We start from the raw sequence: 57,671 nt of genomic DNA, 5'->3' as shown, positions 1-57,671 counted from the left end.
GCCGGCGGCGGCGCGCGCCTTCGGCGCGGTCGCGTCGCGGGCCAAGCTCGTGAGCTACGGCGGCGACTGCTACCAGTACGGCCTCGTGGCGAGCGGCAGCGTCGACGTGGTCGTCGAGTACGGGCTCAAGCTCCACGATTTCGCGGCGCTCGTCCCCGTGATCGCCGGCGCGGGCGGGCTCATGACGGACTGGGAGGGGCGCCCGCTCGACGCCGCGAGCGCCGGCGACGTGGTGGCCGCCGGCGATCCGCGCGTCCACGCCGAGGTGCTCGCCGCGTTACGCGGCGGCCTGGCGGAGCGCGAGGCGCGCTGACGCCGGCGCGCCCCGGGGACGGCCGGGCCGTGCTCAAAATTGAACATGAAGGCGGGAAGGCGGGAAGAAAGGATCAATGTTCTTCCTGCCTTCCCGCCTTCATGTGAGCTCTCTCCGGACAAATTTGAGCACTATCGACGGCCGGCGAGGGCGGGGCCGGGGAGGCGCGCCCGGCCCAGGCGTCACGCCCGGAGCCCCCGGACCTGGAGGGCGAGGGAGCTCTTCAGCAACGGATCGAGCGCCGCGCCGAGCGTCGCGAAGCCGCTGAGCCAGGACAGGAGCGCCGCGAAGTAGAGGGCGAAGATGTTGTGCGCCGCGGCGAGCGGGTCGATGTCGCCGGCCACCTCGCCGCGCGCCTGGGCGTCGCGCACGAGGGCCGCGATGCGGTGCAGGAACGCGAAGGTGAGGGCGTTCAGCCGCTCGCCGTTCGGGCCCGACGCGCCGGGGAAGGCCTTCACGAACGCCTGCGACACGAGCGGCTGCTCGCCGTACATCGCGAACAGCTGCTGGAACACATGGAGCAGCTGAGGGAGCAGGGGGTCTTTGCGCGGCAGCGTCTCGAACGCCGCGTCGACCGCGGCCGCGAGCCGGTCGTGCATCACCATCATGAGCAGGTCGGCCTTGTCGCGCGCGTGGACGAACACCGTCCCCGCCGCGACCTCCGCGCGCTCCGCCACCGCCTTGGTCGTCGTGCCGTCGTACCCGAGCTCGGTGAAGAGCGCCCACGCCGCGTCCCGGATCCGGCGGCGGGTGTCGAGCTTCTGCTGGGCGCGGCCGCCGCGCTCGGGCGACGGCACGGCCGGGGACGGCGGCGAGGCGGGTGACGCGGGTGACGCGGCTCCCGCCGGGGACGCGGCTGCTTTCCGGCGCCTCGCCGCGCCTTGACTGACCCTGCTCATCGCTCGCGCAATGTGCTGCCGCGCGCGGTTACGAGTCAAGCACGGCGGTCTTGACAATGCTGGCTCGAAGAATGACCATGGTCAGTGACCGTAGTCATCCACGGAGGGTGGTGCCATGGCGCTGGTGCATTACGACGAGGGCCTCACGATGCGGGAGGCGCGGGCGATCTACTTCGAGGTGAACGGGTTCGGCGCGGACGGCGGGTACGGGGACGCGTGGGTCGACTTCAAGCTCGGCCCCCTCCCCGTCCCGTTCCCGAACACCCGGGCGCGCGTGCGCGCCGTGCGGTACCACGACCTGCACCACGTGCTCACGGGCTACGACACGAACACGATCGGCGAGTTCGAGATCTCGGCGTGGGAGCTCGGCGCCGGCTGCAAGGGCTTCGTCGCGGCGTGGCAGCTCAACCTGGGCGGCCTCTTCGCGGGGCTGCTCTCGGCCCCGCGCCGGACGGTGCGCGCGTTCCTCCGCGGCCGCCGCGGCGAGAGCCTGTATGGCCAGCCGTTCGAGGCGCTGCTCGATCGGACCGTCGGCGATCTCCGCCGGGAGATGCGCGTCGATACGCCTTCGTCCGGCCCGACGGCGAGCGACGCGCTCTGGCTGGCGCTCGCGACGGTCGCGGGGCTCGCGGGGGCCGGTGTGGGGCTCGCGCTCGCGCTGGTCGTGACGCCGATCGGGCTCGTGAGCCTCGCGCTGCGCCGGCACCGCGCGCGGCGCGCCGTGGGCGCCGGCGCCTGAGGGACAGATGGGGCGCGCCGGCGTCCTCCGCCCACCGCAATGCACGCTCCCGTCGGCGTCCAGCGTGAACACAACAGAACCGACCGCCGAGAGCCACGCACTCCGATGCACAGCGGACGCCGTCTGCATCGGCGGCGAGTGCCTCGCGATCTCGGAAGACACGTGCGACGGCGACGACCTCACGCTGGTCACGAACCTTGCTCGCGGAATAAGGCACCCCTCCCTCGTCTCGCACCTACCTCGACACACGGCTGGCCTTCCGTCCGAACTAGAAGACCAGCCGTGTGCCATCCGGAAAGGAGGAGAGTGACCTCGGGCGGCGCAGCACAGCCTGGTTCTCCGCGGACCGCTTCGCCGCCATCCGATCCACGGCATGCCGGCAGGCCCTGTGGACGACCTGAGAGCGCGACACGGCGGACCGGCGTGCCACCCACACGATTCCGCTAGCGCCGCGGCGTGGCTTCCTGAACCATGTGCGCATGGCTACGTCAGCTCCGTTCGACGTGCTCCGTCATACCGAGATCACGGTCGCTTCCGGGGATCGGCTGGACGTCCGGCAGTTTCACATCTCGGAGCGAATGAGCGCGCTGTTCGAGCTCTCCTTCATCGTTGTCTGCGAGAACGCGGACATCGATTTCGATGCCGTCGTCGGCCAGCCCATGACATTCACGCTGCGCCAGGGCACCACCGAGCGGGCCGTGCGCACATGGACGGGCGTCTGCAGCCACATCGAGCAGGTGGCGGCCGAGGAGATCGGCGTATCCACCTACAAGCTCGTGATGGTGCCGGTGCTGTGGCTTTTGACCCAGCGGCGGAACCATCGCATGTTCCAGCTCCAGTCGGAGCTCGACATTGCGCGGATGCTCCTCGCCGAGTGGAACATCTCGACGTCGGAGCGCATCTCCGGCACGTACAAGAAGCGCAAGTACCGCGTCCAGTACGGCGAGACCGACTTCACGTTCCTCTGCCGGATGCTCGAGGACGCGGGCGTCAGCTTCTACTTCCAGACGGACGGCGGCGAGACCAGGCTGGTCCTGGACGACGCTCCGCAGACGAACGCCTCGCGTGCCCCTGCGATCACGTTCCGCGACAACCCGACCGACGCCGACCGGGAGCACGTCACGAAGGTGCGCGTCAGTCGCCGGCTCCGATCCGGCAAGTACACCGTGCGCGATCACGACTACCGCCGGGTGCCCGAGTACGTGCTCCGCAGCTCGGCCCAGACGCAGGAGCAGCTAGAAGCGCAGCTCGAGCGGTACCACTACGTTCCTGGTGCCTTCCTGTACGAGAGCGACAAGGGACAGCCCACGCCCGTGGCCGACGACCGAGGGCGCTACCGGACCGACGAGAGAGAGGCGGTCGCTTTGGCGCAGCGCAGGCTCGATGCGAAGCGCGTCGAGGCGAGGACCGTCGCCTTCGACACGAACACGATCGATCTCGCGCCGGGTACCGTCGTGTCCATCCTCGATCATCCGAAGAGCGAGCTGTCCCCGGGCAGCGCGTTTCTCGTGACGGGCGCTACGCTGAGCGGCGAGCACGGCGGCGAGTGGTCCTGCGCCTGCGAGGCTGTGAGCGCTGGCCTTGCCTACAGGCCGCCGCTCGTCACCCCGAAGCCCAAGACGAGCGGCGTGGAGAGCGCGACGGTGGTCGGCCCGCCCGGCGAGGAGATCCACACCGACGAATTTGGCCGCGTGCGCGTCCACTTCCACTGGGACCGCGAGTCGAAGATGAACGAGCGCTCCTCGTGCTGGATCCACGTGAGCCAGCCGTGGGCCGGCGCGAGCTTCGGCGGCACGAACCTCCCGCGCGTCGGCCAGGAAGTGATCGTCGACTTCCTCGGTGGCGATCCCGACCGGCCCATCATCGTCGGCCGTGTCTACACGAACGTCCAGAAGACGCCGTACAAGCTGCCCGACAACAAGACCCAGAGCGGCTGGCAGAGCCGCTCCTCGCCGGGCGGCGGCCCGGACAACTACAACGAGATCATGTTCGAGGACAGGAAGGGCCAGGAGCTCGTCCGCATGCAGGCGGAGAAGAACCTCGACAAGCTCGTGAAGAACGACGAGTCCGTGCGGATCGGCCACGATCGCACGAAGCAGGTGGGGCACGATGACGCGCTCACGGTGGGGAACGATCGGACGCGGAGCGTCGGGCACGACGAGACCGTGAGCATCGGCAACGATCGCACCCGGCTGGTCGGGAACAACGAGAGCGTCACGATCGGCAACAGCCGCACGAAATCGGTCGGGGTGAACGAGTCGATGTTCGTGGGGGTCAACCAGAACGAGCAGATCGGCGCCAACCGTTCGGTGCAGGTGGGGGCGAACCACACCGAGGCGATCGGCGCGAACATGAGCGTGAGCGTCGGCATGGCGAAGACGGAGACGGTGGCGCTCGCGTCGGCCGAGACGGTGGGCGCGGCGAAGGCGCTGACCGTGGGCGGTGCCTACACGATCACGGTCGGCGGGGCGATGGCGACGAACGTGGCGCTCTCGCAGACAGAGGCCGTCGGAGCGAGCAAGAAGATCACCGCGGGCGACACGATCACGATCACCTGCGGGGCCAGCTCCATCAGCATGGACAAGGCGGGCACGATCGTAGTCTCGGGCAATGACATCTCCGTCGTGGCGCAGGGCGTCGTCAACGTGAACGCCAAAGGAGTCGTGAACGTCGAGAGCGCCGCCAACGTGCACGTGAAGGGGCCCACGATCACCATGAACTGACGCCGTGGCCGCGCCGCCCGATCACGCGCCCTCACGAGGCAACCGATGGCTGTCACGATCCGCATCAATGATGTCTCGTTGTGTCATAAGGGGAGCGGCGGATTCGCCGCGGCGACGGCGCCAGACGTCTGCAAGACCCCGCCTCAGCCGCTGCCAATCCCATATCCGAACACGGCGTTCGCCAAGGATCTCGCCAAAGGCACCGTGACGGTCCTCGTCGACGGCGGCAACATGGCGGGCATTCTGGGCTCCGAGCTCAGCGTGAGCTCGGGCGACGAGCCAGGCACGGCCGGGGGCGTGAAGTCGGGCGTGAACATGAAAGAGGCGACGTGGATCTCGTACTCGTTCGACGTGCTCCTCGAAGGGCAGAACGCGACGCGGCTGACCGACAAGATGTGGATGAACCGCGGAAACACGGTGTGCCTCGGTGGTTACCAGCAAAGCATGCCGCCAGAAGGCCCGGACCCGAAGTGCGTGAAGATCGCCGAGATGATCGACATGCTGATCAACACCGTGCGGCCGCCCACCCCGCCAGGCGGGCGCCCTCAGGGCTATCAGGGCCTGGCCATGCGCTGGCGAGAGTATGCCCAGAACGTGGGCGGCTGGGGAACGAGGCCCGACGGGTCCCTTGGGGCGAAGGCGCAAAACCATCTGAACGAGTATCGGAAGGGCCAGGAACGGCTCAAAGAGCAGCTAAGGAAGTGGGATGAAAACGACTGTGACAATAAGGGACCTCCACTGCCGCACAAGGCGCGCGAATACGCCGACCAGGAGCCGGAGCTCGGCCCCGGCAAGCCGATCGAGCCGGTGACCGTCGCGCCGATGGCCCCCGCGCCGACGAGCCCGTCCATCAGCGGAGAGGACGTCGCCAAGGGCGCAGCGGTGACGGGCGGCGTGGTCGTCACCCTCATCGTCATTTCTCGAATAATCCGCCTTTTCCCGCCGCTCTTGCCGCTGCAGCTCAGCCCCATTTGATGCTATTTGATGCCAAAGGAACGAACGATCGACGATGGTACATGCCGCCCTCCCCAACCTGCGTGGCCTGGACACCTTCGCCGTGTGGTGCCGCGGCATCTTGTGGCTGAGCCTGGACCGGTTCGAGCGGTTCTGGCCCGACCTCGGATTGTCGTTCCCGGACGCCGAGGGGGCGAAGGCGGCGGCGCGCGCAGCGCTCCTCGAAAAAAGAGCCCTCGACGCCGCCGACAACGATGACCTGGACTACAGCGGCCGGCTGGACGTCGTGGCGGACACCCTCGTCCGCACCATCGCGGAGACGTGCGGCCCGACGAGCGCGGCGCGGTTCGTGGCATGGGTGAGAGGACCCGTGGTAGCTTCGGCGAAAGAGCCCTTGTGGCACGACACCTGGAGTACCCTGCTGTACCGCATGCCGACGCACGACCCGGCGCTCATCGCATCGGGCTATGGCATCCCGTACGAGACGATGGAACGGCTGTTCGAGATCGCGAAGCGGTATGTGGCAGAGCACGATGCGCTCGACATGCGCGTGGAAGCGGCGGATGAAGAGCCGCTCTCCGGATGGGACGCCGACGCCTATGCAGACTACCGCATCGACAGCGGCCCTGTCCTGAGCCCGCTCGATGGGCTCCGGGCGCACCTTTATTTCCTGCGCTTCGACGACGCATGGTCCGAGATCCTGCGGATCACCCGTCCCCAGGACATCGACGCGCTCGTGCGATGGGGCCGGGCCTACCTGGCGCTGCGCGGCAGGATTCCCCTGGACGCTGCGCACATCCCTGATCATGCGCGGAGCCTGTCGTGAGCGACCCGTGGGCGTTCTCGCTCCATCCGGCAGGCCCCGCCTCGGTCGCGATCCGGCCCTGCGTGGAGGCCTGCTGGTCCGTGAGCGTCGGAGAGGACCCGGAGCGCCTCCGCGCCGCATGGACCGGAGCGCTCGAGGTGGTGCGGTACGACGCGCGCCACGTGCACCACAACGGCCCCGACGGCGGGCCTGTCCCCGCTGCTGCCGCCCACGCCGAGGAGGTGAGCCGCGCGCTCGAGGCAGCGTGCAGGGGCCCGGACCTCGGGCGGCCTATCCGCTGGGGCGCGCTCGGCTACATCGACGTCTCGGGCACGGACTCCATCCCGGTGAAGAGCGCGACCCTCGCGTTCGGCTGGGTTCGAGAGCCCGACGCGCCGCGCGGGCTGATGATTCGCGTCACGAGCGGCATGGACGCGGATTGGGCGCGCCTCGCGTCGCTGGCCGAGGCGCTCGCGGGCGAGCCCTGCGCCCAGTGGATCACCGTGGGCTACCGCTTCGTCACGGTGCCGTGGTGCTCACCGCTCCTCGCGGACGCGCTGCAGGTGATTCATGATCGCAGCCGGCGCTTCCGGGGCGTCGATGTCGGCGATCCGCTGGAGGTCCAGGCGTCGACGTGGCAACACAGGCTCCGCAGCATCGGCTGGATCACCGTCGTATCGGACCGGCTCTTGGCAACCGCCCCTGCGGCGGCAGGGCCGCTCCCCGAGGGGGTGTCCAGCCGTCGCCTGACCGCAGCGCAATGGTATCAGGCCGGCGAGCGCCCTTCCGTGTGCGACGTGAACCGGCGCGAGCGACCCGAGGCCTACGCATCGCTCGATCGATGGCTCTCGACGCTGCGCCCTGCGCGCGGTGTGCACTTCCTGCCGCCGTGGACCGAGCCGTCGAGTCGGCGCTGGGTCGAGAGATTCTCCGCATCCAACGCGCTCGCGCCCGAAGCGTGACGCGCCGCGGTCGCCGCGCCGTTCACACCTCCCGGTGGGAGACCGGCAGATGCAGGAGCACCGCGCCGCGGGCCCCGTCGTCGGAGCTAGCCCACACGAGCACGTTCGGCCCGCGAGGGAACGCTCGCTCGGCGAGGACGCACGCCGTGGTGATGGCAAGCAGCCCCGACGCCGCGCCGATATCGCCCCATGACGCCGCGGGGGCCCACGGCGACCCGCCGGCGAGCCGCGACGGGAGCCGCGCCACGAGGAAGCCCATCTCGTCCGCGCGGTAGCGCGCGCCGTTGAAATCGCAGACGACCTCGTCGACCAGAGCGTCCGGGTGGAGCCCTTCGAGCGCCGCGCGCACCGCCCTCGTGAGGCCGGCGCCCGTGCAGATCCCCTCCGTGAACGGCAGCGCCTGCTCCTCGGCCGTGCCGGCGGACACCACGCGTCCGAGGACGGGCAGCCTCCACCTCGCGGCGAAGCGCTCGGAGCACAGCAGACACGCCCCCGCTGCCTCGCCGGGCACGAAGCCCCACGCGTTGTGCGCCGACCGGAGCCGCCCCATCCGATCCAGCGCGTCCAACGTGTCGGGAAACGCGTAGCTGTCCACCGCCGCGACGAGGCACGCCTCGGCCCCGCCTAGTGCCACGCGGCCTAGCGCGCGCGCCACGCCCAGCAGGCCCGCGGCATGGCCGCGCCGCTCGACGATCACGGTCGAGATCGCTCCTCCGGCCGCCGCCGATAAGGCCTCCGAGAGCCCCTCTCCGAGGCCCGGCGGCAGCCCTGGACGGCCCACCTCCGCACAGCCGAGGACGGCCTCCAGAGCGCCGGCGCCCGCTGGCCAGGCGGCCGCACAAGGCGCCACCGCCCTCTCAAGCAGGGTCCGGACACGGAGTTCCGGCTCGGCGTCGACGTCGATGTAGCGCGCCAGGGCCGCCTTCAGCGGCTGGCCGGCGCGATCGACCATGTACGGGTGCTCGCGCACGCCGCTGATCCGTGCGCGGGCAGACACGGCGGTCATCACCGCGCTGTCGCCGATCGCGCTCACCGCCCCGATCGCGGCGATGCAGGCGCCGCGACTCATGGAGCCGTCCTTGCCAGGACTTCCTTGTCCCAGACGACCGTCTCCGAGAGCAGGTGATCTCGCCCATGGCAGGGCACGTGGGAGTGAAACACGAGCGTAAGCCGCATGGCGTCAGCGTCCACGATCACGGTCGAGAGAGCGCCGCGATGCTCCACGACCTCGCGCCCGAGCGCGGTGCGCATACCGAGCACCACACGGGGGAGCCTGAGGCGCACGGGGCCGTCCGGCGACAGCCCGAGCAGCGCCACCGGCTCTCCGCCGCGCAGGTCATCGAGCTGCTGATCGACCGGCGCGCTCTGCCAGAAGCGAGGATCGAGGTCGAGCGGGAGCAGAGGGCGGCGCTCGTTCTCCCAGGCGTCATCGTACGTGCCGGACCACCCGACGCGAGGCATCCAGTCACGGGCGACGGCGCCGAAGCCGACCGGCGGCGGCCGATCGCGGGGAGAAGCGGTGAGGTGCGCCGGATGCTCGATGTTGGGGAGCGGCCTGTCCACCAGATCGCCTGCCCTCTCCGAGAAGCCACGGCCGACCGGGTTCTCGGCGAGGCGCGTCCGGCCCGATGGATCCGCGGCGAGATCGGCGCCCCCGAACGCGCGCTCGTAGACCAGGGGAATACGCACGAACGGGGTCGGCTCCGTCGGGATGAGGCGCGCCGCGGAGCGCTTCCAGGCGCGGTCGCCGAGCACGACGGCTGTCTTCGTTCGGTCTCCGACCATCACCGCGACATCGACCCGCACGGCGGGTGTGCCCCTCGGGGCACAGGCGTGCCCGCGGACGAGCACGTCCACGGCTGGCTTCGGGAGCGTGAAGTCGGTATCTTCGAGGAGGCTGCTCCTCCCCGGCTCGCCCGTGTACGCGGGCGTCCGGCGGACATCGTCCTGCGTCTCTGCGACGCGCGCGGCTCCGTCCGGCGTGATGTCGAACGTCGCGCGCACGACGACGACCCATACCTCGGCTCCGCGGGCGTCCCGGAGAAACTGCCGATCGGCGGCGAACGGGGATAGATTACGAAGCTGCCACATCGCTGCCTCCCGCGCGTGACCCGCCCACGCCGAGCCGCCGGAGTTGCCGCCGCGCGGGCGCGCGTGTGGGGAACAGGGGACGGCCCGGCGCGCGGATGACCATCTCCAGCGCGGCGCCCATCCGCGTCGGCTGGCGACCCGTTACGAGCACGGAGCGGAGCCACGCATCTGTGGGTGGTCGACCCAGGATTAGGCGCACGCCTGGCGGAAAGTCGTCGCAACGCTTCGCCCAGTGCGCAGCGACCCGGTCTGTGTCGGGAAAGGGGAGCGACGCTTCCGGATCCGGGAACACCGCAGGATCGGCGGGATCGTCGCTCGGCGCTGCCGGGAAGCCTTCGGGACGTGGGCCGGCGAGGCCGGCACCCGCGATGTCGATCCCCGTGATTTCGTGGAAGGCCCACGCCGACAGGCGCGCCAGCCTCGGAAGACGCATTCGCTCGATCAGGCTGGGCACCATCGCGGCGTCACCCAGCGCTGCCGCCGCGACGATGGCGGGGCGCTCCGCGCCCGGCGTGGTGAGCAGCCTGTGCAGGCTGTCCGTCGCGCGATCCGACGCGAGCCGTCGCGGCGCCAAGGAAGCGGCCACCCACGCGGACGGGCCGTCCTGCTCGCAGGCGGCGAGCAGCCGCCCTGCGGCCGACGTGTCGCCGAGGAGCACGAGAGACCAGTCCGCCCAGAAACGACACGCGGCGTCGTCGTCGCCGCAGCTCACGCTCTCCAGCGCGCTCCGCAGATCGAGCCGGCCGAGTTCCCCTCCGGCGCGTGCCGCCGCTCTGCGGGCGAGCACGTCGCGGGAGCGGATCGCCGCAGCGAGCGCGGCGCCGGGATCGATGCGCTGCGCTGCGGCCAGCGTGAGGCCGACGCCCAGCCATCCGGCCGGCCCATCGCTCGACAGGAAGCGCTCGACCCAGGAGCGGGCCGCCGGCGCAGCCAGCCATCCCAGGGCCGCAGCGCAGGCCTGTCCCAGCGTCGGGTGGGCGCCCGCCCGCTCCAGGAGGTAGGAGATGATCCTGATCTCACCGCGCTCCGCCGCGAGCACCAGCGCTGCGAAGCCCGCGCTCGTCTCCTCCCCCCCGCGCGCCAGCCCTCTCAGGCTCGTCTCGATCCCGGCGTTGCCGGCGATGCGCAGGCCGTCCAGATGCGCATCGAGCCGCTCGTCGAGCCGGGCGACATCATCGAGGTCGTGCGCATAGGAGTCGACGGCGAGCTCCCGCTGCATCCAGAGATACGAGACCTCGAAGCAGTGGCGCTCCACGATCTCCTGCAAGGCAGCGTGGAGCACGGAGCTCTGCCTCTATACGACCATCCCCCCGGCGTCCAGGGTGTATGTCGCCGCCCCGCGGCGCTCGCGCTCGCGCCGCGGGGCCGCGCCGACGAACGTCGATGATCACGCCAGGCGCGTGCTCCGCGAGCAGATTCTCCCTTGCTGCGTCTTTGCTCGCACCACGATGCTCCGTCGCTCGACACCTCGCATCGTTGCATTTACGATAGAGCCACCTCGGTCGCGGCGTACGGCGATCGGTGAGGAGCCGGGGAGCATCATGGGCAACGGCAGACATGCTGATCAACAAGGGGACGCGCAGGCCCAGGACGCAGGGGCAGCGACGGAGCCGGCACCGCCCCCCGAGGCGCAGCAAGCCGCGACATCGCTCCTCGATCTGCTCCTCTCCGAGGGCGACGCCTCGCCGTCGTCGCCGGTCGCCCGCCGCATCGAGGGGGTCGTCCTCGGGCGCATCGCCGGGATTCACGCGTCGGGGGCGGTGTGCGTGACGTTCCCGGGGGCACCCGAGCAAGGGTTCGCCGCGCGTACGACGACGCCGTTCGCGCAAGAGGATGAGGGGCGCGAGGTTGCGCTCATGTTCGAGGAGGGCGACCCGCGGCGCCCGATCGTGATGGGCAAGATGGTATCCCCGCTCGCGACGGGCGCAACCGAAGCGGCGGCCGACGGGCGGCGGGTCGAGATCAACGCCGCCGAGGAGATCGTGCTGCGCTGCGGGGAGTCGAGCATCACGCTCACGCGCGCCGGCAAGATACTGATCCGCGGCGCGTACGTGCTCTCGCGCTCGTCCGGCGTGAACCGGATCCAGGGCGGCTCGGTCGAGATCAACTAGCGCAAGGTCCAGCGCGCAGCGCGTCGATCTCGCGCCGCACCAGCTTGCCGAGCCGCACGTCCTTCACCATGCGCTGGATCCAAACGCGGTGAATGTGCGGCCAAGCGCCCTCCGGGAGATCGCGCTCGGCGAGCGCACCAGCGAGCGCGCTGCGCTCGGCCGCATCGGCAAGACGCGCGTAATCGCTCACCGCAATGGGGCCGCGCTTCGCGTCCAGCGCGGCGACGTAAGCGCCATCGTAGCTCGAGAGCAGCATCTTTCTGCTGCGCGCAGCTTCGTCGTGGATCCGGTCGAGCCAGTGCGCGTGGACGCGTTGCCATCGCGCCTCGTCGAGCTCCTCGGCGCGCAGGAGGTCGCGGGTTGAGCCCGGGTCGCAAGCGAGGCGTGCTGCGATCGCACCGCACCGCTCGGGCGGGTACGCCTCGAACGGGACCTCCGGAGCGGGTTCTGCGCCCCCCCCGGGCTCGTCCTTGCTGTCGGCTTTCGCGGCCGTTGCCGGCCCGGTGGCTCCCTGCTGATCCGGGCGGCGCGAGGGAGGAGCCGCCTCCCCCTCGCCGCGCACCCACGGCGGCACGAGCGGCAGTCCCGCAGCGCTTGCCCGGGGCGGGACGTCGCGCCCGGATACGCTCTGCTCCTGCGCGGTCGCGAAGGGCAGCATGAGCGACGACACCGTGAGCCCCGGCGCCTCGGTCTTCTCGAGCGGATTCTCGGCGAACGGTGGTGAGATCGCGCTCACGCTCGGCTGCGAGCGGCGCTCGGCCGCGACCGCTGCCGATGCCGATGCCGGCCCGGTCTTGCTGGCCGTCGTCAGCGGCGAGACGGAGCTTGAGGCCCGTGCTGCGGTCCCCGAGAACGGCAGCACGACCGACGAGAGCATGACGGCATTCGGCAGCAACGTGGCCTCCGCGCCGGGCTCGTCGTGCGCCTGCGCGGAGGGCGCCGCGGCCGGCGTGCCCGGTCCGCTCACGACCGCGCGACCAGGGCGGTCTGGTCGATCGAGCAGCACGTGCGCGCGCCACACGAGCATCGCGAGCCCGCGATCCGTGTCGATGACCAGCGTGTCGCAGCGCAGCTGGAGCCGCTGCGGGCCGGAACCGTGATCGACCGTCACGGCCGGCGCAACGGGCGCGAGCCGCGTCGACAGGCGCGCGAAGTGGGGGTGCATATTTTCGAGATAGATCGCCTCCTCGCCGAACGGCTGCGTGCGTTGCTGGTCGGGCGGCGCTGCGTTGAAGTACGCCATATCGATGTCGTCCGGGAGCGGCCGCTCATGCCACCGGCTCGGTTCCCACCAGGCACCGTGCCGCTGAAGGCACGCCACGCGCGAGGGCCAGTTCGGCGCGATCGGGCCGAAGCCCACCGGCGGGACGATGGCGCTGCACGACGCGAGACGAAGCCCGACAGGCAACAGGTTGGGCGCGAGCACGCGGCCGGAGACGTCAGCTCGCGCCGCGCTGCCGAGCGGCCTGCCAGCTGGATTGCTCGTAGCGGGTCCGCCGGCTGCGCGCTCCCACACGAGCGGCATGGTCGTAAAGGGCGCCGGATCGCCGAGCAGCCCATCGCGGCCAACACACCGGTCACCCACCACCTGGATCGCCTTGTCGATGTCGCCGACCGCGAGCCGCACCCCGAGCGACGGCACGGGTCGCCCCTCCGGCGCGTACGCATGCCCGACGACGAGCACCTCGGGGCGCTTCTTGAACGGCACCAGCTCCGATGCGAGCGCCAGACCGCCGCCCTCGCCCGTGTACACGTCGGCCTCGACGACGGGCACCTGCGTCGCGGCGAGCGGCGAAATCTCGGGCCGCAGCTCGAACGTCGCCTTACACACCACCGTGAACGCGAAGCTACCATGTCGCGGCTGCCACCCGACCTTCGCCACGCCGAGGGCACACTCCGAGATCAGATCCATGTCGCACCTCGCAACCTGGCTGCACGCATGTGACCTCCGGCGTCAAGCTCGCGCGCGGCATCCCTCGCGCCGCGGAATCACGAACATGTCGAGACCAGCAGCCCTGTCGCCGCCGACCAGCCCCCCTCCCCCGGCTCGCGCCAGCGCACGAATCCCGCGCGCACCGCGCCTTGCGCGGCCACGCCACACGGCCGATCCTGACCGGACACACTGCGGCCTTCTTGAGCCGCGCTTCCCCGACCGATTGAAGGAGGAACGGATGGCATCGAAATTGGTAACCGACAGAGAGAAGTCCAGCCGCGCGGTGGCTGCCTCTGCCGCGACGCACGCCGACGAGATCGCAAAAGGCTTCTCGGCCGAGCTCGCGTGTCACCTGAAATCCGGCGAAGCCATGCCCGACGTGGCGCTCCTCGTGCGGCTCATGGCGCGCCGGATCGCCGCGGATACGGCGGCGCTCGTGGCGGCCGACGATGCGCACGAGCACGAGCTCGCGGCCTCGTCGCGCGCCGCGCGAGGCGCGCGACGAGGCCGCGGCGCGGCTGCGCTCGGCGCTCGTCGACGGGCGCGCGGCCATCGACGCGGCCTTCGGCCCGGCGGGGCTGCGCAAGCTCCGGCTCGACGGCGCGGTCCCGGAGGATCCCTCGGTGCTCGTCACGATCGGTGAGCGCGTCGTGAAGGCGCTGCGCGACGCGGACATCAAGCTCCCGAAGCCGAGGCGGGCGTCGATGAAGATCGACCGCGCCGCGCTCGCCGGCGAGATCGACGCCGAGCTGCCGGCGCTCAGGAAGGCGCTCGCGAAGGTCGCGACCGAGGAGCGCGAGAAGGAGGCGACGCTGCGCGCGAAGCAGCTCGCCATGCGCAAGAGCGATCGCAGCTTCGGCCAGGGCGCCGCGTGGCTCGCTACGAGCTGCACCTTCGCGGGCCTCGAGGATCTCGCCGCCAAGGTGCGCCCGTCAGGCCGCCGGCCCGGCCGGACCGCGGTCGAGGAGGAAGGGGAAGCCGAGGAGACGGCGCCGCCCGAGGCGCCCACGGCGTCCGCAGACCTCTGACCTACCCGTCTCGCACCGGTCGCGACGGCCGCGACGGTCGCGACGCACACGCGCCGCTCGCCACGCGCCGTCGCGCGCGCTGGGCATCCTCCGCAAAATCGCCGCACCGCCGCCCAGAAACGCGATGTTCCCGCGGCACACCGCGCTCCGAACCGCTCCCGCCGCGCTCCGTCGCGAGCGCGGCCCGTCCGGACCCCTCCGAACCTTCCTCGCCGCCGCGTCACCGCCTTCCGGCGCGCTCCCCGGCGCCGTCGCCGCCGGACCTTGGTCTTCCCGGCGCCTCGTCGTGCCCCTCGCCTCTCCCCAGCGCCGCTCCGCGGCTCGCTCCCCCGCCCGCCCCGCGCGCCCCTCCCCCACCCACCTTGACCCGGCGCCCGCCACGCACGAGGATCCGCCTCGTGCCCCAGCGAAAGCGCTACCTCTTCGTCTGCGTCAACCGCCGCCCGGACGGGGTCCCCAAGGGCTCCTGCGCCCAGCGCGGCGCCGAGGGGATCCACGCGCAGCTCAAGGCCGCCCTCGCCGAGCGCGGCCTCGCCAAGCTCGAGGCGCGCGCCTGCACCGCGAGCTGCCTCGACGTCTGCTGGGCCGGCCCCGTCATCGCCGTCGAGCCGGACGGCTACTTCTACGGGCGCGTGACCCCCGCGGACGTCCCCGAGATCGTCGACGCCCTCGCCGAGGGCCGCCGCGTCGAGCGGCTCGTGCTCCCGCCCGAGGACTTCACCGAGGCCACGGCCGGCCCGCCGCTGCCGGCGCCGCCCCGCCGCCCGCCGGAGGCGTGATGCGCGGCTTCGAGTTCTGCGAGACCATGGCCGGGAGCTTCCACCTGGTCGAGTCCCCCGCCGACGAGCGGCCCATGTCGTTCACCATCCGCGCGCGCTCGCGCGGCCTCCTCGACTTCCTGCGCAAGCCCGAGGTCGAGATCGAGGGCGAGATCGACGCCGAGGGGTTCGCCGACCACCGCTACCTGTCCGGGCGGCTCGGCCTCGACCTCGCGCGCACCGGCACCCTCCCCTACTCCTTCGAGTTCACCGCCAACGACGGCCGCCGCTGCGCGTTCGCCGGCCGCAAGACCGTGCGCCCGAGCGATCTGCTGGCGTCGATGACCGTCCTGCCCGGCGTGCTCGTCGGCGAGGGAGGCGCCGTGATCGGCGAGGCGCTCCTCCGCTTCGACCTGCGGAGCGACCTGCTCCGGTTCCTGCGGAGCTTCCGGACCACGAGGTAGCCATGCGGAGGCTCGATCCCAGAGAGAGCGCGGTCATCGTCGTCGACGTCCAGGAGCGGCTCGCGGCCGCGATGCCGGCGCCCCAGATGGAGGCGCTGACCCGCGCGGCCACCCTCCTCATCGAGGCGGCGCGGCGGCTCGGCGCGCACGTCCTCGCGACCGAGCAGTACCCCGCGGGGCTCGGGCGCACCGTCGCGCCGCTCGCCGAGAAGCTCGCCCAGGCGGGCGCGCCGGTCATCCCCAAGATGGAGTTCTCCGCCTGCGACGCGCTCGAGTTCGAGCGCGCCTTCGGCGAGCGCGCGCCCCGCACCGCCGTCGTCGTCGGCATGGAGGCGCACGTCTGCGTCTTCCAGACCGTCCGCGAGCTCGCCGCGCGCGGCGTCGCGGTCCACGTACCGCTCGACGGCGTCGCCTCGCGCCGCGACGACCACCGGCTCGCCGGTCTCGACCTCTGCCGCGCCGCCGGCGCCACCATCACCACCGCCGAGACCGTCGTCTTCGACTGGCTCAAGGTCGCCGGGACGGACGACTTCAAGCACCTGTCGAAGCTCATCCGCTGAGATCGCCGCGATCTCCGCGGGCAGCGCGGCGCCCCGGTCGCCGTGTCAGTTTGTCAGCCGCCGGCTCGGACTTTGTCAGACCCGTGCTCTTCTGGACACGCCGCCGACGTTCGTGACACAGTGGCGCATGGCTGACGATCTGGCACAAGTCGGAGCCCCTCCGAGCGCGCCTCCGCCCGCCGGCGCCGCGCCGCCGCCCGGCGCGCCGACGGTCCTCGTGGTCGACGACGAGCCGTCGAACGTCGCCTCCATCGAGAAGATCTTCCAGCGCGACGGCATGCGCGTCATCACGGCGGACAGCGCGAAGGCGGCGCTCGAGATCGTGCGCAGCCGCCGCGTCGAGGTGGTCCTCACCGACCTCATGATGCCGGGGGTCAGCGGGCTCGAGCTGCTCCGCGCGCTCAAGCAGCTCGCGCCCGACACCGAGGTCGTGATGATGACCGCGTACGGGACCGTCGAGACCGCGGTCCAGGCCATGCGCGAGGGCGCGTACGACTTCGTGGAGAAGCCGCTCAAGCGGATGACGATCATCAAGAGCGTCCGCAAGGCCGCCGAGCGCCAGTCGCTCGTCGCCGAGAACCGGTCGCTGCGGCAGGAGATCAAGCTGCTCACGAAGCGCGAGATCGTCGGCTCGAGCCCGACGCTCCGCCGCGTGCTCGACATCGCGACCCAGGCGGCGCCCTCGAGCGCCACGGTGCTCGTGCTCGGCGAGAGCGGCACCGGCAAGGAGCTGCTCGCGCGCTTCATCCACGAGCGCAGCGCGCGCTCGCGGGGGCCGTTCGTCGCGGTCAACTGCGCGGCCATCCCGGAGACCATCCTCGAGGCCGAGCTCTTCGGCCACGAGCGCGGGGCGTTCACCGGCGCCCTCGCGAAGCGCGACGGCCGCTTCGCCAAGGCGGCCGGCGGCACGCTGTTCCTCGACGAGATCGGCGAGCTCTCGCCGGCCGTGCAGGTGAAGCTCCTCCGCGTGCTGCAGGAGGGCGAGTACGAGCCCGTCGGCGGCGACACGGTCCGCGCCGACGTGCGCCTCGTCGCGGCCACCAACAAGGACCTCCGCGCCGAGGTCGCCGCGGGGCGCTTCCGCGAGGACCTGTTCTACCGGCTCAACGTGATCGCGATCACCGCGCCCCCGCTCCGGACCCGGCGCGAGGACATCCCGCTCCTCGTCGACCACTTCCTCGGCGTCTACTGCACGAAGAACAACCGCCCCCGCCTGGAGGCGCCGCGCGACGTGCTGGCGCGCCTGACCGACTACACCTGGCCGGGCAACGTCCGCGAGCTCGAGAACGTGATCGAGCGCGCCGTGGTGCTCTGCCGCGGCGATCAGCTCTCGGTCGACGACCTGCCCGACTTCATCCGCGAGGCCGCCCCCGCCGAGCCGAGCTCGCTCACGTTCTCGGTCGGCACCCCCCTCGACGAGGTCGAGCGAAGGCTCATCCGCGAGACGCTCCGCCACGCGCGCGGGGACAAATCCGTGGCCGCGCAGCTGCTCGGCATCTCGACCCGCACCATCTACCGCAAGCTCGGCGAACTGGAGTGATCTCGCGCGCGCCGTCCGGCGGACACGGCGCGCTCCGGCGCGCCGGCACCCCCGGCGAAAATCCATTTGTCACTTTGGCAAAGGAGGCCGCCCCGCGCGCCTCGGGTGCGTCACCTTGGCGGGGCAGCTTCCGTATTTCCGAGAAAAGGCGGGGGAACGGCCAGAGATTGACCCCTGGCACGAAACTCGCTTAGAGGAGCATGGGCGCATGGGCATCGACGCGATCCTGAAGCGGTATTTCCCCTGGGTGTTGGGCGCGCTGATCGCGCTCGCCGCCTACTTCCAGGCGTCGGGCATGGGTCAGCTCGTGGCCTCGAGCGTCGCGATCGACGCGCCGCCGGCGCCGGCCGGCCCGCCGCCGCGCCCCACGTCGTTCGGGTCGACCGCGAGCGCGGACCACGCGACGCACGCCGGGCCGATCCTCTCGCGCAACCCGTTCGACTCGGTGACGGGGCCGCTCGACGGCAAGCCGGTCGAGATCCCGAGCGTGCAGCCGGAGATGAGCAACAAGGATCCGTACGAGGATCCGTCGTGCGACGGCGCCCGCGTGCTGCTCATCACGCAGGCCGACGATCCCGCGTGGTCGTTCGCGGCCATGACCGGCTCGGACGGCAAGGCGATCTTGCGGCGGCAGGGGGATGAGATCAGCGGGCAGACCGTTTACTACGTGGGGTGGGACCGGGTCTGGCTGACGTCCGGCAGCTCGCGGTGCCAGGCCATCGTGGGCGGCAGCAAGGCCGTCGCGCGCACCGCCGCGGCGCCGACGCCCGTGACGCCCGCGCCGACGAGCACGTCGAAGTCGACCGCCCGCGGCGGCAAGAAGGTCCCGCCCGAGATCGCCTCGAAGATCCAGCGGGTGAGCGAGACGGAGTTCAACGTGGAGCGCAGCGCCGTCGACCAGATCCTCGAGAACCAGGGCGAGCTGATGCGCTCCGCGCGCATCGTCCCCGAGAAGGAGGGCGACAAGGTGGTCGGCATCCGTCTCTTCGGGATTCGACCGGACTCGCTGCTCGGGACGCTCGGCCTGGAGAACGGAGATCGGCTGTCCAGCATCAACGGGTTTGAGATGAGCGATCCGCAAAAGGCCCTCGAGGCCTATGCGCGGCTCCGGACGGCGGACCGGCTCACGGTGAGCATCAACCGCAAGGGCAAGCCGATGAACATCGACTTCAACATCAAGTGAGCGCTGCGGACTGAATTCCAGGGATGAAAGCAGGGTAGTGGCATGGCGCGATGGATAGGTAGACTGGACGAGGGGAGCCTGCTGCGGCGAACGCTGATGTATGTCGGCACGTTCGTCCTCGGCTCACTCACGTTCGTCGGGGTCGTGAGCCTGATCCTCGTGTCGGTCGCCAAGACCGTCCTGCCGCCCCACGGCGCCGAAGGCGCGGCGGACGCGGCGGACGAGGCCGAAGGCGAGGCCACCACCGGGGCGAGCAAGACCGCCCTGGGCAGGACATCCCGCTCGAAGCGGCCGCGGCCCCCCTCGCCGGCCGAGCGCGAGAGCGCGCCGAGCGCCGACTGAGCGGCGCCGCCTCCCCCCACCCCAAAACCCACGCAGAGAATATCGAGTCGACTGATGGTGATGACGACCCTCGAGCGATCCTGCTGCCTCCGGAGGAGGCTCCTCGCCGCGCCGGTGGCGGCGCTCGTGTTCGCCGCGGCGGCCCCGCCGGCCGCAGCGCAGCCCGCGAACCGCAACGCCCCCGTGCTGCGCACCCCCGGCCAGGGCGCGGCGGCGCCCGGTCGCCCCGGGATCCCCTCGGGGACGCCGGGCTCCGCGGGCGCCGCCGCGCCGGGCGCAGGCGCGCCCGGGGCAGGCGCGCCGGGCGCTGCAGCCGCGCCGGGGGCGCCGGGCGCCGCGCCGGGCGACACCGGCGACGATCCGCTCGCCGCGGTCAAGCAGGGGGTCCAGGAGATCGAGTTCAAGCCGAAGCCCGGCGGCTACAAGGTCAGCTTCAACCTCGACGAGGCCGACCTCCCCGAGCTGGTGAAGGCGATCAGCAACATCACCGGGCGGCGGTTCATCTACGGCGGCAAGCTCCGGCAGATCAAGGCCACGGTGTACGCGCCGGAGAAGGTGACGGTCGCCGAGGCGTACAGCGCGTTCCTGTCGATCCTCGCGTCGAACGACCTCACCGTCATCCCCCACGGCCGCTTCCTCAAGATCGTGGAGACGCCCGGCGCGGTGTCGGAGACGACCCCCGTGTTCGGGACGGCCGCGCCCGTGCCCGCGGAGGACCGGTTCGTCACCCGCATGTACCGGCTGTCCCATATCGACGCCAACGAGGCGGGCGGCGTCCTGACCAAGTTCAAGTCGAAGGACGGCGACGTCACCGTCTACCCGCCCGGCAACCTGCTCATCATCACGGACACCGGCACGAACATCCAGCGCATGCTCCGGATCGTCGAGGAGATCGACGTCGGCGGCGCCGGCGATCAGCTGTGGGTGCAGCCGGTCCACTACGGCTCCGCCGCGGAGGTCGCGACGAAGCTGAACGAGATCGTCGACCCCAGGGCCGGCGGCGGCGGCGGCGGCGGCAGGCCCGGCAGGGGCGGCGCCCCCGGCGGCGGCGGCACCGGCGCGCGCATCATCGCGGACGACAGGACCAACTCGCTCATCATCACCGCCTCCGAGCCGGACTACCTGCGCGTCCTCGGCATCCTGAAGCGCCTCGACGTGCCGCAGACGGGCGAGGGGCAGGTCCACGTGCTCTCGCTCCAGCACGCCGGCTGCAAGGAGCTGTCCGCGACGCTGAACCAGGTCCTCGGCGGGAGCACCGGCGGCGGCGCCCCCGCCGTGGGCGGCAGGGGGGCGGCGCGCAACGCCCCCCCGGTGCCCGGCTCGACCGACGACATCTTCGAGGGCCAGGTCAAGGTCACCTGCGACGAGGCGAGCAACAAGCTCCTCATCACCTCGTCGCCCCACGACTACGCCCAGCTGCGCACCGTGATCGACCAGCTCGACGAGCCCCGGCGGCAGGTGTTCATCGAGGCCGTGATCATGGACGTGAACGTCAACCGCTCGCTCAATTTCGGCATCGGCTACCACGCCGGCGCGCCGTTCGACGCCGCGAACGGCCAGGGCATCATCTACGGCGGGAACAACGTCGTGCCCTCGGTCGGCGGCCTGCCGACCGAGCTCGGCGCGCTCGCGCTGGGCGTCCGGGGCGCCGAGATCCCGGGCTCGAGCAACATCTTCGGGACGGGCCTGTCCATCCCCGCGTTCGGCATCGTCCTCCACGCGCTCGCGCAGGACGGCGACTCCAACGTCCTCGCGACGCCGCACATCCTCGCGACCGACAACGTGCCGGCCGAGATCTCGATCGGCCAGAACATCCCGCTCCAGACCAACGTCGGCGGCGGCGGGCTCAACCAGCTCGCGAGCCTGGCGGGCGGCGCGGGCGCCGCGGGCGCGCTCGGCGGGCTCGGCGGGCTCGGCGGCCTGCTCGGCGGCCTCGGCGGCCAGGCCGCGCGCCAGGACGTGGGCACGAAGGTCAAGGTCATCCCCCACGTCAACGACTCGGACCAGGTGCGGCTGGAGCTCACCGAGGAGATCTCCGACGCCGGCGCCCCCCTCGAGGGCGCGCTCGGCGCGATCCCCATCAACAAGCGCACCGCGAGCACCACCCTCGTCGTCCGCGACCAGCAGACCGTGGTGATCGGCGGCCTCGTGCGCGACGGCATGACCACCTCGGAGACGAAGATCCCGGTGCTCGGCGACATCCCGGTGCTCGGCTTCCTGTTCCGGCAGCGGGTCAGGACCAAGACGAAGACGAACCTCCTGCTCGTCCTGACGCCCTACGTCATCCGCGACCAGGACGACCTGCGGGCCATCTTCGAGCGCAAGATGCAGGAGCGGCAGGAGTTCATCGACCGCTACTTCGTCTTCAGCGACAGCGCCGCCTGGGAGCCGCCGCGCGACTTCAGCCGGGCGAACGGGCTCGTCGAGGACATCCGGCAGTCGATCCTGACCGAGGAGGAGCGGGCGCGCCTCGAGGAGGAGGCCCGGCCGAGGAGGCCGCAGGATCACACGCCGGTCGAGCCCGTCGGGCTGCCGACGTTCGGCGGCAAGACCGGCGCGGCCGGCGGGGGGATGGCTCCTGGTATGGAGATGGAGGGCGACATGCCCCCGCCCCCGCCGCAGAGCGGGGCGGCGCCGGCGCGCCCCATCCGGCGCCCGCCCGGCGGACGGCAGATGGAGCGCGTCGAATGAGCATGCAGCAGCAGCAGCAGTACCTCGGCGAGATCCTGGTCCGGCGGGGCGTCGTCTCCGCGGAGCGGCTCGTGCCGCTCTTCGACACGGTCCGCGAGCGCGGGCAGCCGCTCGCGGACCTCCTCGTCTCGTCCAACATCGCCGACGAGGCGAGCATCGCGAGGGCGCTCGCGGAGGAGTGCGAGGTCGGCCTCCTCCCGCGCATCGACATCGACGCGGTGCCGCTCGAGCTCGCGAGCCGGGTGCCGATCACCTACGCCAAGCAGCACAAGATCCTGCCGCTCTCCGAGCACGACGGCGTCGTCTACTGCGCGGTCGCCGACCCCCTCGACACGACCGCGATCGACGACGTGCGGGCGCTGTTCGGCAAGCCGGTCGAGATCGCGGTCGCCACGAGCGACGCCGTGCTGAACGCGATCAACCGCATCTGGGAGCGCAAGGAGGACGGCGGCGCGAAGCTCGAGGGCGACCAGGCGCTCGAGGAGGACAACCTCGTCGACATCATCGACTCGGACGACGACGCCCCGATCATCGCCTGGGTCAACGGCCTCTTCGCGCAGGCGGTCCGGGAGCGGGCGAGCGACATCCACATCGAGCCCGAGGAGCGCGACGTCGTCGTCCGCTACCGGATCGACGGCGAGCTCTACGTCGCGAAGCGCGCCTCGAAGCAGTTCATGGCGCCGATCATCGCCCGCGTGAAGATCATGGCGTCGCTCAACATCGCGGAGAAGCGGCTCCCCCAGGACGGCCGCATCACCCTGAAGATCGCGGGCAAGAGCGTCGACATCCGCGTCTCGACGGTGCCGACGAGCCGCGGCTTCGAGCGGATCGTGATGCGCATCCTGCACAAGGCGTCGGTCCTGCTCGGGCTCGACGACCTCGGCTTCGCGCCGCGCGAGTACGCCCTCATGGACGGGCTCATCCAGCGGCCGGACGGCATCATCCTCGTCACCGGCCCGACCGGCAGCGGCAAGACGACGACGCTCTACGCCTGCCTCAACCGGATCAACGAGCCGAGCCGGAACATCCTCACCGCCGAGGACCCGGTCGAGTACGAGATCGGCGGCATCCATCAGATCCACGTCCACCCCGGGATCGGGCTCACCTTCGCCTCGGCGCTCCGCGCCTTCCTCCGGCAGGATCCGGACGTCATCATGGTCGGCGAGATCCGCGACAAGGAGACCGCCGAGATCGCCATCCACGCGTCGCTGACCGGCCACCTCGTGCTCTCGACCATCCACACGAACGACGCGGCCGGCGCCGTGACGCGCCTCGTCGAGATGGAGATCGAGCCGTTCCTCGTGCGGAGCAGCGTGATCGGCATCCTCGCCCAGCGCCTCGTGCGCCTGCTCTGCTCGGCGTGCAAGGTCCCCTACCGCCCGTCGGACTACGAGCTCCAGCAGCTCGGCCTCGACCAGGACCGGCTCGCCTGGAAGGCGCGGCGGAAGCTCTCGAACCGCTACAGCGTGCACGGGCAGAAATACGACTACATCGGGCAGGACATCGACCGGGCCGTGTTCTACAAACCGGGCGGCTGCGACGCCTGCAACCAGAAGGGCTTCGTCGGCCGGCGGGGCATCTACGAGCTGATGGTCATCGACGACGCGGTGGGCCCGCTCATCCTGAAGAGCGCGGACGCGCAGACCATCAAGCGGGTCGCCATCTCCCAGGGGATGGACACGCTCCGCGACGACGGGGCGCGCAAGGTGCTCCTGGGCATCACCACCGTCGAGGAGGTCCTCGCGGCGACGCAGGAAGACGTCATCGTCGACGAGTAGGGAAGGCCGTGGCGGTATTCGAATACAAAGGCATCCTCGTCGGCACCGGAAAGCCGGTCAAAGGGGTCCGCGACGCGGAGAACGCGAAGGCCCTGCGGGCCGCCCTGCGCAAGGACGGCATCATGCTCACCGGCGCGACCGAGGAGCAGGCCGCGAAGGCGAAGGCGAAGCGCGATCTCAAGCTCTTCGCCTTCGCGGGCCGCCCCACGACGTCCGAGGTCGCCATGATGACCCGCCAGCTCGCGACGCTCATCGGCGCCGGCATCCCGCTGTTCGAGTCGCTCAACGCGCTCATCGAGCAGGTCGAGAAGGAGTCGCTGAAGCGGACCCTCACGCAGGTGCGCGAGCAGGTGCGCGAGGGCACGAGCTTCGCGAAGGCGCTGGAGGGGCACCCCACGGTCTTCCCGCCGCTCTACGTCAGCATGGTGCGCGCCGGCGAGGCGTCCGGCACGCTCGAGGGCGTGCTGCTCCGCCTGACCGTCTTCATGGAGAACCAGGCGAAGCTCGTGGGCAAGGTGACCGCGGCCCTCGCTTACCCGGCGCTCATGGCGATCATCGGCATCGGGCTCATCTCGGTCCTCATGATCGCGGTCGTGCCGAACGTGAAGGACATCTTCTCGTCGATGGACCAGACGCTGCCCTGGTACACCTCGGCGCTCATCGGCACCTCGGAGTTCGCCGCGAGCTACTGGTGGCTCGTGATCCTCATGCTGGTCGGCGCGGTGTACGGGTTCCGCCGCTGGCTGCGCACGCCGAAGGGGCGCCTCCGCTGGGACACGTTCGTGCTGGGCGCGCCGATCTTCGGCAAGCTCATCCAGATGCTCTCCATCGCGCGCTTCGCGCGGACCCTCGCGACCCTGCTCTCGTCGGGCGTCGCGCTCCTCAGCGCGATGGACATCGTGCGCAGCGTGCTCGGCAACGCCGCCCTGGAGAAGGTCGTCGCCGACGCGATCGGGTCGATCCGCGAGGGCCAGAGCATCGCCGATCCGCTGAAGCGCAGCGGCCGGTTCCCGCCCATCGTCATCCACATGATCGCCATCGGCGAGCGGAGCGGGCAGCTCGAGGCGATGCTCGAGAACGTCGCCAACGCGTACGACTCCGAGGTCGAGACCCGCGTCCAGGTGCTCACGAGCCTGCTCGAGCCGCTCATGATCGTCGTCATGGGCGGCACGGTCGCGTTCATCGCGATATCCATCCTCATGCCGCTCATGCAGATGTCGAACTTCGTCGGGTAGGGGGCTCCATGGGGCGCAGGAGGCAGCGAGAGAGCACGATCTTCTTCCCGTGGGAGCGCGGCGGCGGGCTCTTCCGCAGGAGCGGCATGGCGCGCGTGCGGCCGTTCGCGGCCGGCCTCGGGATGGCCGTCCTGCTCCTGCTCCTCGGCGCGCGCGAGCGGCGGCTCGTGGGAATTCGCTCGACGCGCGCCACGTTGTCCGTCGTCCACGGGGCCATCACGCTGTACCGCGCCGACCACGAGCGGCGGTGCCCGGCCTCGCTGGAAGAGCTGAAGCGCGAGGGATACCTCGCGATCGATCCGGTCGACGCCTGGGGGAGGCCGCTCCGGCTCACCTGCCCTGGCAGAAAGGACCCGGAGGGATACGATCTGATGAGCGACGGTCCGGACGGCGAAATCGGCGGGCTTGACAGGGTGGAGTGAGGGACATGGAGACGAACAGGGCGAAGAGGATTCGAAGGTTGGGCCGGGGGCTCTCGCGGGGCGTGACCCTGATCGAGGTCCTGATCGTGGTGACGATTATGGCGATCATCGCCGGCGGCGCGACGCTCGTGCTGTGGCCGAAGCTCGAGGCCGCGAAGGTCAGGAGCGCCTACACCGGCGCGTCGGTCATCAAGACCGCGGCGGATCAGTACCAGAACCTCGGCGCGGGCGGCGAGGGCTGCCCGACCCTGCAAGCGCTGGTGAGCGCGAAGCAGATCGACGCCAACAAGACGGACGACCCCTGGGGCCAGCCGTACCGGATCAAGTGCGAGGAGAGCGAGATCCGCGTCTACTCGCTCGGCAAGGACAAGAAGGAGAACACCCCGGACGACATCCGCGACAACATGAGGCAGTCCGAGATCAACAAGATCGCGGAGATGTGACGCCGACGCGGAGGGAGCGCCCATGACACGCCGCCTGCGCACGAGGGGAGTCACGCTGGTCGAGGTGCTGATCTCCGTCACGGTGATCGCGCTCATCAGCGGATCGGTGATCCTCGGCATGGGCGCGGTCACGAGCGCCCGGCTGAAGCGGAGCGCGGCGCTGCTCGCGGGCGCCGTCCGGGTCGCCTACGCCCACGCCAACGCGAAGTCGAAGCCGATGCGGCTCGTCTTCGACTTCGAGGAGCGGATGATCGTGCTCGAGGAGGCCACGGGCGAGCTCGTCGTCGAGAGGAACGACCGGACCGGCGGCGCCGCCGCGGCGACCGAGGCCGAGAAGGCGGCGGTGGCGGAGGCCGAGGCGATCCTGAAGGGGCCGCGCGCGCCGCGCCCGTCGTTCCAGCCGGCGAAGGCGTTCGGCTTCGACCCGTCGAGCGAGAAGCCCGGCAAGGAGCTCTCGAGCGGCGTCCGCTTCCTCCAGGTGGAGACCGGGCACCAGGACGAGGCCGCGACCGAGGGGCGCGCCTACCTCTACTTCTGGCCCGGCGGCCAGACCGAGCGGGCGGCCATCCAGCTGTCGCTCGGCGGCGAGGAGACCGAGGACTCCGTGATGACGGTGCTCGTCTCGCCGCTCACCGGCAAGACCGAGATCCGGCGGGGCAAGGCGAGCATGCCGCGGCCGCGCTCCGACTCCGAGGAGTCGGAGCGCGAGGACACGGGGTTCTGATGCGCGCCCGCGGCTTCACCCTGCTCGAGATCATGGTGGCGGTGGCCATCCTCGGCCTCGGGCTCACCGCGATCCTCTCCGCCCAGGCCGGCGCCTTCTCGGCGGCGGCGCACGCGCGGAACATCAGCCTCGCGAACGGGCTCGCGCGCTGCAAGATGACCGAGATCGAGGAGCGGCTCGCCAGGGACGGCCTGCCGCTGCTCGACGAGGCCGACAACGGGCCGTGCTGCGAGGGCGACGAGTCGACGTCCGTCAAGTGCTCCTGGCGCATCGAGAAGCCGGAGATGCCCGAGCCCAAGTACGGCGACCTCGATCTCGACACGAACCTCGAGGGGCTCGGCCAGCTCACCAAGCCGGCCGAGTCGAGCGGCTCCGCCGCCCCGAGCGGCAGCCTCGACGATCTCGCGCAGTCGCTGGCCGGCGCGCCCGGCGGCGCCGGGGGCGGCCAGTCCGCCGGCGGGATCGCGGGGCTCCTGCAGCCGTTCATCGACATGCTCGCGCCGACGCTCCAGCCGATCTTCGAGGCGAGCGCGCGGCGGGTGACGGTCCGGCTGACCTGGCAGCAAGGGTCGCAGGAGCACGCGCTCGAGCTCGTGCAGTGGGTCACGGTGCCGCAGATGGGCCAGCCCGAGGACACCGGCGCGGGCGGCGGCCAGGGCGAGGGAGGAGGGAGTCGACCGTGACGGCGCGAACGGCGAGCTCGCCCCGCAGGCGCCGCCGGCGCTCGGGCGGGGTGACCCTCCTCGAGGTCCTCGTCTCGGTCGCCATCCTGGCGATCATCGGGACGCTCATCTACGGCGCGTTCGACGGCATGAGCCGGTCGCGCGCGGGCATCTCGCGCATCAGCGACCGCTACCACCAGGGCCGCGCGGCGATCGCCCGCATCTCGCGCGAGCTCCAGGCGGCCTTCCTGTCCCGGCACCAGCCGGCCGACAAGAACATCGTCGTGCGGCTCACGGCGTTCACCGGGGAGGACTCGTCGCCCGCGGATCGCGTCGATTTCACCGCGTTCGCGCACCGGAGGCTCCTCAGGAACGCGCACGAGTCGGACCAGTGCGAGATTGGCTATTTCGGCTCGCGCGACCCCGAGCGCGACAAGCTCGATCTCGTGCGGCGAGAGGCGAAGTTCATCGATCTCGAGCCGACGCGGGGCGGCGTCGTCAACGTGCTCGCCGAGGACATCGAGAGCTTCAACGTCCGGTACCTCGACCCCCTCACCGGCGAGTGGGTCGACTCGTGGAACTCCACGCAACCGGCGGCGCAATTCGAGCGGCTCCCGTCGCAGGTGTGGGTGACGCTGGTCCTGAACGGCGGGCCGGGCGGGGCGCCCATCAAGTTCGAGACGAAGGTGCCCATCGCCATGCAGGTCCCCATCGCCTTCGGGAACAACTGAGCCATGCTCCGCCCGAAGAGCCCCCAGACCGAGGAGCGCGCCGCCCCCACCCCGCCGGGCGGGCGCGCGCGCCGCCGCCGCCTCCGGAGGCGGCGCGACCGGCGGGGCGTGGCGCTGGTCATGGTGCTCGGCGCGATCACGGTGCTCACCGTGTTCCTGACCGAGCTCCAGGAGGAGACCTCCACCGAGCTCTCGGCGGCGCTCGCCGATCGCGACGCGCTCCGGGCCGAGTACTACGCGCGGAGCGCCGTGAACCTGTCGCGGATGCTCATCGCCGCCGAGCCCAGCGTCAGCCAGACGATCGGGCCGATGCTCGCGATCATCGGGCTCAAGGGGAATTTCCAGGTGCCGGTCTGGAAGTTCACCGACATGTTCCTCGGCCCGTTCAACGCGCAGCTCACCGAGCCGGGCGCGGCGCCGCCCGACGAGGCCGCGGCCGCGGGCAGCGCGGCGGCGGGCAAGAACCTCGGGCTCACCGGCGGCGGCCGCTTCGAGCTCAAGATCGTCGACGAGGACTCGAAGATCAACATCAACCGCGCCGCCGACGACGTGGGCGGCATCGCGGATCAGATCGCCGTGGGGGCGCAGCTCATCAGCCTGATGAGCCCCCCGCAGTACAACCCGCTCTTCGAGGAGCGCGACGGCGACGGCCAGTTCTCGGACCGCGCGACCATCTGCAGCGCGCTCGTCGACTGGGCCGACCCCGGCGACCAGACGTTCGTCTGCGACACGTCGACGAACGCCCCGAGCTCCACCGGCGCCGAGGACAGCTTCTACCAGACCGTCGGCCTCCCCTACGTGCGCAAGAACGCCCCCTTCGACTCGTTCGAGGAGCTGCGGCTGATCCGGGGCATGGGCGACGACTTCTGGGCGACGTTCGTCGATCCGGACCCGAACAACCCGGACAAGCGGGTGCTGACCGTCTGGGGCAACCGGAAGCAGAAGGTGAACGTGACGTCGGCGAACGCGCAGATGCTCCTCACGCTCACCTGCAGCGCCGACTTCGTGGACGTCGCGGCGACGCCGCTCTGCACCGACGTGAACCAGCAGACGGCGTTCCTGACCGTGGCGTCGCTCGTGCAGAGCATGACCGGGGGCATCCTCTTCCCCACCCCCAAGGATTTCGTCGACGCCATGACCCAGAAGGCCGGCAATACGCTCGGGGCGATGCTCGGCCAGCAGTTCAAGGCGATGGGCGTCGATATGGTGAAGTTCAAGCCGAACGCCACGAAGGCCCTCGGCAACAGGAGCAACTTCCTGAGCATCTATGCCGATGGCGTCGTCCCGGGGAACAAGCGTGAGACGCGCGTGCGCATCCATGCGGTGATCGACCTCACGGGGGCGACGAAGATCACCGATGCCGGGAAGGCCGATGACGGCAAGCGTCCCCCGGGGGACAACCCCAACCCGCCGAACGGCACCGGCGCCCCCCCGACGCCGGAATCGTACGAACAGCAGGTACGGTCGAACCCCGCCGGGACGATCATCTACTATCGCATCGAATAGGACACCCCTCCGGGAAGAAGCGCGGAAATGCACAGGCTGCTCGGGATAGATGCTGGGAAATCCGTGGTGCGGACGGCGCTCATCCGCACCTCGTACAGGAAGGTCTTCGTCGAGGCCCTCGGCGAGGCGCCCATCACGGACGCGGTCTCCGAGGCCGAGGCGATCCGCGCCGCGGTGGGGCTCCACCGCCCCGACGCCGCCGCGATCGCGATCTCCGGGGAGAAGTCGTTCTACCGCCGCCTCGACCTGCCCGCGGCCGCGCAGAAGGAGGTCGAGAACGTCCTCGGCTTCGAGCTCGAGGCCACGGTGCCGTTCGAGATGGAGGACGCGGTCTTCGACTACCGCCTGCTCAAGCGGCCGCCCAGCGCCGAGACGCTGCCGGTCTTCGCCGCCATCGCGCGCGCCGACGACGTGCGCGAGCGCATCACCGTCGTGAAGGAGGCGCTCGGCTTCGAGCCGGAGCGCGTCGCGCTCGGCGCGGTGGCGCTCGCCAACCTCGAGGCCGTGATGCCGGAGCTCGCCTCGCCGTCGCCCGCCGGCGCGAGCGTGCCGATCGCGCTGCTCGACCTCGACCACCTCACCTCCGAGATCGTGATCCTCTCCGGCGGGGAGCCGGTCTTCGCCCGGACGCTGTCGCGGGGGACGGCCGGGCTCCCCGGCACGGCGCCGGCGCTCGCGCGCGAGCTCCGCCAGACGCTCGCGGCGTGGCGCAACCTCGGCGGCGAGCCGCTCGCCGGGATGTACCTCGTCGGCGGCGGCGCGAGCGCGCAGGGCGCGGAGGTGTTCCTGTCCACCCAGCTCGGCCTCACGATCCTGCCGCTGCCGGCCCCTCGGGTCGAAGGGCTCACGCCGGAGCAGGCCGCGGCGCTGCCCCGCTTCGCCAAGGCGCTCGGGCTGGCGCTCGGGCTGACGCCGAAGACCAAGGGGTTCAACCTGAGGCGGGGCGCGCTCGAGGCCGAGCGCAGCTACCCGTTCCTGCGCGAGAAGATCCCGATCCTCGCCGGCCTCGGCACCGTCATCGCGCTGAGCTTCGGGTTCTCGATCGTCGCGGAGCTGCGCACCCTGAGCGCCGAGCGGGAGCTCCTGCTCGCGTCGCTCGCGACCGCCTCGCACGACGTGCTCGGCGAGGAGACGAGCGACCCGCTGAAGGCCCGCGAGCTGCTCGACCAGGGCCCCGGCGCGGCCGACGAGGACCCGATGCCCCGCGTCGACGCCTTCGACGTCATGGTGCAGCTCTCGAAGGCCGTGCCGAAGGAGATCACGCACGACGTGCTCGAGCTCGACGTGAACCGCGGCCACGTGACCCTCCAGGGCGTCGTCCCGTCGGTGTCGGACGCGCAGATCATCGCGGATCACATGAAGGAACACCGCTGCTTCCGCGACGTGAAGATCGGGCGGACGAGCCAGTTCACGGAGGGCAAGCACAAGTACGTCCTCGAGCTGGATCTGAAGTGCGAGGACAAGAAGAAGAAGAAGACCGGCGCCGACGCGGCGGACAGCGCCTCGGCGGGCGCGCCGGAGAAGCCGGAGGGATCGCGATGACGCTCCGCGAGCGACTCGACAAGCTGGAGCCGCGCGAGCGCCGGCTCCTCACCCTCCTCGTCGGATTCCTGGGGGTGCTCGTGTTCCTGGCCGTGCCGATCGGGCTCGCGAGCACCGCCTCCGGCAGGCGCGCCGAGAACCAGGAGATCCGCGACCTGCTCCAGCAGATCTACGAGGCCTCGGGGAAGGTCAACGAGCGGAAGGCGCAGAAGGACGCGCTGCTCGCGCGCTACGCGCGGCCGGCGCCGGCCCTCGCCGGCTTCATCGAGGACGCGGCGAAGCAGCAGGGGCTCACCGCGGCCGAGTCGCAGGATCGCCCCGACGTCCCGCACGGCAAGAAGTACACCGAGCGGGTCACGGTGGTGAAGATGCACAGGATCGGGATGCTCGGCCTCGCCAAGATGCTCGAGCGCATCGAGACCTCGGGCCACCCGGTCGCGGTGACGAAGCTGAACATCAAGCCGCGCGCCGGCGAGCCGGACTCGTACGAGGTGGAGCTCGGCGTCTCCGCGTTCGACCGGAAGGGCGACCCTCAGCCGGCGAGCCCTGCGCCGTCCGCGGCCCCGCCCGCCGACGAGGAGGAGCAAGAGCCATGAAGGCGCGGCTCGTCAAGATCGCGAAGTGGGCGGCCTACCCGCTCTTTTACCTCTTCTGCCTGGGCCTCTTCGGCTACCTCACGTTCCCGTACGACCGGCTCAAGGACCGGCTGATCGCCGAGTTCGATCGCGCGCAGCAGAAGCGGGGCTCCGGCCCGGCGCAGCGCCTCGAGATCGACGAGCTCGACGCGTACTGGTTCACGGGCGTGGAGATGAAGGGCGTGCGGCTCATCCTGCCGCCGAACGAGCTCGGCTCGGGCAGGCCGACCGGCGCCGCCGCCTTCACCTCCACCTCGGGCGACGCCGCCAAGGACAGCGCGCCGAAGCCGAGCGTCATCGAGATCGAGGAGGCGCGCGCCCGGGTGAAGATCCTGCCCCTGCTGCTCGGGCGGATGCGGATCTCGTTCTGGGCGAGCGTGTTCGGCGGGGAGGTCGAGGGCGTGGTCCCGATGGGCAAATCGGGCGGCGACGTGCACGTCGAGGTCTCGGACGTGGAGCTCGCCCAGGTGGGGCCGCTCGGGGACATCCTCGGCCTGCCGATCGCCGGCACGCTGAACGCGAACCTCGAGCTCAGCGCGCCCGACGGCAAGTTCAACAAGGCGAGCGGCGCGCTCGAGGTCTCGGCCAAGGAGGTCTCGGTCGGCGACGGCAAGACGAAGATCCAGGGGCTCATCGCGCTGCCCGAGGCCAAGCTGGGCGAGCTCGTCCTGTCGGCCGAGGCGAAGGACGGCGTCCTCAAGGTCACGAAGATGTCCGCGAACGGCCAGGACCTCGAGCTCGACGGCGACGGCAAGATCACCATGCGCGAGCCGTGGAACAACTCCACGGCGGACCTCTACGTCCGCTTCAAGTTCACCGACGCCTACCGGTCGAAGAGCGACCTCACCAAGTCGCTGCTCGGCGCGCCGGGGTCGAGCGTGCCCGGGCTGATCGAGATGCAGCAGCCCAAGATGAAGCGGTCGAAGCGCTCGGACGGCTTCTACGGCTGGCACGTCCACGGCGCGCTGAAGCGGCCGCGGTTCGATCCGCACGCCGCGGACTCGCCCGCCGCGCGGGGCCGCGGCAAGGCCGACTCGCCGAGCTCGACCGCGACCACGAGGAAGCCCGGCGGCGTGAACCTGCCGCTCGGCCCCTCGGAGGCCCCGGCGCGGGACAGCGAGGAGCAGGGGAGCCCGCCGCCGGCGATGCCCCCGCCGATGCCGCCGCCGCCGTCGACCGAGGACGAGTCGCCCGAGCCGCGGTCGCGGCCGACGCCCGCCCCGCCCGCCGAGGGCGACCCGCCGCCGCCGGAATAGGGCCTGGACCTCGCGCGCCAGGGGCGAGTAGGACCTGGACCTCACGCTCCAGGGACGGGTAGGACCTGGATTCACGCTCCGAGGACGAGGCCATGCGGGACCCCAGGTGGCAGCAGAACCGGCGCATTCTGCTGATCGACGACAACGAGGCCATCCACGAGGATTTCCGCAGGATCCTCCGGTCCGACGCGGAGGCGTCGACCTTCGATAGCCTCGAGTCGGCGCTGTTCCGCGAGGCGCCCGGCCGGCGGCCGGTGAGGTTCGAGCTCACGACCGCGACCCAGGGCGCCGAGGGGCTGGAGAAGGTCCGCGAGGCGCGGCAGCGCGGCGCGCCGTACGCCCTCGCCTTCGTCGACGTGCGCATGCCGCCGGGGTGGGACGGCATCGAGACGCTCTCGCGCATCTGGCAGGAGGACGGCGCCATCCAGGCGGTCATCTGCTCGGCGTACTCGGATTACTCCTGGGAGGAGATCTCCACCCGGTTCGGGAACACCGACAACCTGCTCATCCTCGCCAAGCCGTTCGACCCGAACGAGGTCCGGCAGATGGCCTACGCGCTCACCGAGAAGTGGAACCAGCGCCGCGCCCTGTCCGAGGCGAACCACAAGGTGTCGGCGCAGTACACGGTGACGAGGATCCTGGTCGAGTCGACGACGCTGTCCGAGGGCATCCTCGCGCTCCTCGGCGCGCTCGGGGAGACGCTCGGCTTCCGGTTCGGCGCCCTGTGGCTCGGCGACGGCGAGAGCGGCGGCCTGCGCTGCGAGCACACCTGGAGCGCCGCGCCCGACGACGCGGCCGCGCTCGAGGCGGCGACCCGGGGCGCGCGGCTCGCCCTCGACGCGGGGCTGCCCGGCCGCGCGCTCGCCCAGGGGGAGCCGACCTGGTTCTGCGACCTCGACGCGGTCGAGGACGACCCGCGCGCGCAGGCGGCGCGCGGCGCCGGCCTCCGCTTCGCGGTCGAGCTCCCCATCGCGGTCCGCGCCGACGCGCAGGTCGCGGCCGTGCTGGAGCTCATGGACGCCGAGCCGCGCGAGCCCGACCCGGGGCTGCTCGACGTGCTGCTCGCGATCGCCGCCAAGGCCGGCCACTTCATCGGCAGCAAGCGCGTCGAGGCCGCCCTGCGCCGGAGCGAGGCGAACAACCGCGCGCTGCTCTACGCCATCCCCGACACGATCCTCCGGCTCAGCAGCGACGGCGTCTGCCTCGACTTCAAGGCGTCCCGGGAGTCGAGGCCGTCGCTCCGCGCCGAGGATTTCCTGCACCGGCGCGTCGCCGACGTGTTCCCCGCCCGCGTCGCGGAGCAGATCACCGAGCTCGTCGGCCGGGCGCTCGCCGACGAGGCGACGCACGTCTTCGAGTACCAGGAGCAGCTCCGCGAGGGCACGCGCGACTACGAGGTCCGGATCGCCGGCAGCGACCGCGCCGAGGCGGTCGTGATCGTGCGGGACGTCACCGAGCGCAAGCGCGCCGCGGCGGAGACCGAGGCGCGGCGCGCCCGCGAGGAGGCGCTGCGGGCGCAGAACGAGATCCTCGCGGCCCTGTCGACGCCGCTCATCCCCATCAGCGACGACATCGTCGTGATGCCGCTCGTCGGCGCCCTCGACACGCAGCGGGCGCGCCGCGTGCAGGAGACGCTGGTCCGCGGCGTCGCCTCGCGCCGCGCGCGCGTCGCGATCCTCGACATCACCGGGGTGCCGCGGATCGACGGCCAGTGCGCCGACGAGCTCCTGCGCGCCGCCACCGCGGTGCGCCTGCTCGGCTCGGAGGTGATCATCACGGGCCTGAGCCCCGACGTGGCCAGGACGCTCGTCGAGCTCGGCGTCGACATGAGCGGGATCGTCACGCACAACACCCTGCAGAACGGCATCGCCTCGGCGATGACGTCCGCGGACGCCCGCGGCAGGCCGAGGCGGCGCCGCGCGCGGCGGCGCAGGTAGCGGCGGCGGCCGCGCGCCGCCGGCCGCTCACGGCCCCGCCGCGCGCCCGGCGGCGGCGCCCCCGAGCCGCACCGGGAGCTCGAGCGTGAAGGTGGCCCCGCGCCCCACGCCGTCGCTCTCCACCGACAGCACCCCGCTCATCTCCTCGGCGGCGAGCGCGCAGCTGTGCAGCCCGAAGCCGTGGCCGCCCCGGCGCGTCGTGAAGCCGTGGGAGAAGATCCGGGTCAGGTGCTCTTTCGCGATGCCCACCCCCGTGTCCTGCACGCAGATCCGCACCGCGCCGTCCCTGCCCGCCCCGCGCGCCTCGATCCGCAGCGTGAGCTCGTGCTCCCTGCCGGGCAGCTCGTCCATCGCGAGCTTCGCGTTGCTGATGAGGTTCATCAGGATCTGCAGGAGCTTGTGCTTGTCGACGTAGACCGGGCGCGGGCACGCGAGCTCTCTCACGACCTTGAGGTGCGGGCGCGAGAGCGCCGCGTCGTTCATCCGGAGGGCGTCCTCCACGAGCTCCGAGAGCTGCACCGGCTCGACCACCGTGGTGGTGCCCGCGTAGGTCTGCTGCGTCCGGACGATGTCCTTGATGTGGTCGACGCTCTTTCCGAGCTGATCCACGTAGCGCAGGATGCGCCGCCGATCGCCCTCCAGCGCGGCGGACAGCGCCTCCAGGTAGGCGATGAGGTGCCGCCCGCGCTCGTCCTCGGTGAGGAACCGCCCGGGGTCCTCCCGGTGGCTCGCCAGGAGCTGCGCCGCCCGCTCGAGCTTCTCCAGCTTGAGGCCGCCGAGCTCCTCCGCGATGAGCTTGGCCGACACGTTGACGGTGTTCAGCACGTTGCCGATGTTGTGCACCACGTTCGTGGCGATCTCCGCCATGCCGGCGCGCCGCGCCGTGTCGAGGACCTGGCGCTGGGCCGCCGCGAGCTCCGCCGTCCGCTCGACGACCCGCTGCTCCAGCGCCTCGTTTAGCTGCCTGAGCTGCTCCTCGCTCGCCTTCAGCGCCGCCTCCGCGCGGCCGCGCTCGGCGAGCTCGACCTGGAGCCGGTCGTTGGCCACGAGGAGCTCCGCGGTCCGCTCCGCCACGCGCCGCTCCAGCTCGCCCTTGGCGCGCTCCAGATCCTCGTTGAGGACCTGCACCGTCTCCCGGAGCTGCTGCTCGCGGGCCGCCCGGTCCGAGACGTCCGCGTACGCCTGCTGGAGCCGGTCCTGCCGCGCCAGGGTGACCCCGAGCAGGTGCTGGAAGGCGTCTCGCAAGTGTTTGATTTGTTTTATTTTTCCGGCAGGGCTGAGCTCCCCGGAGACGTCGCCCGAGGCGTAGCGCGCGGCGTCCGCGGCGAGGCGCTCGATGGGGCGCACGATCTCGCGGCTCAGGAGCCAGCCGAAGGTCAGCGCCAGGAGGATGCTGCCGCCCACGCCCACGGCGAGCCCGATCAGCGCGCGCTGCTTGAGCGTGCGCTCCCTCGCCTCGAGCTCGCTCAGCGCCTCCTTGTGCTGCGCCTGGCCCGCCCGCGCGCTCGAGAGGAGCACGAAGGTCAGCTCCTGGGCCTCGCCGTAGAACACCGACGTCGCCCGCGCCGCGTCGCCCTCCTGCATCGCGTCGAAGATCGCCGCGTGCTGCGCGTCGAGCTCCGCGTACACCGCGCCGAGGTGCTGCCACAGCTGCTCTTGCTGCGAGCCCAGCTCGCCCCGCGCGCGGTTGAAATGGACGAGCGTCTGGTCCCGGCGGGACGCGTCATCGCTCGTGTACAGCGAGACGTCGAACCCGCGCAGCGCCTGCCCGACGGCCTCGCGCTGGGTGATCACCGCGAGCTCCATGTCCTGCAGGTCGACGAGATCGCCGAGGAGGGAGAGCTGCTGCGCGGAGATCCGCGAGAGCGTCGCGTTCACCAGGGGGAGGAAGACCGCCAGCGCGACCGCCACCGTCAGGAGCGGGGCGAACGAGAGCAGCGTGCGGTGGCGGATGTCCACGGAGGCCTCTGCCGGACGAGGATGCCGGGGGGATCGAGCGCGTCAAGGCGCGCCCGCGCCGCCGTCCCGCGCAGGCTCGCCAGCCCTCCGTCCAGCCTCCAGTCCAGCCCCCGCCGGCCCCTCTTCGCCGCCCCCCCCGGCCCCGATCGGGCGCGCCGATCCTCGCGCGCCGCGGCCGCTCAGCGCATCCGCGCGCCGGCGCCGCTCACCCCTTGCCGGTCTGCGCGGTGTGCTTGGCGTGTTTGTCCAGCGCGGCGAGGACGCGGTCGTAGTCGGGCGGCAGCTCGACCGGCGGGTTGGCGAGCCGGCTCGTCACGTCCGGGAGCGCGCGCTCGTGGTATTTCACCTTGAACTCCGTGAACTTGAGGCCGTTCGCGGTCGAGACCACGACGACCCGCTGGCGCTTCTCGACGAGGCCCTTCTTCACGAGCTTCTCCAGCGCGGCGAGGGCGACCGCCGTGTGCGGGCAGGTGTACATCCCGGTCCGGTCGGCGCGCGCCGCCGCGTCGCAGAGCTCGTCCTCGGTCACCTCCTCCGCGACCCCGTTCATCGCCTGGAGCGCCAGCATCGCCCGCGGCGCGCTCACCGGGTTGCCGATCTGGATCGCGCTCGCCAGCGTCTCGCCCGCCTTCATCGGCACGACCTCGCTGCGCCCCTCGGCCCACGCCCGGTAGAGCGGGTTGGCCCGCGCCGACTGCGCCACGCACAGGCGCGGGAAGCGCGTCGTCAGGCCGAGGTCCTTCAGCATCTTGAAGCCGGCGTAGAGCGCGTAGGCGTTGCCCAGGTTGCCGCTCGGCAGGATGACCCAGTCGGGCAGCGTCCAGTCGAACTGCTGCACGATCTCGATGGCCACGGTCTTCTGCCCCTCGAGGCGCAGCGCGTTCATCGAGTTCGCCAGGTAGACCACGCCGTCGGCCGAGAGCCGCTGCACGATGGCCATGCAGCCGTCGAAGTCCGTGTCGAGCGAGAGCACCAGCGCCCCCGACGCGATCGGCTGGACCAGCTGCGCCATCGACACCTTGCCCCGCGGCAGCAGCACGACGACGGGCAAACCGGCCGCGGCGCCGTACGCCGCGAGCGAGGCCGACGTGTCCCCCGTCGACGCGCACGCGATCGCGCGCACCTCGAGGCCCTCGCGGATCGCCTTGTTCACCACCGAGACGAGCACCGTCATCCCGAGGTCCTTGAACGACCCCGTATGGCTGTTGCCGCAGAGCTTCACCCAGACGTCGTCGAGCCCGAGCGAGCGGCCGTAGCGATCCGCCCAGAAGAGGTTGGTGCCCCCCTCATCCATCGACACGATGGCCTCGTCCGGGACCTGGGGCGCGACCCACTCCCGCTTGCCCCAGACCCCGGAGCCGTAGGGCCACACCGTGCGCTTGTAGCGCTCGTCGAAGAGCTTCATCCACGTCGCGGGGCTCCGGTCGCGGAGCGCGTCGATGTCGTGGGCGACGTCGAGCAGGCCGCCGCAGGTCGGGCAACGGTAGAGGGGCTGCGTCAGCGGGTAGCTGCCGGGACAGCCGGTCAGACATCGGAATGCAGCAGTGTAGGCCATGGCAATACGGATCTCCTGGGTGGCGGGAAGCGCCCGCGGGAGGTGGTGTTCGGTTCAGTCGAAGCGTGGGGCTTCCATGCCGAGCCGCCTATAGAAGTAGATCGCGGCGTTCCTGGCAAACGATCCCTGCGGGACGTAGACGTCGTCCGGCTCGGGGAGCGGCTGGTCCGCCGAGAGCGGCCCGCCCCGCTCGCCGGCGAGGCGCTCGAGGTCCTCGAGGAACGCCTCCATCGAGGGATAGCGGTTCTCCGGGCGCTTGCGGATCGCCTTCAGGATCACGGACTCGAGCAGCGGGTCGATGCTCTTGCGCTTCTCGGAGGGGCGGGGCGGCGGGGTCACGAGCTGCCGGGCGAGGAGCTCGGACTGCTCCGAGCGCGGGAACGGGAGCTCGCCGGTGAAGGTCCGGAACATGACGACGCCGAGCCCGTAGACGTCGGTGCGGGCGTCGGGCCTGTCGCTCACGACCTGCTCGGGCGCCATGTACTCGAGCGTGCCCACCGCGGTGCCGGTCGCCGTGATGTGATCGGCGTCCTGGATCTTCGCCAAGCCGAAATCGAGCACCTTGACCGCGTACGGGTCGCCCTGCGCGCCGACGAGGTAGAGGTTGTCGGGCTTCACGTCGCGGTGGATGATCCCGACCCGGTGCGCGGCGGCGAGCCCGGACGCGGCCTGGGAGAGCACCGGGATGGCGAGGTCCGCGTCCATGCGGCGCTCGCGCCGGAGCCAGTCGCCGAGCGACTCGCCGAAGAGGTACTCCATGACGATGTACGGCGCGCCGTCGGCGGCGCGCGTGCCGGCGTCGAGCACCTTGACGATGTTCGGGTGCCCGATCTTCGCCGCGCTCTGCGCCTCGCGGACGAACCGCTCGCGCGTCCGCTCCGCCCGGGCCGCGAACGCCTCCAGCACCTTGATCGCGACCGGCTGCCCGGTCTCGATCTCGATCGCGAGATAGACGCGCGCCATCGCCCCCTTGCCGAGGTAGCCGCGCACCTCGTAGCGCTCCCCGAGGATCGTCCCGCGCAGCCGGGTCGGCTTGTACCGGAACAGGTCGACGCGCCGCGCCTCGGCGAGCTCCGCGCCGTCGTACGGGCAGAACCGATGGCCCGCGTCGTACTCCCGGTGGCAGCGCGCGCAGAACATGGCCCCGCTTCGAATAGCGCCCCGCGCTCCGGCCACGCAAGCGCTCCGCGCGCGCCGCGCTCACGCCGCCTTGCGGGGCGAGCGCCCCGTCAGCTTGGTGTAGACGTGATAGCCGAGCCAGCGGATCGGCTCGGGCGGGACGCCCCCGAGCGGGTACATGTAGAAGGGCAGGTCCCGCCACCGCGCGTCGTCGCCCGCGTAGATGTCGCAGAGCACGCGGCCCGCGAGGTTGCCGAGCGTCACGCCGTGGCCGCTGTAGCCGAGCGCGTAGTACACGTTCCGGTGCTCGCCGCGCACCCCCATGCTGCAGATCCGGCTCATCGTGATGCCGAGCGTGCCCGTCCAGCGGTGCGCGATCCGGACCCGCTCGGCCGCGGGGAAGTAGCCGACCAGCCGGCGCCGGATCGCCTCGAACGCCTTCCCGGCCGAGTCGGGTGAGCCGGGGTAGGACATCCGGTTCCCGTAGAGGTAGGCGTACGCCGCGTTGCTCCCCCCGCCGAACACGAGCTCGCCGGCCGGGGTCATGCTGGCGTACGCGATCCGGTCGTGGTCGTCGCTGAAGCCGGCGACCTGCCCCCAGCCGAGCGCGGCGCGCGCCTCGGCGTCGAGCGGCTCGGTCGCGATCACGTGCGAGTGCAGCGGGAAGATGCCGGTCTTGAAGTAGCCGAGCCGCGGCGTGTAGCCGTTCGTGGCGAGCACGATGGCCGAGGCCCGGACGACCCCGCCCGGCGTGGTCAGCTCGATCGTGCGCCCCTCCCGGATCCGGAGCACCGGTGTGTCCTCGTGGAGGGCGACCCCCCACCCGAGGAGCAGCGGGCGCAGGCTGCGCAGCAGGTCGACCCCGTTGAGCTGCCCCTCGGTCGCGTCCAGCACGGCCCCGGCCGCCCCGCGGACGCCGAGCCGCTCCGCCAGCGCCGCGCCGCCCAGGTACTGTAGCGGAATGCCCCACCCGGCGAGCAGCTCGACCCGCGCGTGCGCCGCCTCGGCCCGGCGCGCGTCCGTGAGGACCTCCATGCAGCCGTCGCGCCGGTAGCGCACCGGGAGATTGTGCTCCTGGATCATCCCGACGATGCCGTCGATGCCCGCGCGCGTCGCGTCGTAGACGCGGCGCGTGAGCTCCGGCTCGCGGGTGCTCACGCCGTTAATCCAGTTCAGCATCATCCCCCCGTTGCGCCCGCTCGCGCCGTTGGCGAGGTGGCGCGCCTCGAGGATCATGACGCGGAGGCTCGGAAACCGGCGGATTAGATGGTATGCCGTGGAGACGCCGGTGAACCCGCCCCCGACGATGGCCACATCGGCCGCCGCGTCCCCGCGGAGCGGCGGGGCGGGCTCATAGCCCGGCCCCGCCTCGCTCCACACGGAGCGAGCGGAATCGATGTGCGTGCGCGTGTCGACGAGAGCTGCCTGGGTCACGATGATTACCTATCAGATGAACGCTCCGTCTGGCACCATGGACCCCAGGAGCCCTGCTTGAAGCGACGTGTCCGGCTCTGCATGAAGGATCTCTTCCACCAGGACGTGGTGGAGATGATCGAGCGCGAAACCCGCAAATACCAGATCTGGTCGATCGAGGACCCTTCCGACCCGGACTTCGACACGGCGTATCAGATCCTCTGGGACTGCTTCGGTCCTCATGGGGAGATGGAGCGCAAGGAGGCGATCCACGCGTTCCTGCGCGACGACCCGTTCACGCCCGAGCCGTCGGGCACGTACATGCGCTACTTCCTGCTCGTGGCGCGAGACGCGGACGGAAAGGTGCGAGGCGTGCGCGACGGCACCGTGCTCGTCAATCCGGCGTACGCGCCGGATCTCTGCGTCATCTACCTCGCCCACATCTTCATGATCCCCGAGGCGCGCGGGACGGTGCTGTCGTACTGGCTGCGCATCGCCCCGGTCGAGCTCGCCATGCAGTACCTCGCCGACCTCCACGCGATGGGGAAGATCACGCTCCCCGCGCCCTCGGCCCCCGGCAAGTACTTCGGGATGAACCTCGATCTCGCGGCCGAGGTCGAGTACTTCACGCCCGAAGAGCGCCTGTCGTGGCAGCGCATCCTGTTCTACGGCCGCGGCGGGTTCGACGCGATCAACCCGCGCCATTTCCCCTACCGCCAGCCCGACTTCCGCGATCCCGAGGAGATCCGGGCGACGGGCGACCAGCCCTCTCCGTTCATGGTCCTCGTCCGGCGCATGGGCCGCGAACGGCAGGCGCAGCTGCCGATCGACGAGGCGCGGGCGCTCATGCGGCTGCTCTACGACGATTTCGCGGATCACTGCGCGCCGCACCTGCTCGAGAACAGCCTCCAGCTCGTGCTCGACCGGCTGGAGGAGCGGGCGAAGCGGAAGAGCTTCGTCGAGCTCCTGCCGCTGCCGACCGGGCCGAAGGACGTGCACCGGCTGAAGCCGCTCTTCCGGTACAACGTGTTCACGAAGTACTACCCGGAGAGCCCCGACATCCGCGGCTACCTGAACAGCGGCATCCGCGAGCGGCTGAGCGCGAACCCGCGCTACCTCGACGAGGAGCTCGCCCGCATCGCGCGCGAGCTGGAGGCCCGCCCGCCGTACGTCTACGGGAGCCGGGACAAGAGCGCGACCTGGGAGGGCACGCCGCTGTCGCCGGGGTCGGAGCCGCCCCCGTCCGAGGGCGCCGACGCGGGCGAGATCACCCGCGAGCTGCCGGCGCCGCCCGGGGCCGCGACGCCGCAGTGAACGAGCGGGCGCGAGCGCGCCCCGGAGACCCCCCTCCCTCATGAACGTATTCGCTGCCGCGCCCGTCCCCGTCGCGTCGATCCTCTGGCAACCCTCCGCGGGCTCGTGGGTGCTCACCGTCGTCTGCAAGGCGACGTTCCTGCTCCGCCCCGGCGAGTCGCCGCTCGCCCCCGACCAGGAGGCGCCGACCCCTCACGACGCGGCGTGGGAGGACGCGCCGTCGAGGAGCCTGCAGTCGGCGAGCGATCTCGCGCCCGCGAAGCCGCGCGCCGACGTCGTGCTCGTCGGCTTCGCGTTCGCTCCGGGCAAGGCGCCGGCGCGCTCGCTGGTGGCCAGGCTCGCCGTGGGCGACCTGGACAAGTCGATCGAGGTGTGGTGCGACCGCATCTTCTCCCAGGACGGGACGCTCCACGAGGGGCCGCCGTTCGCGCAGATGCCGCTGGTCTACGAGCGCGCGGCGGGGGGACCGGGCTCGTGGAACCCGGCCGGGGTGAGCGCCGCCTCGCGGAACGCCTACGGGCAGGTCGCCGTGCCCAACCTCCAGCCGCCGGGGCTGCTCGTCTCGGATCCGAGCAAGGCGATCGAGCCCACGGGCTTCGGTCCGATCGCCCCGACGTGGCCGTCGCGCGTCGAGAAGCTCGGCCGTCACGCGGCCGGCTGGTCGCACCGCGACTGGAGCCGCAGGCCGCTGCCCGCCGGGCTCGACCCCGCCTACTTCAACATCGCCCCGCCCGATCAGCAGCTCCCGTCGCTGCGGGAGGACGAGCGCCTCGTGCTCGAGAACCTCCACCCCGAGCACCCGCGCCTCGTGACCCAGCTGCCCGGCCTCCGCCCGACGGCGACCCTCGAGGGCCGGCGGGGCGGCGCTCGACCGGTGCCCATGCGCTGCGACACGCTCTGGATCGACACCGCGCGGGGGCGCTGCGCCCTCACCTGGCGCGGGCAGATCGCGCTGGAGCACCCGGAAGAGCACGGGCGCGTGGTGGTGAGCCTGGAGCCGCCGCAGGCCGCGCGCGGCGAGGCCGAGAGGTCCGTGCCCCCCCCGAGCTCCGGGCTCGTCGCGCCGCGCCCCCCGAGCACGTCGCAGACGCAGCTCCCCGGGCTGCGCTCCGAGCACGCTCCGGTGCTGCCGTGGAAGACGGAGGAGCGCGGGGCCGACAGCGCGCCCCACTCGAGCCCCCCGAGCGGCGGGCTCCCGTTCCGCGCGCCCGCGGGCGACCTCGGGGCGTTGATGGCGGGGTCCGTGGCGCGGTGGTCCCCGCCGTCACCGCCGGCCGGCCCGCTCGAGCAGGCGCCGGCCGCGCCGCCGCCCCCCGCCATGGCGCCGCTCGGGAGCCGAAGCCTCTGGGGAACGAACGACGGGCCGCCGGCGATGACGGTGGGCCAGAAGTTCGGGGCGGCCGAGAGCGCGGCCCGCGCCTCGCAGCCCGCCCCGGCCGAGGACGAGCGCCCCTCGAGGGCCAGGGCGTCGCCGCCGAGGCCCGCGGCCGACGACATCGTCGAGCTCCTCTGGTTCGATCCCGCCGCGCTGCCGCGCGTCCGCGCTCGGTGGAGCGACCTGATCCTCGAGCTCGACTTCGAGGAGCTCGACCCCCGCCACGACCTGCCGGCCGACGACGCGGCCGCGGCCAAGGACCGCCACGACGTGCTCGGCGTGCTCACCGACGGGTCGCCGATCGAGCCGGGCGGCGTGCCGCAGGCGCTCCTCGCGTCGATCGGCGACAGGCGGCGGTTCACGCCGCCGCTCGTGCTCGTGACCGGCGAGGCGCGGTTCCCGTTCGACGAGGTCGAGGCGCTCAAGGCCACCGTCGCCGTGGTCGCGCCGCTCGCGGGCCCCGACAAGCAGCTGAAGGACGCCCTCGACTCCATCGGGGAGCTGCTCAAGTCGCCTTACCTCCAGAGCTCGACCGGCGTCGTGGACCGGCTGAACCAGCAGCTGAAGGAGCTCCTCGCCCAGTCGAGCCGCTCGTTGCCGGCGGGCCAGATCGAGGCGCACACCGAGCGGCTCCTGCTCGAGCAGCGGCGCTACCAGACCCGCAGGGTGCTCGGCGACGCGTGGATCCGCGCGCTGCTCGCGGCGGGCGGGCAGGGCGCGCTGCCGCTCTACCTGCCGAAGGCCCTGGAGCACCGGCTGCCCCTGATGACGAGCCTGAAGGTGCGCGTCCTCGCGGAGGCGCACCTCCGGCAGGATCAGCTCGAGCCGAGCCGCTACGCGCTCAAGGCGCTCGCGCTCGGGCGGGTCTTCACCGCGGACGAGCTGCGGCCTGCGCGCTCGTCGGACTGAGGTCAGTCGAGCGGCTCCGTCGGCGCGACGTCGCGCGCGCCGACGAGCGGGAGCACCTCGACGATGAGCCGCTGCTGCGCCTCGAGGAGCTGCCGCTTCACGTCGCCGCCCGCCGAGGAGAAGCGCAGGTGCACGACGAACCTGGGGCCGTCCTCGTAGATGCGCGCCGCCGCCTCCGGCGTGAGCTTGCCGCCGACGTAGTCGCCGTGATGGTGGCTGTCCGAGATCGCCCACACCGACGGCCACCGCTCGTCGAGCCGCCGGAGCATCTCGTCCTGGGAGAGCTCGCTCTCGAAGGACCACGCGAGCGTCGTGCTTGCCGTCTTGCCCATATCACCTCTCCTCAGCGGCCGCCGTCCCGCGGATCGGTCGAGACGCCCGCCCCGCCCGCGCCGGCCGTCCCGGCGCTGCCGGCCGGCGCCTGCGGTGCAGCGGGAGGCGCCGCGCCGACCGCGTTGGGACCTCGATAGATCGTCGGGAAGTTGCCGTTCGGCTCTCGCGGGCCGTTGAGCTTGAAGTCGAAGCCGCCGTTGCTCGGGTTGGGCTCACCGTAGATCTCCACGTTCCACCGCTCCGCCAGCGCGTTGAGCTTGCTCCCGAGCGACGTGTTGGAAAGCCCCGGCTTCCCCTCCGGGTTCAGCGCGCTCGGCGCCTCGCCGTTCTTGAAGATGCCGTATTTGGCGTTGTACGGCGCGCCCGCCTGCTGCGCCTGGACCAGCGCCTGATCGCTGTGGATCGCGAAATCGGTGTCCGATTTGGACGACCAGAACCCGAAGGGCTTGTCCGGGTTGCCCTTGAACCCGTCCGTGGCCGAGCCGAGCTGCTGCACCGTCGCGTCCGTGATGCCCTCCGACTCGAAGACGTTCCTGATGTCCGACTGCAGCCGGTCGAACTGCGCGCGATCCTTGTACGTGAGCGGGACGCGCTGGCCGTCGGCGTCGCCCTCGACGGCCAGCTTGAGCCGCTCGGGGGTCGTGTTCGGGTGCTCCAGCTCGCCCCGCTGCACCCGCTCGTAGGCCGCGCGGTTCTCGGCGATCCTCGCGTCGAGCTTGGCGGCCGCCGCGGGATCCGCCGCGGGCCCCGCGGCCATCTGCTCGTCGGTCCAGGCGCGCGCCCGGGCGACCTCCTCCGGGCTCGGCGGCCCCCTCCGCCCGAGCGGGACCTCCTCCGCGGCGGGCGGGCGGATCCATCCGAGCCGCTCGCCGAGCTTCGCGGCGCCGATGCCCCCGAGGAGGCTGCCGCCGAACTCGCCGAGGATCTCGCCGACGCGCGCGGCGCGCTCGCCGAAGAGGCCGCCCACCGCCTCGCCCACGTGGGCGCCGACGAACGCGCCGGCCAGCGAGCCGGCGAGCCCCAGCCCCGCGACGACGACGCCGGCGCCCACGCCCGTCAGGACGAGCGCGGCCCCGCCCGCGATCAGCGCGGTCCATCGCAGGGTCGTCAGGAGCCACGACGGCACCTCCTCCTCGACGGGCACGAGCGTCAGCGTCTCGCCGCCGATGAACGTGTAGATAGCCGCCTGGCTGACGACGCCGCCGCACTGGGCCTTCTCGGTCCTGCGGCCCAGGTGCTTCCCGTTGACGAAGACCGTGGCGCTGCCCTGCGCGACCTTCTTGCCGCCGTGCTCGAGGACGTCGAGCTCCGCGCGCGCGGCGGCGCGCCCCTCGATGCGCGTGTCCGGCGATCCCGTCGCGATCTCCCCGCACGGGGAGCCCTCGAACATCTTGCCGATCTCGGCGCCGGCCAGCGCCCCGCCGGCGCCGAGCCCGACGCCGCCGGCGACCGCCGCGCCGATGAGGACCGCCCCGGCGCCGCCGGTGGCCACGGAGAACAGGATCGCCCCGCCGATCGCGAGCCCGACGCACGCCCCCGCGATGAGGCCGGCCCACGCGGACGAGTGGCCGATCTCATCGCCCATCCGGGCCGCTTCGAGGGCGCTCACGGCCTCGCAGCCCTCAGCCCTGGCCCAGCTTCACGCTCGCGAGGATGCGATCGAACACCGGGTTCAGCCGCGCGGCCTCGCTCTTCGGCATGGTCGCGGTGAAGCTGAGCACCGTCGGCTTGCGCCCCCCGACGAACACGAGCCGCTGCTCGATCGGCCCGCTCTGCCCCCGCCACGCGAACCGGATCTCCACGGCCGGCTGACCGCCGAGCGTGATCTCCTGCCGCGCGTAGAGCTGGAAGCCGTCGAGCCGCTGGGCCATCTCGACGAGCTGCCGGTCGCCGTAACGCCGGATGTCCTCGCCCGCGGCCAGCGTGTCCCGCGTCATGACCAGGTTGGAGATCATCCCCTGGCCGGGCTTCGCCGGCGCGGCGAAGACCACCACCGAGCGGTCCTCCCAGTCGCGCGGCACGTCGAAGGACACCTCGGTGTGTTCATAACGCGGCATCGTTTCCGTCTCCACGCTGCGAGGCGCAGCGCTCGCTCTCCGACATCCAGCGGGCCCCGGGCGTCACGGCTCCACCTTGGCGAAGCCGCCCTGGAGGTCGCCGCGGTAGAGGGCCACGCCCTGCATCGACAGCGCCCCTGCGTACGCCCGCTCCGCGGGCGCGCCCGAGGCCTCGGTCGCCTGCGCCGCGGTCTTCACCGCCGCGCCGTTCACCGACCGCGGCGCCGCCGCGGTCCGCAGCGCCAGGAATTGCGCCACCTGCCCGCCCGCGCCGCCGACGTGGAAGATGCCGGCCGCGCTGCCCGCGTTCACGAGCGTCCCGATGTCGCCCGCGCTCAGGCCGCCGAGCGCGGGCAGCGGCGCCGTGAGCACCGGACCGAGCACGTCCAGCGTCGACGGCAGCGAGGCGAGGCTCTCCCCCTTCGCGAGCCGGAAGAGCTCCAGGGCGCCGCTCCCCGTCGCCACGAGCGCGGCGAGCGACGCCGAGGGCGCGCGCACCGCCTCCTGGATCGCCGCGCCGGCGGCGGGCCCGATCTGCAGGGACGCCGGGGCCGTGGCCGGGGTGAGCGGCGGCGAGGAGACGGCGCGGTCGAGCCGCAGCGCCGCGCCCTCCACCTCGACGTCCTCGATGCCCCCCGGCGCCTCGACGGCGCCGCCGCCGCGCATCACCTCGGCCGGCGCGCTCGTCTCGCCGCCGCCGCCCGGCCGCCCCGGCGCGCTCGGCGCCCTGGCCTTGCCGATCGTCGCCACCGCGGGCGCCTTCGCGGACGTGGTGTTGATGAGCACGTTCGGCCCGCCGTCGATCTGCACCTCCGCGCCGGACAGCTTGAGCAACCCGCCCGCCGAGATCTCGAGCTTGCCCTGCGCGTCGATGAAGATGCCCTCCGGCGTGATCTTGATCGACGCGACGCCGTTCGTGATCTGGACGGTCTTGTCCTTGTTGATCGTGTATCCGACGCCGTCGCCGACCGTGACGCTCTGGCTGTCGCCGGCGTCGACCGAATCCGAGGTGCGCACGATCGACGTGCGGCCCTCGCCGATCTGGTTGATCTGCTGCTCGCCGATCGTGTGGCTCTGGCTCTTGACGACGTTGACGCTCTGGCTCCCCCCGACGGTGACGGCGTCGGCGCCGGTCACGCTGGCCGAGCGGTTGGAGAGCACGGTCGAGCGCTGATCCCGCTTGATGATCTCGGTGTAGTCGCGCTGCGCCTGCACGTGGATGAGCTCGCGCCCCGCGGCGTCGTCGAAGGAGAGCTCGTTGAACCCGCCCGAGCCCGGGGAGGAGTCGCTCTTCCAGCCGCTCTTTGTCTTCTCGGCGGGCAGCGTGTAAGGCACGCGCGTCGTGCTGTTGAAGACGCGGCCCACGATCACCGGCCGGTCGGGGTCGCCGTCGAAGAAATCGACGAGGACCTCCTGCCCGACGCGGGGGATGGCCATGAGCCCGTAGCGGCTCCCGGCCCAGCCCTGGCTGACGCGGATCCAGCACGAGCTCGCGTCGCTGAACCGCCCCTCGCGGTCCCAGTGGAACTGCACGCGCACGCGGCCGAACTCGTCGGTGTGGATCTCCTCGCCCGGGGGGCCGACCACGATCGCGCTCTGCACGCCCACGACCCGCGGCTTCGGCGTCCGCCGCGCGGGGCGGTAGGGCTGCTGCGCGAACACGGCCTCGCCGGTCATGATCCACTCGCCGCTGTGATCGCCCTCGAACGTGGACGCGACGACGAGCAGCGCCTGGTCCGGGGTGAGCTCCTTGCGGGGGTGCCCGCCGAGCGACAGGACGACGCCGGGGCACAGGTCGAGGGCGTTCGTGCGGTACCGGACGGAGCGCCGGCCGCCCCGCTCCCCCTCGAGGCTCCGCGCCGCGAGCGCCTCCGCCTCCTTCATGTCGACCCGCGCGACGCCCCTGTCGTCGGCGACCGGCGTGTCGCCGCCCTTGCCCGACTCGACCACGAACGCCCCTGGCGCGTAGTGGTACTGCTCGTAGCGGAGCTCCTCCTCGAGCCCCTCCCGCGCCTCGGCGAAGAGCTGATAATCGGGCCGCATCCTGAAATCGAAGTCGCGGAGGGTGACGTGGCCGGGCCGCACCTCGTGGCGCACGATCAGCTCGCTCACGTACTCGCGCCCAGACGACTGGTTCGGGTTGTCGGCGTAGGCGATGGGCGCGCCGGAGCGCGGCTCTCTCCGCTGCGGGGCGTCGCTCAGGACGAGGCGGGTGAGCTCGGCGCCCATGCGCCCGCCGTCCGCGCGGTGCGAGAAGTAAAAGGAGATGCCCGCCTCCTCGAGCAGCCGACAGAGGAACGCGTAATCGGTCTCGCCGTACTGCACGCGGTATTCATGGGCGGGGTACTTCGCGCCCAGCGCCACCTCCGGCTCGATCTCCCACTCCTTGAGCACCAGGAGCACGATCTCGGGGATCGTCATGTGCTGAAAAATGCGGTTGTTGCGCCGGAGCGTCGCCCGGAACAGCAAGGGCACGATGCGCAGCCGGTAGGTGGAGAGCCCCGTCGGCTCGGCCTGCACCTGCTCCATCTGGGCGCAGAGCCCGGCCCAGACCCGGGCGGGAACGACCGAGTGCAGGACGGTCGACTCGGCCTTGAAGGCGGCGGTCTTGCCCACGAGGCTGTCGAGATCGAGATCCTCGATCTCCGAGACGGCCAGTATCGACACCTCGAAGAGCGACGAGATCTGCTCCCGGACCGAGAACCGTCGCACCGAGAGCGATTCTTCCTTGGACGCGAACGAGAGCGAGAGGCGCGACATGGACGGATCGGCGAGCGTAGATCATGAGCTCGTCGCGATCTAGATCACGGCGCCGCTGCCCGTCGCTGCGCGCGCGCGCAGGGCGCCCGCGCGGATCTCGTTCACGGCCGCGCAGGCGGCCTCGTGGGCTTCGATCGCGCCGCGCAGCACGAGCGACCTCCCCCGTTCGGCGGCGGTCTCCTCGAGCGTCCCCTCGAGCACGCCCTCGGCGAGGCGGACGAGCGGGCCCACCTCGGCCATCCCTCGCGCGAGCGTCCGGGCCGCCGCGACGAGCCCGGACGCCGCGGGGGCGGAGCTCGCGACGGCGGCGGCCTCGTCGCAGAGCTCGTCCGCCACGGAGCCCATGTCGCGCCAGCACCCGACGGCCGCGCGCAGGCTGGCGATCGTCACGAGCGCCGAGGGGGTCGCGTGCATCGCGTCGACCGGCGCCTGCGGCCGCACCCCCGCCGCGTTCTGCGCGGCGGCGATGACCGGGGCGAGGGACAGGAGCGCGCGCTCCAGCACGCGCGTGGCCTGCTCGATGCGGACGAGGCGCTCCTGCAGGTCGGCGCTGCCGGCCGGCGCGTCGCGCTCGACGAGGTCGGAGAGGCGGCCGGCGACCTCGATGGCGAGCTGATCGAGCCCGTCGATGGTGCGCGGGTCGAAGCGGCGGGGCACGACATCGAGGACGCACAGCGAGCCGATCGCGTGCCCGCGCACGCGCACCGGCACCCCGGCGTAGGCGCGGATGCCGTAGTGCTCGACGAGCTCCTTCGGCACGCGCTCGTCGCGCAGCGCGTCCTCGACGAGGAGCGGCGCCTCGTCGCGCACGACGAGCTGGCAGAAGGAGTTGCTCCGCGAGGTCGCGCAGCTCACGGCGAGCTCCAGGGGCAGCCCGTGGTGCGCGCGCAGGAGCTGGATATGGCGGACGACGAGGCTCACGAACGCGATCGGCGCGCGCGCGAGCCTGGCGGCCCGCGTCACGCAGGCGTCGAGGATGGCGTCCGCGTCCGTGCGCAGCATGGCGCCGTGCAGCTCGGCCAGGCGGACGGGGTCGTTGAGGTCGGCCATGGCGAAAGTCTACCAGCAAAGGCCGCCGCCCCGGCGCTGCACTGCGTCGCGCCCGGCGGAACCCGGGGCGCGGGAGCATTCACCTGCGCCGGGCGGATTTGCCGGGAGCGTGCGCGGCGCCTCCCGCCCGGCGCGCGCCCGCGTTGTCGTACCGTCTTGGGGCGGGCAGAATCCGCGGGATGGCTGATCCCGCGCGAAGGCACGCTCCCGCAACGATGGCCGACCTCGAGGCGCTCCCGCCGCACATCAAGGGCGAGATCATCGAGGGCGTGCTCTACACGCAGCCGCGCCCGCGTTCCCGGCACCAGCGCGTGCTGTCGCTCATCGACCATGAGCTCCTCGACCCCTACGACCGCAGCCGCGGCGGGCCTGGTGGCTGGTGGATCCTGCCGGAGCCCGGCATCGAGCTCGAAGGCTCGCCGGAGTTCTCGCCCGACATCGCGGGATGGCGGCGCGAGCGCTTGCCCGAGCTGCCCGACGAGGAGTCCATTCGCATCGCTCCCGACTGGGTCTGCGAGATCTTCTCTCCGCGGATGCGCGCGTACACGCAGGGCACCAAGCGGCCGTTCTACGCGCGGATCGGCGTCGGCTGGCTCTGGTACGTCGATCTCGAGGCGCAGACGTTCACCTGGAGCCGGCGCCACGAGGGGAAGTGGCTGGAGCTCGGCGTGGCCGTCGGGGAGGCGCGGGTGCGCGCGGAGCCGTTCGACGCGGTGGAGCTCGACGTCGCGGAGTGGTGGACGAGCGGGCGCGCACGGGGCGCCGAGTAGACCCGGGACACGGCCTGGCGAGGGCGCGCCGACATGCTGGTTCTGCTCAAGCGATGAGTGGAATACGAAGGTGCATGAGCGGTGGCAGCGCTGGAGTCTGGCCGTCGCGAGAGTAGCCTCTTCGGCCTTCATGCCGTGGGCTCACGCGTCGTGAATCGTCCCACCGATTCCATGTCATCAGCGACGTTCGCCGTCTCGTGAGCTCACGAGAACGGCACCGCCGAACGTCGCCAGGGGCTCGGCAGAGCTACGGATAGAGCCTATGGGTTGAGCCGAAGCTCACGAACCCAGGAGCCCGACGCCGCGAAGGTCACGCGCGAGCCGCCTGCGCCTCCCTCGCCCGCACCGCCGCCACGAACGTGCCGAGGTGCACGTCGACCACCCGGCTCACGTCGGGCGTGTAGCCGCCCGCCAGCACCCACGCGATCGGGATGCGGCGCTCGAGCGCGGCCCGGAACACGATCTCGTCGCGCGCGCGGAGATCGTCGTGCGTCAGGTCGAGCGGCGAATACGGGTCCTCGCGGTACGGGTCCGCGCCGGCCTGGTACAGGATCAGGTCGGGCGCGGCGCGGTCGATCGCGGGGCCGAGGTGCCGCTCCAGGATCTCGAGATAAGCGGCGCCGCCGCTCCCGCCCGGCACCGGGACCGACCAGCCGTTCTCCGTGTCCGGAGCGCGCTCGGCCTCGACGTCCCGGTACGCCCGGTTCTGCTTGTACCAGTTGCCGTAGATGGAGAGCTGGAACGCCCACGGCCGCGAGGCGAGCAGCGACGCGGTGCCGTTGCCGTAATGGAGGTCCATGTCGACCACCAGGGCGCGGCGGACGCGCCCCTCGGCGCGCGCGCGCTCCATCGCGACGACGAGGCCGTTGAAGGTGCAGAAGCCCTCTCCATGATCGCCGTGCGCGTGGTGAAAGCCGCTCGCGAGGTTGCCCGCGATGCCGTCCTCGAGCGCCGCGAAGGCGGCGGCGACGCAGCCGCCGTTCGTGAAGCGCACCGCCCCGGCGAGCGCCGGCGACCACGGGAACTTCTGCGACTCGGCCAGCGCCCGCGGCTCGCCGGTCGCGATCGCCCGGACGTACTCGGGCGTGTGGACGCGGAGCAGGTCCTCGTCGCCGACCGGCTCGGGCTCCTCGACGCGCACAGGCAGGCCGCTCCGCTCGATCGCCTCGCGCACCAGGGCGAACTTGCGCATCGGCATGACGTGCTCGCCGATGTCCGCGAAATAGCGCGGCGAGTGGAACACCCGGATCGGCGGCGAGGCGCCCGTCACTTGCAGACCGACTCGAGCAGATCGAGCGCCTCGACGACGTGGCGCGGGGCGAAGACGAGCGCCGGCCGGAAGCGGAGCGTGCGCTCGCCCGAGCCGCCCACCTCGAGGCCGCGGTTCCGCAGCGCGGTGAGCGCCGCGTCGCGGCGGGCGGCGTGGGGGAAGTCGACCGCGGCGAAGGTGCCGCTGCCCCGCGCGCCCGAGAGCACCCCCGGGTACCGGACGCAGAGGTCCTCGAGCCCGGCGACGAGGCGCTGGCCGGTCGCCCGCGTGTTCTCGAGGAGCCGGTCGCGCTCGATGACCTCGAGGATCACCTCGAGCTGCGCGCCGCGGAGCGGGTCGCCGAGCCAGGTGTTGAAGATGCGCAGCGGCTCGATCGGCGCGAGCTCCTCGCGGCAGTAGAAGCCGCCGAGCTGCATCTTCTTGGAGAACGTCACCATGTCCGGCGGCTCGGGCAGGTCCCACGCCTCGTGCGCCCACAGCGCGCCGGTCCCGCCGCCGCAGGTCTGCACCTCGTCGATGATGAGCGCGACGCCGCGCTCCGAGGTGAGGCGGCGGAGCGCCTGGAAGAACGCCGGGCTCGCGTGGCGATCGCCGCCCTCGCCCTGGATCGGCTCGACGATGACCGCGGCGACCTCGTCCGGGTGCGCGTCGATCGCCGCCTTGACCGCCTCGAGCGAGCGCGCCTCGGCGGCGCGGTTCTGCTCGGCGTGGGCCGCCTCGGGGAACTGGAGCGTAGGGAACGGCACGACGGGCCAGTCGAACGCCGGGATGTCGAGCTTGTGGATCGGCTTGCTCCGCGTCGCCGAGAGGGCGCCCATGCTGCGGCCGTGGAACCCGCCCTCGAAGGAGATCACCTTGAAGGCGTTCACGCCGGGCTGCCGGTTGAGCATGCAGGCGGCGAGGTCGGCGTCGCTCGGCTGCGCGCCGCCGCGCCGGCGCCGGGCGAGCCGGATGAACGCGGCCTTGAGCGCGTTCTCCACCGCCTCCGCGCCCGTGGTGAAGGTGAACACGTGCGAGTGCCCCTTCGGCGCGACGCGCATCAGCGTCTTCTCGACGATGTCGACCCACTCGGGCGCGGGCGCGACCCCGAGCGCCGAGCGGTAGCCGGCGCACCAGTCGAAGCGCCCGTTGCGCCACGCGGCGAGCAGATCCGGGTGGTTATAGCCGATGGGCACGGCGGCGATGTGACCGTAGACGTCGAGCAGGACGTTGCCGTCCACGTCGACCAGGTAGTTGCCCAGGCTCTTCCGCGCGTCCTGATAGAGGTGGATCGGCCGCGCGTCCTGGTAGCGATGGTGGCGGGCGCGGAGCGCCTCGGACGCGGGCCCCGGGACGGCGGTGCGCATGGAGGCGCGCTCGGGCTCACCGGGGATGGGCGGAGAGATGCTGGGCGGTGCGTTCATGGTCGGACTCCAATGCAAAGGGCGCGGCGGAGCGTCACGCGGATCCGTCGCTCGCGACGGCCGGCCGGACGCGCACCACGATCGATTTCGACGCGGGGGTGTAGCTCTTGTCGGCTTTGCTGCCGAGCGGCACGAGCACGTTGGCCTCGGGGAAATAGGCCGCCACGTTGCCGCGGGGGATCGTGTAGAGCACGACGCGGAACGCGCGCGCCGCGCGCTCGCCGTCGGAGAAGCGGCTCGTGAGGTCGACGAGGTCCCCCTGCGCGAGCCCGCGCTCGGCCGCGTCCTCGGCGTTCATGAACACGACGCGGCGCCCGCCGCGGACGCCGCGGTAGCGGTCGTCGAGCCCGTAGATGGTCGTGTTGTACTGGTCGTGGCTGCGGATCGTCATCATCAGCAGCTCGCCCGGCTCGAGCTCGTGCCGCGGGAGCGGGTGGACCAGGAAGTTCGCCTTGCCGGTGGCGGTGCGGAACTCGCGCCGCGCCGCGGCGTTCGGCAGGGCGAAGCCGCGCGGGTCCTTGACCCTCGCGTTGAAATCGTCGAACCCGTCGATGGTGCGCTCGATGAGGTCGCGGATCCGATCGTAATCGGCCGTGAGCGCCTCCCACGGGACGCGCGAGCGCGCGCCCAGCGTCGCGCGGGCGAGCCCCGCCACGATCGCCACCTCGCTCCGCAGCAGCTCCGACGCCGGCGGGAGGTTGCCGCGCGAGCTTGACACCACGCCCATCGAGTTCTCGACGGTCACGAACTGCGGCCCCCTCGCCTGCACGTCCCGCTCGGTGCGCCCGAGGCAGGGCAGGATGAGCGCGCGCCGGCCCGTCACGAGGTGCGCCCGGTTCAGCTTGGTCGAGACGTGCGCCGTGAGGTCGCACCGGGCGAGGGCGCGGGCGGTGAAGGCCGTGTCCGGCGTCGCCGAGAGGAAGTTGCCGCCCAGCGCGAAGAAGACGCGCGCGCGCCCCTCGGCCATCGCGGCGATCGCGGCGACGGTGTCGAGGCCGTGGCGGCGCGGCGGCGAGAAGCCGAAGTTCTCCTCGATCCGGTCGAGCAGCTCGGCCGGCGGCCGCTCCCAGATCCCCATCGTCCGGTCGCCCTGCACGTTGCTGTGCCCGCGCACCGGGCACGGGCCCGCGCCGGGCCGCCCGACGTTGCCGCGCAGGAGCAGGAAGTTCATGACCTGCTGCACGTTGGCCACGCCGTTCTGGTGCTGCGTGATGCCCATGGCCCAGCACGCGATCGTGCGCTCGGACCGCATCGCGACCTCGGCCGCCGCCCGGATCCGGTCGCGCGGGATCCCGCTCTGCTCCACGATGTCGTCCCACGGCGCGGCGCGCACGGCGGCCGCGAACGCCTCGAAGCCGTGGGTGTGGCGCTCGATGAACGCGCGATCGAGCACGGCCCCAGGCCGCCGCTCCTCCTCCTCGAGCATCTCCTTGATGATGCCGGTGAAGAGCGCGACGTCGCCGTTGATGCGCACCTGGAGGAAGAGCGTCGAGAGCGGCACCCCCGACCCGACGAGATCGAGCGGGTGCTGCGGGTGCTGGAAGCGCTCGTTGCCCACCTCGGGGAGCGGGTTCACGGTCACGATCTCGCACCCGCGGAGCCGCGCCTCGCGCAGCGTCGAGAGCATGCGCGGGTGGTTCGTCCCCGGGTTCTGCCCGACGACGAAGATCGCGTCGGCCCGCTCGAAATCGTGGAGGGAGACGGTCCCCTTGCCCACCCCGATGGCCTCGCGCAGGCCCACGCCGCTCGACTCGTGGCACATGTTCGAGCAGTCGGGCAGGTTGTTCGTCCCGTACTCGCGCACGAACAGCTGGTAGAGGAACGCCGCCTCGTTGCTAGTGCGCCCCGAGGTGTAGAAGACCGCCTCGTCCGGGGAGCCGAGGGCGCGCAGCGACGAGGCGACGAGCTCGATCGCCTCGTCCCACGACACCGGGCGGTAGTGCGACGCGCCCTCGTCGAGCAGCATCGGGTGGACGAGCCGCCCCTGCTTGCCGAGCCAGTGGTCCGACTGCCGCGAGAGCTCCTCGACGCTGTGCTTGCGGAAGAACTCCGGCGTGACCCGCCGGAGCGTCGCCTCCTCCGCGACCGCCTTCGCGCCGTTCTCGCAAAACTCGGCGGCCGAGCGGTTCTCCTCGGGCTCCGGCCACGCGCAGCCGGGGCAATCGAAGCCCTCGCCCTGGTTCACGTGCAGGAGCGTGCGCACGGCGCGCGCGACCCCCATCTCGGAGACCGCGTGCCGCAGCGTCGCCCCGACCGCGGCGAGCCCGCCGGCCGCCGCGCTGCGCTCGCCGAGCTGGGGCGCCTCGGCCTCGAGCGGCGGCTCGGCCTGCACGTCGCGCAGCGCGTCCCGCGCCGTCACGACGCCGCCTCCGCCGCGACATCCACGCGCTCCCGGCCCGCGTAGACGTTGAACCGGCCGTCCCGCGCGAAGCCGACGAGCGTCATCCCGTGCGCCGCCGCGAGCTCGGCGGCCAGGCTCGACGGCGCGCCCACCGCGACCATCACCGGGATGGAGGCCCGGAGCGCCTTCTGCACGAGCTCGAACCCGGCGCGCCCGCTGACCATGAGCACCGCGCCCGGGTCGGGCAGCCGCCCGGCGAGCAGCGCGGCGCCGATCAGCTTGTCGACCGCGTTGTGGCGCCCGACGTCCTCGCGCAGGTCGGCGAGCGCGCCGCCCGCGTCGAAGAGGGCCGCCGCGTGCAGCCCCCCGGTCCGCCCGAACACCGGCTGCGCGCCGCGGAGCCGCGCGGCGAGCCCGTGCACGACGCGCGGCGCGATCCGCGGGACGCCCCGCGCGAGCGGCGCGGGCGGCGCGCACGACGCGACGTCGATCGACGCCTTGCCGCAGACGCCGCAGCTCGCGTTCGCGACCGCCAGCGCGCGCTCGCTGCGCCCGAGATCGACGGTCACGTCCTCGGCGAGCGCGACGCGCACGAGATCGCCCGAGGGGCCGGAGAGCTCGTCGACGTCGACCACGTCGGCCGCGCGGGAGATGATCCCCTCGGCGAACAGGAGCCCGATCGTGAGCTCGCGGTCGTTGCCGGGCGTGCGCATCGTGATCCCGAGCCGGCGCGGGGCGCGCTCCTGCAAGGCCGAGGGGCGCGCGTCGGGGGCGCGCGCGGCGCGCGCGACGACGACGATCTCGAGCGGCGCCTCGACGGCGAGCTGGTCCTCGACGTCCGAGGCGCTCTCGTCCGTGATCCTGCGGATCGAAACGGGGGTCGTGGTGGACGGCATGCGGGGTCGTTCCGCGATCCATTCTACCGCGCAGCGCCCGTTCGAGCAGACCCCTGCGAAGCCGCGCTCGCTCGGTGCCGGCCCTTGGGGCGACGTTCCGGCTGAAATGCAACGGCGGGCGACTCCTCTGATCCCAGCTGGAGGGGTCGGGACGTCCCCATGCGGACGATGGGGCTCATC

49 protein-coding genes (1 of these 49 cut by a window edge) are annotated in these 57,671 nt (G+C 72.0%); 31 read left to right on the top strand and 18 right to left on the bottom strand.

Features of this window, described 5'->3' with window-relative positions; genetic code table 11:
* Window positions 1-313 carry the final stretch of a histidinol-phosphatase gene (gene hisN / locus WMF20_RS50385; protein ID WP_437609353.1) on the top strand. 485 nt of this gene lie to the left of the window's left edge, so only the last 313 of its 798 coding nucleotides appear in the window; its start codon lies off the left edge, out of view; its stop codon occupies window positions 311-313.
* Window positions 314-495: 182 nt separating this feature from the next.
* Here the strand turns inward: hisN and WMF20_RS50380 are convergent, their stop codons facing one another.
* On the bottom strand, window positions 496-1,110 hold the full coding sequence (locus WMF20_RS50380; RefSeq protein ID WP_437609350.1) for a TetR/AcrR family transcriptional regulator: 615 nt from the start codon (window positions 1,108-1,110) through the stop codon (window positions 496-498).
* 217 nt (window positions 1,111-1,327) lie between these two features.
* Between WMF20_RS50380 and WMF20_RS50375 the strand changes: the two genes are divergently transcribed.
* The 5 genes from WMF20_RS50375 (at window position 1,328) to WMF20_RS50355 (ending at window position 7,395) form a co-directional block, all read left to right on the top strand.
* Window positions 1,328-1,951 carry a hypothetical protein gene (locus WMF20_RS50375; RefSeq protein WP_437609348.1) on the top strand — a complete coding sequence of 208 codons (624 nt, stop codon included), beginning with the start codon at window positions 1,328-1,330 and terminating at the stop codon, window positions 1,949-1,951.
* 479 nt (window positions 1,952-2,430) lie between these two features.
* Entirely contained in the window at window positions 2,431-4,674 is a 2,244-nt protein-coding gene (locus WMF20_RS50370; RefSeq protein WP_437609346.1) for a type VI secretion system Vgr family protein, read from the top strand.
* Between the two features lie 45 nt (window positions 4,675-4,719).
* The gene (locus WMF20_RS50365; RefSeq protein WP_437609344.1) at window positions 4,720-5,649 is read left to right on the top strand and encodes a DUF4150 domain-containing protein; all 930 of its coding nucleotides are present in this window, start codon (window positions 4,720-4,722) and stop codon (window positions 5,647-5,649) included.
* 34 nt (window positions 5,650-5,683) lie between these two features.
* Window positions 5,684-6,454: a hypothetical protein gene (locus tag WMF20_RS50360; protein WP_437609342.1), complete on the top strand. Its 771-nt coding sequence runs from the start codon at window positions 5,684-5,686 to the stop codon at window positions 6,452-6,454.
* Window positions 6,451-7,395 carry a type VI immunity family protein gene (locus WMF20_RS50355; RefSeq protein WP_437609340.1) on the top strand — a complete coding sequence of 315 codons (945 nt, stop codon included), beginning with the start codon at window positions 6,451-6,453 and terminating at the stop codon, window positions 7,393-7,395. The genes WMF20_RS50360 and WMF20_RS50355 overlap by 4 nt, the downstream gene beginning before the upstream one ends.
* A gap of 22 nt (window positions 7,396-7,417) precedes the next feature.
* Here WMF20_RS50355 and WMF20_RS50350 read toward each other — a convergent pair whose 3' ends face one another.
* From WMF20_RS50350 to WMF20_RS50340, 3 genes are read right to left on the bottom strand one after another with little or no spacing between them, the layout of a single operon-like run.
* A complete protein-coding gene (locus tag WMF20_RS50350) occupies window positions 7,418-8,464 on the bottom strand; it encodes a hypothetical protein (RefSeq protein ID WP_437609338.1) in 1,047 nt (348 codons plus the stop codon).
* Window positions 8,461-9,486, bottom strand: coding sequence for a DUF2169 family type VI secretion system accessory protein (locus WMF20_RS50345; RefSeq protein WP_437609336.1), 1,026 nt, complete (start codon window positions 9,484-9,486; stop codon window positions 8,461-8,463). Before WMF20_RS50345 ends, WMF20_RS50350 begins: the two co-directional genes overlap by 4 nt.
* The gene (locus WMF20_RS50340; RefSeq protein ID WP_437617248.1) at window positions 9,470-10,705 is read right to left on the bottom strand and encodes a TIGR02270 family protein; all 1,236 of its coding nucleotides are present in this window, start codon (window positions 10,703-10,705) and stop codon (window positions 9,470-9,472) included. The genes WMF20_RS50345 and WMF20_RS50340 overlap by 17 nt, the downstream gene beginning before the upstream one ends.
* On the opposite strand from WMF20_RS50340, the gene WMF20_RS50335 reads away from it, so the two are divergent.
* Window positions 10,625-10,873 (top strand): hypothetical protein, encoded by a 249-nt coding sequence (locus tag WMF20_RS50335; RefSeq protein ID WP_437617269.1) that lies wholly within the window; start codon window positions 10,625-10,627, stop codon window positions 10,871-10,873. The genes WMF20_RS50340 and WMF20_RS50335 overlap by 81 nt on opposite strands.
* Before the next feature lie 271 nt (window positions 10,874-11,144).
* Complete coding sequence (locus WMF20_RS50330) at window positions 11,145-11,597, top strand: DUF6484 domain-containing protein (RefSeq protein ID WP_437617247.1); 453 nt, start codon at window positions 11,145-11,147, stop codon at window positions 11,595-11,597.
* On the opposite strand, the gene WMF20_RS50325 is transcribed toward WMF20_RS50330, so the two are convergent.
* Window positions 11,590-13,509, bottom strand: coding sequence for a DUF2169 domain-containing protein (locus tag WMF20_RS50325; protein ID WP_437609334.1), 1,920 nt, complete (start codon window positions 13,507-13,509; stop codon window positions 11,590-11,592). The two genes, WMF20_RS50330 and WMF20_RS50325, sit on opposite strands and share 8 nt — an antisense overlap.
* A 470-nt stretch (window positions 13,510-13,979) precedes the next feature.
* Between WMF20_RS50325 and WMF20_RS50320 the strand changes: the two genes are divergently transcribed.
* The 20 genes from WMF20_RS50320 to WMF20_RS50225 all read left to right on the top strand — a co-directional run bounded on the left by WMF20_RS50320 (window position 13,980) and on the right by WMF20_RS50225 (window position 34,967).
* The gene (locus tag WMF20_RS50320; RefSeq protein ID WP_437609332.1) at window positions 13,980-14,558 is read left to right on the top strand and encodes a hypothetical protein; all 579 of its coding nucleotides are present in this window, start codon (window positions 13,980-13,982) and stop codon (window positions 14,556-14,558) included.
* A gap of 398 nt (window positions 14,559-14,956) precedes the next feature.
* Window positions 14,957-15,337, top strand: a complete 381-nt coding sequence (locus tag WMF20_RS50315) for a (2Fe-2S) ferredoxin domain-containing protein (protein ID WP_437609330.1) — start codon at window positions 14,957-14,959, stop codon at window positions 15,335-15,337.
* On the top strand, window positions 15,337-15,780 hold the full coding sequence (locus tag WMF20_RS50310) for a hypothetical protein (RefSeq protein ID WP_129580926.1): 444 nt from the start codon (window positions 15,337-15,339) through the stop codon (window positions 15,778-15,780). Before WMF20_RS50315 ends, WMF20_RS50310 begins: the two co-directional genes overlap by 1 nt.
* A gap of 2 nt (window positions 15,781-15,782) precedes the next feature.
* Complete coding sequence (locus WMF20_RS50305) at window positions 15,783-16,340, top strand: isochorismatase family protein (protein WP_437609327.1); 558 nt, start codon at window positions 15,783-15,785, stop codon at window positions 16,338-16,340.
* Between the two features lie 127 nt (window positions 16,341-16,467).
* Window positions 16,468-17,880, top strand: coding sequence for a sigma-54-dependent transcriptional regulator (locus WMF20_RS50300; RefSeq protein WP_129580924.1), 1,413 nt, complete (start codon window positions 16,468-16,470; stop codon window positions 17,878-17,880).
* A 208-nt stretch (window positions 17,881-18,088) separates the two neighbouring features.
* On the top strand, window positions 18,089-19,063 hold the full coding sequence (gspC, locus tag WMF20_RS50295) for a type II secretion system protein GspC (RefSeq protein WP_437609325.1): 975 nt from the start codon (window positions 18,089-18,091) through the stop codon (window positions 19,061-19,063).
* A gap of 42 nt (window positions 19,064-19,105) precedes the next feature.
* On the top strand, window positions 19,106-19,405 hold the full coding sequence (locus WMF20_RS50290; RefSeq protein WP_437609323.1) for a hypothetical protein: 300 nt from the start codon (window positions 19,106-19,108) through the stop codon (window positions 19,403-19,405).
* A gap of 54 nt (window positions 19,406-19,459) precedes the next feature.
* Complete coding sequence (gene gspD, locus WMF20_RS50285) at window positions 19,460-22,096, top strand: type II secretion system secretin GspD (protein ID WP_437609321.1); 2,637 nt, start codon at window positions 19,460-19,462, stop codon at window positions 22,094-22,096.
* Window positions 22,093-23,874, top strand: coding sequence for a type II secretion system ATPase GspE (gene gspE / locus WMF20_RS50280; RefSeq protein ID WP_437609319.1), 1,782 nt, complete (start codon window positions 22,093-22,095; stop codon window positions 23,872-23,874). Before gspD ends, gspE begins: the two co-directional genes overlap by 4 nt.
* An 8-nt stretch (window positions 23,875-23,882) precedes the next feature.
* Window positions 23,883-25,109 (top strand): type II secretion system inner membrane protein GspF, encoded by a 1,227-nt coding sequence (gspF, locus tag WMF20_RS50275; RefSeq protein ID WP_129580920.1) that lies wholly within the window; start codon window positions 23,883-23,885, stop codon window positions 25,107-25,109.
* Between the two features lie 8 nt (window positions 25,110-25,117).
* A complete protein-coding gene (locus tag WMF20_RS50270) occupies window positions 25,118-25,531 on the top strand; it encodes a type II secretion system protein GspG (RefSeq protein ID WP_020742219.1) in 414 nt (137 codons plus the stop codon).
* 5 nt (window positions 25,532-25,536) lie between these two features.
* The gene (locus WMF20_RS50265; protein ID WP_237244861.1) at window positions 25,537-25,974 is read left to right on the top strand and encodes a type II secretion system protein; all 438 of its coding nucleotides are present in this window, start codon (window positions 25,537-25,539) and stop codon (window positions 25,972-25,974) included.
* 22 nt (window positions 25,975-25,996) lie between these two features.
* Window positions 25,997-26,698 (top strand): pilus assembly FimT family protein, encoded by a 702-nt coding sequence (locus WMF20_RS50260; protein ID WP_437609315.1) that lies wholly within the window; start codon window positions 25,997-25,999, stop codon window positions 26,696-26,698.
* On the top strand, window positions 26,698-27,381 hold the full coding sequence (locus tag WMF20_RS50255) for a type IV pilus modification PilV family protein (RefSeq protein ID WP_437609313.1): 684 nt from the start codon (window positions 26,698-26,700) through the stop codon (window positions 27,379-27,381). The genes WMF20_RS50260 and WMF20_RS50255 overlap by 1 nt, the downstream gene beginning before the upstream one ends.
* Complete coding sequence (locus WMF20_RS50250; protein WP_129580917.1) at window positions 27,378-28,091, top strand: type II secretion system protein GspJ; 714 nt, start codon at window positions 27,378-27,380, stop codon at window positions 28,089-28,091. The genes WMF20_RS50255 and WMF20_RS50250 overlap by 4 nt, the downstream gene beginning before the upstream one ends.
* 3 nt (window positions 28,092-28,094) lie before the next feature.
* Complete coding sequence (locus WMF20_RS50245) at window positions 28,095-29,597, top strand: general secretion pathway protein GspK (protein WP_437609311.1); 1,503 nt, start codon at window positions 28,095-28,097, stop codon at window positions 29,595-29,597.
* Between the two features lie 27 nt (window positions 29,598-29,624).
* Complete coding sequence (pilM, locus tag WMF20_RS50240; RefSeq protein WP_437609309.1) at window positions 29,625-31,139, top strand: type IV pilus biogenesis protein PilM; 1,515 nt, start codon at window positions 29,625-29,627, stop codon at window positions 31,137-31,139.
* Window positions 31,136-31,735, top strand: a complete 600-nt coding sequence (gene gspM, locus WMF20_RS50235; protein WP_129580914.1) for a type II secretion system protein GspM — start codon at window positions 31,136-31,138, stop codon at window positions 31,733-31,735. The genes pilM and gspM overlap by 4 nt, the downstream gene beginning before the upstream one ends.
* Complete coding sequence (gspN, locus tag WMF20_RS50230) at window positions 31,732-33,030, top strand: type II secretion system protein GspN (RefSeq protein ID WP_437609306.1); 1,299 nt, start codon at window positions 31,732-31,734, stop codon at window positions 33,028-33,030. Before gspM ends, gspN begins: the two co-directional genes overlap by 4 nt.
* Before the next feature lie 92 nt (window positions 33,031-33,122).
* Complete coding sequence (locus WMF20_RS50225) at window positions 33,123-34,967, top strand: STAS domain-containing protein (RefSeq protein ID WP_437609304.1); 1,845 nt, start codon at window positions 33,123-33,125, stop codon at window positions 34,965-34,967.
* 27 nt (window positions 34,968-34,994) lie between these two features.
* Here WMF20_RS50225 and WMF20_RS50220 read toward each other — a convergent pair whose 3' ends face one another.
* From WMF20_RS50220 to WMF20_RS50205, 4 genes are all read right to left on the bottom strand, one after another.
* A complete protein-coding gene (locus tag WMF20_RS50220) occupies window positions 34,995-36,926 on the bottom strand; it encodes a sensor histidine kinase (RefSeq protein ID WP_437609302.1) in 1,932 nt (643 codons plus the stop codon).
* Window positions 36,927-37,131: 205 nt separating this feature from the next.
* Window positions 37,132-38,481 (bottom strand): threonine synthase, encoded by a 1,350-nt coding sequence (gene thrC, locus WMF20_RS50215; RefSeq protein ID WP_437609300.1) that lies wholly within the window; start codon window positions 38,479-38,481, stop codon window positions 37,132-37,134.
* 54 nt (window positions 38,482-38,535) lie between these two features.
* Complete coding sequence (locus tag WMF20_RS50210; protein ID WP_129580909.1) at window positions 38,536-39,621, bottom strand: serine/threonine-protein kinase; 1,086 nt, start codon at window positions 39,619-39,621, stop codon at window positions 38,536-38,538.
* 60 nt (window positions 39,622-39,681) lie between these two features.
* Window positions 39,682-41,034 (bottom strand): NAD(P)/FAD-dependent oxidoreductase, encoded by a 1,353-nt coding sequence (locus WMF20_RS50205; protein WP_437609298.1) that lies wholly within the window; start codon window positions 41,032-41,034, stop codon window positions 39,682-39,684.
* 57 nt (window positions 41,035-41,091) lie between these two features.
* Between WMF20_RS50205 and WMF20_RS50200 the strand changes: the two genes are divergently transcribed.
* Window positions 41,092-42,327, top strand: a complete 1,236-nt coding sequence (locus tag WMF20_RS50200; protein WP_237244860.1) for a hypothetical protein — start codon at window positions 41,092-41,094, stop codon at window positions 42,325-42,327.
* 40 nt (window positions 42,328-42,367) lie between these two features.
* A complete protein-coding gene (locus WMF20_RS50195) occupies window positions 42,368-44,611 on the top strand; it encodes a DUF2169 domain-containing protein (RefSeq protein ID WP_437609296.1) in 2,244 nt (747 codons plus the stop codon).
* 2 nt (window positions 44,612-44,613) lie between these two features.
* On the opposite strand, the gene WMF20_RS50190 is transcribed toward WMF20_RS50195, so the two are convergent.
* The 5 genes from WMF20_RS50190 to WMF20_RS50170 form a co-directional block, all read right to left on the bottom strand.
* Window positions 44,614-44,943, bottom strand: coding sequence for a hypothetical protein (locus WMF20_RS50190; protein ID WP_437609294.1), 330 nt, complete (start codon window positions 44,941-44,943; stop codon window positions 44,614-44,616).
* 11 nt (window positions 44,944-44,954) lie between these two features.
* A complete protein-coding gene (locus WMF20_RS50185) occupies window positions 44,955-46,553 on the bottom strand; it encodes a PAAR domain-containing protein (protein ID WP_437609292.1) in 1,599 nt (532 codons plus the stop codon).
* Between the two features lie 13 nt (window positions 46,554-46,566).
* On the bottom strand, window positions 46,567-47,001 hold the full coding sequence (locus WMF20_RS50180; protein WP_129580904.1) for a DcrB-related protein: 435 nt from the start codon (window positions 46,999-47,001) through the stop codon (window positions 46,567-46,569).
* A gap of 63 nt (window positions 47,002-47,064) precedes the next feature.
* The gene (gene tssI / locus WMF20_RS50175; RefSeq protein WP_437609289.1) at window positions 47,065-49,761 is read right to left on the bottom strand and encodes a type VI secretion system tip protein TssI/VgrG; all 2,697 of its coding nucleotides are present in this window, start codon (window positions 49,759-49,761) and stop codon (window positions 47,065-47,067) included.
* Between the two features lie 39 nt (window positions 49,762-49,800).
* Window positions 49,801-50,811, bottom strand: a complete 1,011-nt coding sequence (locus WMF20_RS50170; protein WP_437609287.1) for a GAF domain-containing protein — start codon at window positions 50,809-50,811, stop codon at window positions 49,801-49,803.
* Window positions 50,812-51,026: 215 nt separating this feature from the next.
* On the opposite strand from WMF20_RS50170, the gene WMF20_RS50165 reads away from it, so the two are divergent.
* The gene (locus WMF20_RS50165) at window positions 51,027-51,581 is read left to right on the top strand and encodes a Uma2 family endonuclease (RefSeq protein WP_437609285.1); all 555 of its coding nucleotides are present in this window, start codon (window positions 51,027-51,029) and stop codon (window positions 51,579-51,581) included.
* Window positions 51,582-51,891: 310 nt separating this feature from the next.
* On the opposite strand, the gene WMF20_RS50160 is transcribed toward WMF20_RS50165, so the two are convergent.
* The 4 genes from WMF20_RS50160 to WMF20_RS50145 are packed head-to-tail and all read right to left on the bottom strand — an operon-like array spanning window position 51,892 to window position 57,491.
* The gene (locus tag WMF20_RS50160; RefSeq protein ID WP_437609283.1) at window positions 51,892-52,851 is read right to left on the bottom strand and encodes a histone deacetylase family protein; all 960 of its coding nucleotides are present in this window, start codon (window positions 52,849-52,851) and stop codon (window positions 51,892-51,894) included.
* On the bottom strand, window positions 52,848-54,254 hold the full coding sequence (locus WMF20_RS50155) for an aminotransferase class III-fold pyridoxal phosphate-dependent enzyme (RefSeq protein WP_437609281.1): 1,407 nt from the start codon (window positions 54,252-54,254) through the stop codon (window positions 52,848-52,850). Before WMF20_RS50155 ends, WMF20_RS50160 begins: the two co-directional genes overlap by 4 nt.
* Window positions 54,255-54,288: 34 nt before the next feature.
* Window positions 54,289-56,613, bottom strand: coding sequence for an FdhF/YdeP family oxidoreductase (locus tag WMF20_RS50150; RefSeq protein ID WP_437609279.1), 2,325 nt, complete (start codon window positions 56,611-56,613; stop codon window positions 54,289-54,291).
* Complete coding sequence (locus tag WMF20_RS50145; protein ID WP_437609277.1) at window positions 56,610-57,491, bottom strand: formate dehydrogenase accessory sulfurtransferase FdhD; 882 nt, start codon at window positions 57,489-57,491, stop codon at window positions 56,610-56,612. The genes WMF20_RS50150 and WMF20_RS50145 overlap by 4 nt, the downstream gene beginning before the upstream one ends.
* Between the last annotated feature and the right edge of the window lie 180 nt (window positions 57,492-57,671).

The organism is Sorangium sp. So ce834 (assembly GCF_051521425.1).
In the GTDB taxonomy this organism is placed as follows: Bacteria; Myxococcota_A; Polyangia; order Polyangiales; family Polyangiaceae; genus Sorangium; species Sorangium cellulosum_D.
The sequence above is the reverse complement of the archived record's forward strand: the minus strand, read 5'-3'. Positions and strand labels throughout refer to the sequence as shown.

Coding starts and splice junctions, on each gene's coding strand:
- WMF20_RS50190 (WP_437609294.1), bottom strand. CDS start 44,943: ATGGGCAAGACGGCAAGCACGACGCTCGCGTGGTCCTTCGAGAGCGAG.
- thrC (WP_437609300.1), bottom strand. CDS start 38,481: ATGGCCTACACTGCTGCATTCCGATGTCTGACCGGCTGTCCCGGCAGC.
- WMF20_RS50290 (WP_437609323.1), top strand. CDS start 19,106: ATGGCGCGATGGATAGGTAGACTGGACGAGGGGAGCCTGCTGCGGCGA.
- WMF20_RS50375 (WP_437609348.1), top strand. CDS start 1,328: ATGGCGCTGGTGCATTACGACGAGGGCCTCACGATGCGGGAGGCGCGG.
- WMF20_RS50145 (WP_437609277.1), bottom strand. CDS start 57,491: ATGCCGTCCACCACGACCCCCGTTTCGATCCGCAGGATCACGGACGAG.
- WMF20_RS50335 (WP_437617269.1), top strand. CDS start 10,625: ATGCGCATCGAGCCGCTCGTCGAGCCGGGCGACATCATCGAGGTCGTG.
- WMF20_RS50225 (WP_437609304.1), top strand. CDS start 33,123: ATGCGGGACCCCAGGTGGCAGCAGAACCGGCGCATTCTGCTGATCGAC.
- WMF20_RS50255 (WP_437609313.1), top strand. CDS start 26,698: ATGCGCGCCCGCGGCTTCACCCTGCTCGAGATCATGGTGGCGGTGGCC.
- WMF20_RS50165 (WP_437609285.1), top strand. CDS start 51,027: ATGGCCGACCTCGAGGCGCTCCCGCCGCACATCAAGGGCGAGATCATC.
- WMF20_RS50305 (WP_437609327.1), top strand. CDS start 15,783: ATGCGGAGGCTCGATCCCAGAGAGAGCGCGGTCATCGTCGTCGACGTC.
- gspC (WP_437609325.1), top strand. CDS start 18,089: ATGGGCATCGACGCGATCCTGAAGCGGTATTTCCCCTGGGTGTTGGGC.
- gspN (WP_437609306.1), top strand. CDS start 31,732: ATGAAGGCGCGGCTCGTCAAGATCGCGAAGTGGGCGGCCTACCCGCTC.
- WMF20_RS50270 (WP_020742219.1), top strand. CDS start 25,118: ATGGGGCGCAGGAGGCAGCGAGAGAGCACGATCTTCTTCCCGTGGGAG.
- pilM (WP_437609309.1), top strand. CDS start 29,625: ATGCACAGGCTGCTCGGGATAGATGCTGGGAAATCCGTGGTGCGGACG.
- tssI (WP_437609289.1), bottom strand. CDS start 49,761: ATGTCGCGCCTCTCGCTCTCGTTCGCGTCCAAGGAAGAATCGCTCTCG.
- gspE (WP_437609319.1), top strand. CDS start 22,093: ATGAGCATGCAGCAGCAGCAGCAGTACCTCGGCGAGATCCTGGTCCGG.
- WMF20_RS50360 (WP_437609342.1), top strand. CDS start 5,684: ATGGTACATGCCGCCCTCCCCAACCTGCGTGGCCTGGACACCTTCGCC.
- WMF20_RS50195 (WP_437609296.1), top strand. CDS start 42,368: ATGAACGTATTCGCTGCCGCGCCCGTCCCCGTCGCGTCGATCCTCTGG.
- gspD (WP_437609321.1), top strand. CDS start 19,460: ATGGTGATGACGACCCTCGAGCGATCCTGCTGCCTCCGGAGGAGGCTC.
- WMF20_RS50345 (WP_437609336.1), bottom strand. CDS start 9,486: ATGTGGCAGCTTCGTAATCTATCCCCGTTCGCCGCCGATCGGCAGTTT.
- WMF20_RS50245 (WP_437609311.1), top strand. CDS start 28,095: ATGCTCCGCCCGAAGAGCCCCCAGACCGAGGAGCGCGCCGCCCCCACC.
- WMF20_RS50155 (WP_437609281.1), bottom strand. CDS start 54,254: ATGAACGCACCGCCCAGCATCTCTCCGCCCATCCCCGGTGAGCCCGAG.
- WMF20_RS50310 (WP_129580926.1), top strand. CDS start 15,337: ATGCGCGGCTTCGAGTTCTGCGAGACCATGGCCGGGAGCTTCCACCTG.
- WMF20_RS50170 (WP_437609287.1), bottom strand. CDS start 50,811: ATGGCCGACCTCAACGACCCCGTCCGCCTGGCCGAGCTGCACGGCGCC.
- WMF20_RS50260 (WP_437609315.1), top strand. CDS start 25,997: ATGACACGCCGCCTGCGCACGAGGGGAGTCACGCTGGTCGAGGTGCTG.
- WMF20_RS50350 (WP_437609338.1), bottom strand. CDS start 8,464: ATGAGTCGCGGCGCCTGCATCGCCGCGATCGGGGCGGTGAGCGCGATC.
- WMF20_RS50300 (WP_129580924.1), top strand. CDS start 16,468: ATGGCTGACGATCTGGCACAAGTCGGAGCCCCTCCGAGCGCGCCTCCG.
- gspM (WP_129580914.1), top strand. CDS start 31,136: ATGACGCTCCGCGAGCGACTCGACAAGCTGGAGCCGCGCGAGCGCCGG.
- WMF20_RS50265 (WP_237244861.1), top strand. CDS start 25,537: ATGGAGACGAACAGGGCGAAGAGGATTCGAAGGTTGGGCCGGGGGCTC.
- WMF20_RS50325 (WP_437609334.1), bottom strand. CDS start 13,509: ATGGATCTGATCTCGGAGTGTGCCCTCGGCGTGGCGAAGGTCGGGTGG.
- WMF20_RS50370 (WP_437609346.1), top strand. CDS start 2,431: ATGGCTACGTCAGCTCCGTTCGACGTGCTCCGTCATACCGAGATCACG.
- WMF20_RS50210 (WP_129580909.1), bottom strand. CDS start 39,621: ATGTTCTGCGCGCGCTGCCACCGGGAGTACGACGCGGGCCATCGGTTC.
- WMF20_RS50180 (WP_129580904.1), bottom strand. CDS start 47,001: ATGCCGCGTTATGAACACACCGAGGTGTCCTTCGACGTGCCGCGCGAC.
- WMF20_RS50320 (WP_437609332.1), top strand. CDS start 13,980: ATGCGCACGAGCACGAGCTCGCGGCCTCGTCGCGCGCCGCGCGAGGCG.
- WMF20_RS50340 (WP_437617248.1), bottom strand. CDS start 10,705: ATGCAGCGGGAGCTCGCCGTCGACTCCTATGCGCACGACCTCGATGAT.
- WMF20_RS50365 (WP_437609344.1), top strand. CDS start 4,720: ATGGCTGTCACGATCCGCATCAATGATGTCTCGTTGTGTCATAAGGGG.